This window comes from Kosakonia arachidis (assembly GCF_900116535.1).
Taxonomy (GTDB): domain Bacteria; phylum Pseudomonadota; class Gammaproteobacteria; order Enterobacterales; family Enterobacteriaceae; genus Kosakonia; species Kosakonia arachidis.
This window is the reverse complement of the sequence record NZ_FPAU01000013.1, coordinates 1-57,671: the sequence shown is the minus strand read 5'-3', so window position 1 is coordinate 57,671 and position 57,671 is coordinate 1. Positions and strand designations below refer to the sequence as shown.

Below are 57,671 nucleotides of genomic sequence, written 5' to 3'. Positions count from 1 at the left end.
TTCATATTTTTAGAGAGTTTTTCAAAGTACAGTTCCAGAGCTTCTCTGACTATCGCGCTTACGTTTTTAGGGTCTCTACCGTTTCGTTTGTTTTGAAGCGCAAGGTCTTCTGTTTTTCGTAACATCGACTCCCCAAGAGATATCGTTGTGCGGCACTGCTTCTCTTGTTCTGGCTTCACTTCTTCAATTTTTTCAGGCGAGCCATATGGCTTATCTGACAGACGTCGTGCAAGCGCATCTGCCTCTTCGTCTGTTACACTCGTCCGGGTTGCTGAAGCCTGCATGCTGGGTTTTTTTACCATGATCAAAATACCTCTGACACCAGTTGCTCAATCTCTTCAATTGCAGCTTTGTTTTCAGTTTCCAACACTCCGGTTCCGTTACTCATACAATCTCTGTACACCTTACGGAAGCAAATGACGGTTTCCATTGTTTTGATTGTTGGAAATTCTTCAAGATACTCAAGAAATTCCTTTCTCTCGTTGCCTCGTAATACTGGGTTGGTCGTTCCCATACTCTGGAGGCAAAAAACCTTAAGGTCAGGATTAAGATCTCGCATTGCTTCAATCTGTTGTTGTAGTTCTACAAGCGTGTCCAGATCAGGTTGCGAGCATTGCAAAGGAGCAATTATCTGGTGCGCAGCAACACCGCTAGTTATAAATTCACGCGAGTTACGTCCTGCAACGTCCACGATGACATGAGAATACTTTTCATCGAGGGCACGTAAGGTGGATGTCAGGTTGTCGAATTTTTCTATCAAAGTGATTGTGGGTTTTATATTTGCTGCTTCACGCTCCGCATGCCATTTTGCAGCGGAACGCTGCAAATCAGCATTCAGTAAGCAAACATCTTGCCCTTTAAGCGCCAGCGCAACGGCAATATTCACTGCGGTTGTTGTCTTTCCTGACCCACCTTTGTTACCACCGATGACTGTAATCATTCCAAGCCTCATAAGTATGATTTGTGAAGTATGATTTATTAACTTGCCTGTATTCTAATGTCAATAAGCTGAGAATATTTATGATGTATTATTTCATACTTATGATTTCATTTGTATGAAATCATACATGTTATATTTATTTTATTACTTCATACTTATGATGTGTGAATTATGAAAATCGCATAGATCCCGTAACAGCTTGTTCACTCCGTCAGGGATTTAAAGAGCCTGGCGGCCTGGCGAATGAAAAGAATTTTACGATGCTAATCTGGAAGGTCCGGTTAATTGAACCACATATATTTACACCGTGGAGGGATGTGGCAGAGAGGTCAGCCCATGTAGACACTTACTTTTGGCGAACCGTATTTGAAGTCCAATAAAGGTGGCCAACAGACATCTGTGACAAATCGCCCTCACAGGCATGTCCATCCATCTGTGACAAATTGCCCTCACAGGCATGTTCAGCCATTTGTGACAAATAGCCCTGAGTGGTCACAGCTGTGATTTGTGACAAATAACCCTTACCGTGAAAGTAAGGACCTTACGCAGTTCCGGTGACAAATTGCACTTATTGCTGAGCAGATTTCAGGGCAATTTGTCACAACGCGTATGAAATCGGCCATCACAAGTGTGACAAATTGCCCTCATAGACTTATTGCAGATTTTGGTGTGCAATTTCTGAAGAAACCAAGTGTGACAAACAGCCCTTTTTCTAAAGGGCCATGTGTGACATTCTGCCCTCAGATAATAGAGGGGGAAAGTGAAGATATGTCGTTGAATGTAAATACGATATGGGTAGTCTGACGACCTTTTTTCTTCTCAATGTACGAAAGACGCATTGGTGTCCGGCTGTTAATTTCATCAACGGATGCCTGCAGGAAACGGCGGCGAAAATCCGGCATGCGCTGGTAACTCTGCGGAAGCTGGTAGCGCTCCATCAGCCAGTCTACGCGAAGGGACACCACTCCCGAACCGTCAGGTTTACGATACTGACAAAGCGATTCATACAGACGCATCGCATAGGGATTGGTGATCTCTTTCGTTTCGCTCAGACGGAATTGCGTAAAGCGGTTCTGAAGACCTATGAAGAACGGAATGAGATAAGGGTTGATATGTACGCTGTAAACGCCTCTGGCAGGGCTGTGGGCGCGTTTGATGAACCAGGGATAGGTTTCATAACCTTTCTCATCCCCGGAGTCTTCCTCTGGGCGATAGAAGACCACCTCTTTACCGGTAAACCCTTTAAGGGCCTGTCGAATATCCTTACTTGCTTCAGCTGAAGTGAGGCCGAACGTTGAGGCATACTGGGCTACATGAATTTCGCAGATCCCGTCATGTTCCTGCAGAGTGCCATCACTTTTTCGGATCTGGTCGACAAATAAATACAGCATGCGTTTCTGATCACGAGAAAGACTGTATGCGGCTTCCGTCAGTTCGTTCGACTGAACAATTCGTGGACTGTTCTTGCGTTTTGGCTGATTGATCAGGGCTGTTTCGGTCATGACCTTTCCATGTTAAGTGTGACAAGTCCTGAGATTGTCACATTTATTCAAAGATAGTCAACCGACATGAATAAGCCTGTGATTCTGCTCTATAACCGAGGGCAATTTGTCACAGAGTTGAGGGTGTTTTGTCACGCTTACACCCCTCTGTTGAGGGCAGATTGTCACAGGCTAAGGGTGAATTGTCACACACACTACGCTGGAAGCTCCTCCAGCTCTGGTCCAGCGGCCTATCTAAAAAGGTAGATCTAAAAACCTTAGTAAAAAGATCTTATAAAAATAGCCAGTGGATATGTGGATAAAAAGTTTTACTACACGGGGGACAACATCGAGATCAAAGTACAGCTGCCGCGCCCGGTTCCTCCGGGCTTGCCCAACCCGGTACACCCGGACAGATAAACCCTGTCCAGCTGTACCGGGTTACCGGTTTTATCCCGTGCATATAGTCAGATCGAGCCAACGCACGGCGTCCTGCCGTGCTTATGAGACATTCGTGCCCGGATTACTCACCTCAGCCAATGCGGGCAAGAGGCTGTTCTTTCCAGCGCGTTGTGTATACTGGACTCAGCATCTCCCGTTTCATTTTCCAGTGTGGGGCAATGCCACGACCGGCAAACCAAATCTGGCCAAGCCCGGAATGATTTATGCCATCGACTACTTTCATCAATTCCTGACTGTGAGGGCGGGGAGGTTGCTCATCAAAGAGGTTCAGTCGGGCAATACCGGAGCCACTAAAATCGTTGAGCATGACACCCGCCTTTGCATACCGGTGGCCGTCGCGCCAGATGCGTTCCAGCGCACGCAGAGCGGCTGCAATGATGTCACGTGTGTCCTGAGTGGCCGTCAGCAGTTTTTCGCCTGCCACGTTGCCATAGTAGGGTTCAGTGGCAAACGGAGAGGTTTTAATGAATACGGAAATATGCCGGCAGTACTGGTGTTCGCCACGCAATTTTTCGGCAGCGCGCTCTGCGTACTGGCAGACAGCCTGTCGCATGGCGTCGTAGGTCGTGATCCGTTCACCGAACGATCGGGAACATACGATCTGCTGTTTCGGCGGTGGGGTATCCTCAAGCGAAATACAGCTCTCACCGTTCAGTTCCCGGACTGTACGTTCAAGCACTACATTAAAATTTTTACGAATAAAGGCGGTATTGGCACGCGCCAGCTGAAGCGCGGTAGTAATTCCCATCGTGTTCAGCTTTCGGGCGATACGGCTGCCCACCCCCCAGATTTCCTGCACAGGCTGAAGCGACAGCATATTTGCCGTACGGGTCGGATCTCCGGGAGTCAGTGCCAGTACTCCCCTGAACACCGGCCATTCTTTCGATGCCCACTGCGCAGATTTAGCCAGCGTCTTGGTAGGACCCATTCCGACGCCGATCGTCAGCCGGGTACAGGCATAAACATGCCCTCGCAGATGCACGCTGAACTCCTCAAATCTGAGCGCATTATCCATTTCAGCGGTAACCTGATAACCATGCATTATCCTGTTTCGAATTAAATATAACTATTTGAAAATATTGGATATTTTTTTCATCTGAAGCCTGAGTTATTGTTACTTTTATTTCATCTTCAAGTTGCCCCGATGTTTTATCAATCAATTCATACCAGCTGTATTTCCTGTTTGTGTCTTTATTGAGGATATTTTCAATAACAAAGCTGTTATTTGAATTAAAAACGCAAAGCGCGGTGCCAAGCAGTTCTCAGTACCGTTTCGACGGTACTGCCTGATGTGTATAGCTTTCATACATGGTTTTATTCTCCTTTAAATGTATCCTTGATGTTTTTTGTCATGCTTTCTTATGCCGAAACGCAGTTTTTAGGGGAAATTTTACCAGAACGGGGCGACGGAAAGCGGCACTGGCTTCGCATAACGGCGATGCATGGTTCGCAGATCCCGCTACTGCCCTGTTGTATGTTCCTTGCTCAGTGAGTACATATGTTTTGAGTTTTTATTAATGCTTAAATTGAGTATTTTATGTTTGCATTTATGAGAGCAACCCTTAAGATGTACTCAAATTGGGAGCATTAAAAGGTGCATTATGATAAATTTATATTGTGACGATGGCTCAACCAACGTCAAGCTGGCCTGGTTTGACGGCGACGAGCTGGAGACCCGCCTCTCGGCGAACTCCTTCCGGCATGGCTGGAAAGTGGCGGATTTCGGGGCCGGGGCATTCAATTATCAGATCGGAAACCTGAAGTACACGTGGGATAGTGTCAGCCGTGATGCAGTGCCGACAACAAACGTCGAATACCAGTACGGTGATCTGAATCTGCTGGCGGTACATCATGCTCTGCTGAACAGTGGGCTGGTACCCCAGGAGGTCACGCTCACGGTAACGCTTCCCCTGAGCGAATACTACGATCAGGACTGCCAGAAAAACGAAGTGAATATCCGCCGCAAACGAGAGAACCTGCTGCGGGACATTGTGGTAAACAAACGTGAACGCTTTGTCATCACTGATGTGACCGTTATGCCGGAATCCCTGCCGGCAGCCTTCACTCGCCTTGCGGAACTGAAGCCAGCGCCATCGGAAACCACCCTCATCATCGATATTGGCGGTACCACGCTTGATGCCGGTGTGATTGTCGGTCAGTTTGACGATATCAGCGCGGTGCACGGTAATCCGTCTGTCGGGGTATCGATGGTGACGCGGGCGGCTCAGGCTGCACTGCGGGCTGCCGAAAGTGAAACCAGCCCGCTGATTGCAGATACTGTTGTACGCAACCGGAAAGATCGTGCATTTCTGAACCGCATCATTAATGATGGGAACAGAATTGATTATGTTACTGACAAAATTGAAGAAGCTATCGACACCTTGGGTTCTCAGGTCGTCAGCGAGCTGGCCAGACACCGGAACGTGAACCGGATTTTCCTGGTCGGTGGTGGAGCTGCCCTGATTGAGCCGTCCGTTCGTAAAGCATGGCCATTGTCAGCGGAACGAATTGAGGTCATCAGCGATCCGCAGATGGCTCTTGCCAGAGAGATAGCCCGTTATCACCATGAGGGCTGACCGTGCCTGCAGGCAAATATTCCTTTTATCTTCACACTGACGACCGTACCGACATGCTGGCAGCCGGTACGCTGGAAACCGTCTCCCAGCCGCTGCGGGGAGAATTCATCCGCACGGCTGCCATTGCCGGCAGCGTGCTTTACCGGGCAGATAACCGGCTTCCGGGTCTGGTGACGGAGTTGTTTAACGGGCAGTTGCGGTATGGTCAGCTGGTCAGTCTGCTTGCTGCGCTGACCGGGCAGTATGACCGCGCGCTGTTTCCGCCGGCAGAGACGCTGCCTGGCGTCACGGGCAGTGTTTCCGGCCAGACGGATAAAACGGATCGCCGGCGCTTCACGCTGTTATTACCGGACAGCGCGGAGTCCCGGCAGGTGGCTGCGCTTCTGGAGGGCACTCCTTCCCGGCAGCGCGGCATGCTGCTGCGTAACCTGATTATTGCCGGATTCGCGCTGCACACCCTTGACCCGCGCCTCCCGCGTCTGCTGGCCAGTATGCCGGTTCCTCCCGACAGTATTGAGGCGCTGCGGCTTCTGACCTCACAGGTTGCCGGCGTCACGGTTTCCGGTACCGCTGAAGGAGCAGCCAGGGCCAGTGGCGGAAAAGAGGACAGCCCCCCGGAGCAGGCCGCACCGCCTGCTGAGCAGTCTGTGCTCCGTCAGAATATGAAAAAACATTTTTAAAACGGATGACCACCTATGGGACGTATCAAACAGAGTGCTGAAAAACTGGTTACCGGCTTTTTGCGCCGCGCCGGTGTTCCGGAGGCGCAGCTGCACAGCCGGATGCGAAAGACGGGGAGGGGGCTGCTGCTGCTCAGCATCCTGTTCATTGTTCCGCTGATTATTCTGGATCATGCCAGCCTGTGGGCGATCATCCTGCTGCAGGTAATCTACGGTAGCCTTGTCTGTCTGGGGGTGCTACTTGCCTTTGATGAAGAAAACAAGACAACATAGTTCTTACAAGAATATATCATTGATAATAAAAGGATAACTTCATGTTTTATAAGAAAGCATTGATGCTGTTAATAGCGTCTATCTTCCCGGCTTCAGCAATGGCTGCGGATGATATACAACAAGCGAAGGTTCAGGATTACTGCGGTAAAATCAGCTCGATTATTGTACAGGCTGCTGCTGAATATAATCATCAGCTGAGCAATGCTGTTAAACCTGATGATGCGAAAATAAGCGTTATTCAGAAAGTGAAGGACTCAGAAGACTATCTGCAAGCATCTCCTGCCGTAAAAGCTGAAATGGACAAAGCCGTCAATAACAGCACAAATAATGTGGAATACGAAAAGATGATGGAGGAGCAGGACAAAATCCACGAACGGTACGTTGGTATGCATGCGTGGACATGGGCTTATCACAACGCCACCCCCTTTATGGCATGGTGCAATTACAACCACATTTCTGGTTAACTCCTCGCGTATAGTCGATTTACTGGGACTAAACTCGCCTCTGGCGGGTTTTTTTATGCGCTCACAGTGGCCTACGGCCACGCCGCTTCACTGTGCCGGTTTCACCGGCACGCAGATGGCCGTCACGCCCTGCGTGACGGGGCCGCGCCATTCTCAGCCCCGGTGGCGCTGAGCGAACCCACCAGTGGGGCAGGCGGTGATAGTCTTCGCCGAAGTGATGCTGGCGCTGGAATTAAATCCGGCTGAGCAGTTGCTGGTCACGGCAACCGATATCGATCCCCTCGCGGCCGATATGACGTTCATCCAGCTGAGCCTGCTGGGGATACCGGCCATCGTGAACACAGGGAATTCGCTGGCACTGACGGTGAACCGTACCCGCCACACGCCGGTGTACTACTTTCAATCACTGGGAGGCCCGTATCCGGCTGCATGAACGTATTCAGGCCATGCGGGCTTTCCTTTCCTGAGTGAAAACAGAGGGTAATGAGAAATATCAGTCCGTGAACATTTTCTTCTGACACGGCGCGGACTGATATTTCGGCGGCTTCCGTTGCGTTCATCGTGTTGGCGGTACTGACACCGGCAATTGTGGCTAGTAGCAAATGTGGGACATCCAAAAGGGGCACAACATAATCTTTATTGGTATAATGAATTTATTAAATTACTAAAATAGGATCTACGTGTATCCATGGGCGAGGTTACTGGAACGATGTTAAATTCAGCGGCTAATGAGGCTGCAAAAAAAACAATATCATCCGTATATGATTTTTTAGTCAAAAAATATGAGCTTTTAGATATTCTAAAATTTAAAGATCATTACCTGGAATATTGTGAAAAAAATCTAAATATTAAAACGTTAGTTTCTCAAGATAAATGTTTTCATATTGATGAAATTTTTGTTCCCATTGATCTAATGGCATCCGGAACCCAGACCAGACAAGAAGTAAACAATTTTACAGCCTTAGACAATGATAGAGCCATATTAATAAAAGGGCTCGCAGGGCAGGGAAAATCAACGCTACTAAGAAAATTACTATCTAATAATGCCAAAAGATTTAGTAGACTTCCTGTTTTCTATGAGCTTAAAAATTATAATGGAGGGACTTTAGAACTAGCAATATCAAAATCCTTAAGTCATTTTGGTGTTAAGATATCAGAATACGCCCTTAAAAAATTACTTTCAGATAGTAATGTTAAGATATACCTTGATGCTTTTGATGAGGTCAAACCTGAATTTAGAAATGAGTTAATTGATGAAATAAAACGTTTCATTAACTCATTTAACTGCCATGTAATTTGTACAAGCAGGCCTGATACAGAAATCGATACTTTGTCAGAGTTCAGAACGTTTTCAGTATGTGAATTAACAGAAGAACAAATTTTTGGCATTATCAAAATGACAGCGTCAGATCAAGAAAAATGTGATGAACTATGTGGTGCATTAAAACGTAGTCCATTGCATGCTAAGAATGATTCCATACTCAAATCACCTATATTAGTTGTTTTATTTTGCTTGAGCTATAACCTGGGTGAAAACATACCAAGTACATTATCTCAGTTTTATTCAAATATTTTCGATACTGTTTTTTATCGTCATGATAATATTAAAGGAAAAGTATATAGAGAGCGCTATTGGAATGATAATAGACGAATTTATAGAGAGCTTTTTGATTGTTTATGTTTTGTTTCCCTCAGGGATGGATTAAATGGGTTCAATTATGAAAAATTAGTTCATTTAGTCTCGACTTCACTCAGTTATCTTAACGAAGAAAATGCTATAGCTGAGAAAATTATAAAAGAGCTGTTATCTATCACAAACTTGATAACAGAAGATGGTTTTAATGAATATCGCTTTATTCACAAATCAATTCAAGAGTTTTTTGCAGCATCTTTTATTATTTCATTGCCGCATAATAAAAAGTTTTCATTTTATAAAAAATGTTTTCATGATTATTCATTTTACACTACATTTAATAATTCTTTATTCTTTCTTGAAGAGTTAGATTATTACAACTACTTTGAGTATGGGTTTGTTCCTGCAGTAACTGATTTTTTATCTCTTCCTTCTCCGTGTGGTAAAATTGACAATTACACAATCCCAACCTCTATTTGTGTAGTTTTTTTGGATAAGGTTTATATTCGAGCTAAATTAAATTTCTTCAAAACAGGTAATAAGGAGAGCTATGAGGTAGAAAAAAACAAACTTTATATTTGATGCATCCGATTCCTATCCAAGCCTAATTTTGAATGTGCTTATGTTTTCTCTAAATTTTATGAAGATAGAATTAACCAATCAAGAATTAATAAAACTTATTAAAATGAATGAGAGTTCGTTAGATGATGGTTTCTGTAAATTAAGTGTTAGAAAAATACTTGAATTTAAAAATTTACCTGAAACAACCGCTACTGAGGTATTAGAACTAGGTGTGGATGTGCTCGTTAGAAAGAAATTTAATAAAGCTGTTGATAAATTAAATAACAGAAAAAATTTGTTGAACTCGACTGATTATTTTAATTTTTAATATAATTATTTGTTTGTCTTTTAAATCCATAGATCCATTTCAATTATTTTTTTCTTAAATAACTAGCTCTAAGGGCAGAAAAGCTATTACCGGATAATCAGGGGTGCCCGCTTAGGGCACAAAGCAAACATTCAATACTTAAAACCTTTCTGTCCTGACCAATTAACACGCCGTGCCTTCACGTTAGTCCGGCCGCTGCGTCCGGAAGGGTTCACCCTGTCGTCCTGCTCACCCGTTCCCCGTCGAAGCGGCGCATTCAGCCCGCTGTCGACGGCGCGTGCGGCTTCGCTGACGCCCTTCCGTCCTCCACTTTTCGCCGGACTGTTGTGCCGGCACGGCGCAAACGGTGCCGCATTAACCGGAGACACAGATATGCAGAAACTGACCCGCATCACGCTCAGTAGCGGTGAAATGGCCATTTACCTGGATGGCTGGTACCTGATCAGTACGGAGCCGGGCGACCGGGCTGACGGTCTCGATGACATTATCACCGGTCTGCTCAGCATACCGGGTATGACGCTGCAGGACATCGATGCGCCGTGCCCGGCGCATGAGGACTGGTGCTGGAATGATGTGGCGGACGGGGTGTTTGCTGCGCGCCAGCCTGACGCAGGGGAGTGTACGGTGGCCGCCTTCACTGACCGGCTGTCACGTTACCCGGCAGATGCACTCTGCTGCGGCACATTCTGGTTGCGGGAGGATTTCCTCGCGCTCGATGCCAGCCTGACAGATGAGCAGATACGACTGGCCATGAAAGTGGCACAGAAAAACCATGATGCCGCGATCGGTCTGAACTGGGATGTACTTCAGATGGCGATTGACAGCGTTAAAAGCTGATGAACGGAAGGTAGTGCGCTGAGGAAGAGAGGAAAGCGAAAAAAAGGGCAGGGGACATCATCTCCTGCCGACAACTAACACCCTGTGGCACCGAAACCCTGTGCTCTTTATACCACCAAGTATAGTCGTCGTACTGTAACAGCCATTAATCATCAATGAATATATTGACTTAACACAATTTATTACGCACATCATCCTGATGACAGAATAAGGCTGTCGCTGCGCTCCGCTTCTCTGCCGCCATCCGTCCTGCCGTCCGCCCGGCGGCGGGCCGGAAGTGCCGTGCCCTCACTGTAGACGGGCTGCTTCTCAAACAAGCGAAGCTGCCGCCGGCCTGCTCACCCGTTCCCCGCCGTGCGCGGGACATTCAGTCCGCTCCGGCGGCGCGTGCGGCTTCGCGTCCGCACTTGTTTGCTCAGCTGTTCGCCCGTCTGTGTGGCGGTCACGGCACCACAGGGGTGCCCCTTCATACACAGGAGCAGAACATGTCCCGTTTCATGCAGGGTGACAGCGTGCAGCTGATGGCCACCTTTCCGGATACCAGCATCGATTTCATTCTCACTGACCCGCCGTACCTCGTCGGCTTTAAGGACCGTTCCGGCCGTTCGATCGCCAACGACGTTAACGACGAATGGGTACTGCCGGCCAGCCAGCAGATGTACCGCGTACTGAAAAATAACAGCCTGGCCGTGAGTTTTTATGGCTGGAACCGCGTCGATATCTTCATGCAGGCCTGGAAAGCGGCCGGCTTCCGCGTCGTGGGCCATCTGGTCTTCACCAAATCCTATGCCTCGAAATCCGCTTTTGTCGGCTACCAGCACGAAAGCGCCTATGTCCTGGCGAAAGGCCGCCCGGCGCTGCCGCAAAACCCGCTGCCGGACGTGATGCCCTGGGAATACACCGGTAACCGCCACCACCCGACTGAAAAGCCGGTCAGCATTCTGCGCCCGCTGATTGAGAGTTTCACCCGGCCCGGTGACCTGGTGCTGGACCCCTTTGCCGGCAGCGGCTCGACCTGTGTCGCCGCCGACCAGTGCGGACGTCGCTGGATTGGTATCGAGCTGATGGCGCAGTACCACGCCACCGGGCTGCGCCGCCTCGGCGAACAGCGCGCCCTGATGCACCCGGCTGCGGCGTGATGCCCCGGCACCACACGCACACAACGACACGGCGGGCGGCGTTCGCCACCCGCGACGCGAATACAGAGTAAGAAGAGAGAAAATCATGCTGTACGGAACCCGTAAGGAACTGAACAAAAAACTGAAACGCGCCTTTGGCGACACCGAAAAATTTGCCCTGCTGGTCTGGACCCGCGAAACCGTTATGGGCGCGGCGGAGGACATGACGGAGCAGGAAGCCGACCACATTCTGGCGGAGATTGGCAGCACCGGCAGCGGCGACCATGCAGAAGAGGGGATTTCCTTTGGTACGGTACTGGAACTGCTGGCCGGGCTGCGGGCGGCGCCGCAGATGGTCAGCGTGCCGGCTGCACTGCTGGAACAGGTGAGCAACTGGGCTGAGCGCTGTCTGAATGAGGAGGATGTGCGGGCCGGGAATGCCGGCAGGAGCACGCCGGAGACGGTGGCGCGGGGACTTGCTGCCCTGAACGCCCTTAAACAGTTGATGGCAGCATGAGAGGGAACACCATGAGCGGACAGACCCCTGAGACGGCAACCGGCAGTGAGCTGATGGCGGATGTGGCCGCCATCGATGATGCCCTGACGGCGGTGTACCTGCGGATTCATACGATGCGCCAGCGCTGGCCGCGTGACAGTGATCGTGTTGAAACCCGGCTTGCCATGCTGGCCGTGGAGGACATTAACGACGCGCTGCATGACGCATCCCGGCGTGTCGCCCGGCTGCGGCGCTGCCTGAGCCGGTGATGACCGGGACGGGGGTGGTTATTTTATGACCTCTCCCGTTTTTTTCGCTGCCACCAGGGCCGCCCGGCGTTTATCCACAGGGTTATGCCCGCACTGTGCAGTTGCGCTGTGGAAAAGGATGTTGCTGCGCGCCGCTGTCTTTCCGCCGGCGGCGGGGAAGGGCAGAAAACCCCGTCCGTGCGGTCTGCGGCCGGTGCCGTGACTTCACTTTAGCCCGGCCGCTGCGTGTTCAAGAGATCGCAAGCTCGCCTCCTCCCCCGTTCGCACTCGCCTCATCGCGCTTACTCCCGTCGCGCCTCCGCTCATGCTTCGCGTCACCGCCGTGCGTAATCCCGCCTCGCGCTCGCTTGCGCTGCGGCCTCGTCGTCGCTCCTGAACACTCCGCTTTTCGCCGGGCTGCCATTCAGTCACGGCACAGGCCGAACCTGTATTCATCCTTAACAGCGGAGACTATATATGCACACTTCAACCCCTGACTTTCAACCCGCGCGTGTCCTTGATGGCTACGTGTCTCTGAGTTTCCTGCACGCTCTGTTTGGTGACGACTGCATCCGCGCCGAAAACAACGTCTACCTCTACGCCAGCCGTTATCTGGACGGGTATGACGGCGGTGTGTGGGCGTATGCCGCGCTGCCGGAGGGGGGCGGCTTTATGAAACCGGAGGGGGAAGAACGCTGGCATTTCGTTAATCCGCAGAATTTCGCCGATCTGACCCTGGGAAGTGAAGCGGCGGGAATAGTCATCACGGCCCTGGTACTGAACCACCGGAGCTGGATGTATGACCACCATGACGAGGAAGAACTCTGCCGCCTGTACTGCCAGCGTCACCGCCAGTTAATGGCGTATGCAGAATCCCACCCGGAAGCGGCCGCGATTTTCCGCGCCCTTGACTGAACACCACCGGGGCGGCGTGGCCGCCCCCTGAAGAGAGATAACACCATGTACGGAACCGTGAACGCGCTGTGCGCAAAACTGACTGAAAAATACACCCCGGACGAGCCGCTGACGCTGATTGTCTGGGCAAAAGAGGATGTGCTGGCCTGTCTGGACGATGACAGCGTGACGGAAGACACCGCCGCGCAGATTGTCGGCCTGATTGCCGGACTGGACGGACTTCATGAGGGCGGCGTGGGCGTGGAAACCCTGCTTTGCCTCCTGGAGAATCTGCGCGCGGAGGAAGCCCGCCCGTTTTAACGACTGCTGCAACTGGCAGGTGATGAACGGCTCAGAGCGTGTTCTGTTCAGTACCCGCATGTACCAGCGTTTTTCCGATATGAAGTCCGGTGTGATTGCCACCGTGGATGTCTGTGAGGGGCGTTCTTCTGAGTCAGACAAGCGCCAGGCGGAAGCCGGAAAGAGGTTACTGGCGGTGCTGGACAAATACCCGTCCTTTGCCGCGCTGGCGAAACACCCTGATCGCCTTAACTGATTAAGCGCCGTAACCGGAGGGCAATCCGGCTACGGCATAACCACCACCGTAACTGTGAGGAAACAATAATGGTCAGTACGAATACTACGGCGAAACCCGCCACCAAATCCACCCGCAAAAAAGTGAGCGCGGACGTGCTCGCCGCCGAAGAAACGCTGCGTCTGGCTCCGGTCGGTTATGCGCCTTTCTCCCGCTTTGTGACGTCTGAGTACAACGCCCGTATTATCCAGCACACGGACGATGAAATCGCTGCAATGGCTGCCTCAATCCGGTCGCTGGGGATCCTGCATAACCTCGTTGTTGTCGAAAACGCCGATGGTACCCTGGGCGTGGTGTGCGGCAACGGGCGCAGACGCGGCACCGGGCTGCTGGTTGAACAGGGGGTGATCGGAGCCGGTGAGCCGTTTATCCCTTACAAAGTCATCCCGAATGAACTGGCGCGCGCGGCCTCCCTCGCGGAAGACAGCCATAAAGCCATGCACCCGGCAGAGCAGATCATCGGTTTTCGCGCAATGGCCGCAGAGGGGAGCACCCCGGCGCAGATTGGTGACCTCTTCGGTTTTTCTCCCCGCCACGTCCAGCGCATTCTCAGCCTGGCAAACCTCGCCCCGGCGTTACTGGACGAACTGACCCAGGACCGCATTACCCTGGAACTGTGTCAGGTGATGACACTGGAGCACGATCAGGCCCGTCAGCTTGAAATCTGGAACCAGGCGAAAGCGACGTTCGGCAGTGGTATGCCGTATGTGTCATGGCTGAAATCGCAGATCAGCAATATCAAGATAAATATGGCCACCGCGATGTTTCGCTTTGTGGGTGAGGAAGCCTATCTGGCTGCGGGGGGAATTACCGATCGCGACCTGTTCAGCGATGAGGGGGAGGGCTTTGCTGACCGTCTCCTGACCGAACGGCTGCTGCGGGAAAAACTGGCGGCGGAGGCTGAGCGTCTGAAACAGGAAGAGGGCTGGGCGTGGTGCGACAGCCGGATGGACGAATTACGGGAAGACGCGGAATGGCGGCTTCCGGAACCGGAACTGACGGCGGAAGAAGAGGCCGCAATCCAGAAACTGCTGGATCAGATCGATGTGTGTGAGGCGGAGGATGATGAAAACAGCCTCCAGCAGCAGATCGAGGACACTGAAGAAGCGGCCATGATGCGCATGTTCACCCCGGAATTTAAGGCGGCGCACAGTGTTGTGGTGTCTTATGAGTGCGGTAGTTACAACGTCCAGCGCGGCGTGAAACATATGGACGCCACGGAGGACAGCGGCACCGGGACTGGCGATGCAGGAACAGAGAGCCGGTTGCCGGAAACCACCGGGAAAACCCTCGCCTACACCTCAACCCGCACCCGCATCGAGGCGGATAAATACTCTGAAAAACTGGTCAGGGCCATGTCGTCAGAACGTACCCTGGCGGTGCAGGCGGAGCTTGCCGGAAAACCGGACATTGCCGTCGCCCTGCTGGTCTGGACGCTGTGTCGCGAGGTCTTTGGTGCCAGACACAATCACCTGGTGAAGCTGCCCCTGGATATCACCCTGCGTCAGCAGTGGGGGCTGACAACGGATGCCCCGTCCGGGGAAAAAGGGCAGGGGTACACCACGCTGCTGGACATGAAACGTGCCCTGAAAGCCGGACTGCCGCCGGAGTGGGAACAGGATTTCACCTGGCTACTGACCTGGCCGGTTGACCGCCTTCATGCCCTGCTCGGCTTCTGCATCGCCACGGGTATCAGTGGTCAGCAGGGGCGGGAAATGGGTTACACCCGCGCCAGCAAACTGGACAACCTTGAAGCCGCGATGGACTTTGACCTGCGCGACTGGTGGCAGCCGGGCGCTGAGAACTATTTCGGCAGGATCAGCAAAGACCAGATTGGGGATGCGCTGGCCGAAGCCGGGTGCGAAGACCGCGCCCGTGAAGCGCTGAAACTGAAAAAAACAGAGGCCGCCCTGCTGGCTGAAAAAACGATTGCCGAAACCCGCTGGATTCCGGGCTGGATGAAACTCCCGGAACCAGAAGAACAGCAGGACACCGCTGAAGCCAGCAACATCACCCACACTGACCACGCCGCATAAACAGGAGACGGTTGCCCCGCCGGGGGCAACCGGGAGAAAACAATGAAAAAATACACTCTCGATGTACTGAATGGCATGTTCCCGGCAGATCTTGAAAGCGTGCGGGAAAGCGGAGACGAAGAACGCCGCCAGTTGAGCGACGCGGCGACCTGTCTGGTTGCGCTGCCTGCGGGCTGGCGCGTGAATGCCGAATACCGGAGCGAATTTGGCGGTCAGTTCCCCGTACAACTGCGCTACGCGCCCAACGGGGAAAATCACTATTTCCTCTGCCTGTGCAGCCCCGGCGAAATGCTTCCGGCCTGGACGCTGTTTCTGCTTGCCCGCGACGGCAGACTGATAAGGATCCTTCACCAGTCCGGGGCGTTTATGCCTGAGAAAATTGGCGGTCTGCTGGCGCAGGTCGCCGGAATGCATCGTTTTAACTGTACGGCGGCCACCATTGCTGAACTGATGCACGCGGAGGTGGTGTCATGATCCCCGCCTCACATTCACTCGTTACCTTCAATCCGGCCCGGCAGGCTGCGCTTCAGGCCATTGCGGAGGTGGAGCAACGCCGTGAGGAGCGTAAACGCCTGTCTGACGATCACCCGGTAACACGGGCATTCCTGCGCCGTCTGACAGGCCAGAGCCGGCTCACGCACAACACTGCCAGGCTGATTCCGGGGCTGGCATGGGATCCGTCCTTCAGGTTCTGGACACTCAATAAACTGGAAAATGCGCTGGAGCGACTCCTGGTCAGTCAGGGGGAGCACTGTTTTTCCCCCATGTCGGAGGCGGTGCAGCAGTGTCTGTTCCCGGACGTGGTCTGGCGTAACACATCCCGCGCGGAAAAACGCGCGAAGCTGCGCTGGCACAAGGTACAGCGGCGGGAAGACAAACGCCGCTGCCATGAGGCCATGCTGCATCAGAGCCTGGTTGCACGCGCGCGGGTGGATCTGAATTTTCAGTCGCCGGAAACAGTGGGGGCATGGTATTCGCGCTGGTCGGACGAACTGCACGAATACGAACTGGCCCCGATGTTCTGGCTGTGGCGCAGGCGCTTTGTTTCGCTGGACGAACTTCTCTGGCACTGGGACGCTGGCGACCCTCTGTGGGTGGTGTTCTCCGTCCTTCGGGATATTGTGAACGAACAACCCGACTGCCTGCGCGGGGCTGACCGCAGGAGTGTACCCGATAAGCTGAGTCACTCAGAAGAGGGGGGCGCAAATGCTGGCTAAAAAGCTGACCCTTGCTGACAGAGAAGCTCTGGAGATGATGCCGGGTGGCTGGTTTATCCTCCGGGATGTACCTGCTCTGCTTAACCGGTCTGCCTGGCGGCTTGAACGCCTGGTCAGTGCGGGAGTTGTGCAATCCCGCATTCGTGGCACGTATCCCGATTATGTCATGGAGTACCGGGTATTAAGCGCTGAGGTGGCACCCGGTGAGACACGATAACGTCAGGCCATGCCCGTTCTGCGGATGCAATGTTATCCGTATTCGCAGGTTGTCCGGGTATTTTCGGGCATCATGCTGCGGCTGCGAGGCCACTGCATCCTTTCAGGAAAGTGAACAGGAAGTTGTAAACCGCTGGAACCGGAGAGTCAACGACACACACCAATCGGGAGCAATCTGTCAGGGAAAGGATATGAAAAATCAGCAAAAATGACTGTCTGAGCCTGGTGGGAGTGGTGCGGGTTACGGTATAATGGCGGTGGCGCTTGAGGCTTTTTGCCTCATGATGTTCAGGTGGTTTGTTCCGTGTTGTGAGGCAGAAAGAAGAAAGCCCCGAGTAATTTTTCAATTAACCCGAGGCTCATCTGTATGCCTAGACAACATCAGATTAGCCGCTTACCTGCCGGAAGGCAAGGAGAAGTAAGCTATGAAGCTGACACCGAACTCTTTCATATGGTGCGTTCTGATAGTGTGTCTCACACTGCTGATATTCACCTGGCTGACGCGAAAATCGCTCTGCGAAATTCGCTACAGAGACGGAAGCAGGGAGGTGGCCGCTTTGATGGCTTACGAATCCGGTAAGTAGCAACCTGGAGGCGGGGGAAACCCCGCCTTTTCAGGGCTGATGCGTTCTGGCATGGCCGAAAGCGCCTTTACAATGGGGCTGTCAGTTTCTGCTGGCAGCCCCATTTTCCTTCCGTCGCGACCGCAAAACCCCGGAAGGGCTGTTCCCCTGCGGGGAACGGGGAGGGCGGATGCGCCTGCGGCGCGCCCGCTTCACTCCCTTCGCCTTCCCGTCCGCTCCTCATACATCTCCGGCGTCTCCAGTTGCTCAATGGCCAGCAGAATCCCCGTGTGGTGCTTTTCTGTCGCCACCATGATTAGCCAGTAAAGCCGTTTAAGCTGGTACACCAGCTGCGCGCGGTCTGTTTCCGCGCCGTTGCTGGCCAGCATCAGGCAGCACTGGCCCACTATCCGGCATGTTTCGTCGTAAAACGCTTCTTCTGCATCATCTTCTGACATGAGAATGCTCCCGGCTGTGCGTTTTTTGCTCACTGGCAGCATGCATCACAACACCATAAACACCACAGCGCTGGCCCCCTCCGGCTCCCCGTCCGTTCCGGCCGGGTCGTCGCCGCATAACTCCCCTGAATCGAAGAAAAACTTCGGATGGCTGCTGTGGCGAAAGCGTAACTGCGTTTACCTGTGAGGTTCCCCGATGAAAAAAGTACTCTTCCGGGCGCTGCTGGCCAGCAGCCTGGTAATTTGCCTGTCCGCCGCCGCGAGTGAACAGGCCGGTGTGTCCGCGAATGATCGGGCCTGGATGAAACAACAGCAGGATGCTTTGCAGTCTTTTAAAGAGAGTCTGAAAGACACGTCGATGTCGTTACCACCCGCGCAGCAGGATCTGGTAACCCGCCTGCAGCAGGGGATCGCAAAAGACCAGCCTGATACAGAGAAGAAAACGTTTCCTGCCATCTACTTTGTCAGCCTGGGACTACCCCGCGAAGGCCTTCTGCCGATGTTACAGGATGCGCATCGCTACGGGATACCCGCGACTATCCGTGGGCTTCTTAACAACGATTTGAGGCAAACGGCAAACGCCATGTTTCAGCTGACCAAAGAAGATAAAAACATCGGGGTACAGGTCGACCCGACGTTGTTCAGCGATTACCACATTACTGCGATTCCGGCACTGGTTGTGAACTGTCCTGGCCATTCCGATGTGATTCGCGGCAGCCTGCCGCTTAAACAGGCGCTGGAGAAAGTGGCGGAGCACGGCGACTGTGCAGCCACTGCGCGCGAGTTGCTGGAGGCATCCCGATGAAGCGATTCATTATTCTTGCGGCGTTGCTGTTAGCCGGCGGCGCGCTCGCCGATGCAAACAGTGATGCGTTTAATGCCGGCGCAAGTTTCGGCAAGGGCAATTCGTCACAGGGCACGTCATCGCTCAGCAATCCCGGCTCAGTGACAGGAAGCATTCCCGGCTATACCAGCAGTCCGCCCGAAAGTGGCTATTACGGCGGTGTCACCGGGGGAGACGGCGGGCTGAGTGACAAAGGACAGCAGGCACTACAGAACAACGATGCCGGACAGACTGTTATTGATTCCGGGACGAAAAACCCGTCACCGGTAATTGATCCGAATGCGCCTTATATCACCATCGGAAAGGGGGCCGAAAGTACGGCCGGCAGCGTACTGGACGGAACCGGTTCGCAGTGCACCTCAACAACGGTATCCAAATCGACCTTTGAAAACTACACCTGCGACCGGGATGTGGCGGTAATCCAGACCTGTGGCCGCACAGCATCCATTACCGGCTCTTATCAGGATAATTACACGTATCAAACCGTCACTATCGATTCCGGTAACCTCGATGTCAGCACCATCAATGCCTCCTGGCCCATGCCTGCCGGCACCGTATATTCCGCCAGCATGACGTATACGTTTAAGAAGTCCCTTGCTCAAAGTAACGGTAACTGGTTTCTGAATATTACCGCGCTTGGCACTCTGATGACCATGTATGGCAACTCGGGGTCTTATAACCTTCCGGCAGGCCGGACCTTTGCACAAGGAGAAAATCTCACCATCACATTCGGTAACCATGACAATAACCCACAGATCATTCCTCAGATATGGGAGATGGGAAAGGATTCGCAGATGTTTCATTTTGTCATCACCATTGTTTTTCGCACCGGCACTCGCGTGTGGGTTCCGCAGACAACCTGGTCAGAAAGCTGTGGTTTTGACAAAACGAAAGCGCTTTCCAGCGCGGGGAGTGTCTGTACTGACCCTGGCGGGACACGGACGGTCACTGTGGATGGCAAGCAGTACAGCCAGACTAACAGCTGCTGGGCGTATACCGATTCTTATGTGACGGTCACCGACTCAAAAGGCAACTGCGCGTCGCTGATGAGTGACCCGGCCTGCACGCTTTCCAGCCATACCTGTACCACAACAGAATCGGGCGTCTGTACTCACCAGTCAGAAACGTACCAGTGCCAGAAAACATATTCCTCCAGTGGTCTGGTCTGCGGGGGGCAGTATTTCTGTAAGACCGGGGACTGCAGCGATACGGACGGTACCGGTGACAGCGGTTTTGATACGGCGGTCGCCAAACTGGCCGGGCTGGCTTCAGCAGGTGATGACATCATCAATGATCAGATAAACGTGAAGGCGTTTACCGGCCAGGCCATGAGTTGTCGCAAGGCGTTCGCCGGGTTTTCCAACTGCTGCAAGGATTCCGGGTGGGGTTCCGATGCAGGGCTGGCCTCCTGTAACAGTGACGAGATGGCGCTGGGCAAAGCGAAGGCCAAAAAAGTCACGGTCAGTGTGGGTGACCGCTGTGATCACCAGGTCCTCGGTGTGTGCGTTCAGAAAAGCCAGGTGTACTGCGTCTTTGGTGGCAAACTGGCGCGCATTATCATGGAGCAGGGACGTCGCGACCAGCTGGGCATTGGTTTCGGAAGCGGAGACAGCCCCAACTGCAGCGGCATTACTGTGCCGCAGCTGCAGGCCATCAATTTTGACCTGATTAACTTCCAGGATTTCTACAGTGACCTGATAGCCAATCAGAAAATCCCGGACACGTCCGTCATGGTCCAGCAGGTTAAGGACAAGATTGCGGCACAGGTACAGCAGCAACAGAGCAGCGGAGGGGCAAAATGATAAAACGTCTCCTTACTTTGCTGATGGTGGTTCTGGCGCTACCGGCAACCGGTGAGGAAATCATTTCGCCGGCACCGCCGTTTACCGGTTGGTCATGGTACAACGAGCCGAAGACGCCTCCGAAACCGGAACCTGCGCCTTCGCGTGAACAGCCTGAAAAACCGGATATTCCGGACTTCAGCAAGATGTCAGCGGTCGAGCAGGCAAAAGTGCTGCAGGCTTACACAAGGGAGGCGCTTAACCGCGCCATCCTGTACCCGACGCGGGAAAACACGGCGACGTACCTGAAGTGGCAGAAGTTCTGGACTGACCGTAGCTCGATGTTCAGTCAGTCCTTTGCAGCTGCGCAGCTGACGCACCCGGAGCTGGATTACAACCTGGAATACCCGCACTACAACAGTATGGCCCCGCTGGTTCAGACCCGCGACCAGCAACAGCGCCAGCAGGCCATAGCAGATCTGGGGCAGCAGTACGGCATGTTTTACTTCTACCGGGGCAGCGATCCGATTGACACGCAGATGGCCGGGGTGGTGGCAGATTTTTCGAAAGCAAACCATCTGTCGCTGATTCCGGTATCGGTTGACGGGCAGGTGGCACCTTCTCTGCCGGATTCCCGTCCAGACACCGGACAGATACAGGCGATGCGCATCACGCATTTCCCGGCGCTGTTCCTCGTTGACCCGCGTAACCGTGATTACCAGCCACTGGTTTACGGGTTCATGACGCAGGATGACCTGGCCAGACGCTTCCTGAACGTTTCAACCGGCTTCAAACCTAATTTCTGAGGTTCTCCATGAATAACATCCGTACCGGGCGCGCCCTGCGCTCGCTCTGTCGTGCCGTCTGGTTCAGTTTTGTCACCGCGCTGGCAGGGGGGAAATGATGAAACCTCTTTCCCTGTCAGAAATTGTTGTCATCTTCTTTGCTGGCATCCTGTTCAAATGCCTCGGCGATATCACCGGTGTGTACCCCCATCTGTCACAACTGATGTGCCTGTGGGGGAGCTATCTTCTCATGGTATTCGCGGGGCTGCTTCTCGCCTGTAACCGTTGGTGGCACTGGCGGCACCGCCATGACGTTCCCCCGGAGGCGTCAGATGAAAAGTAGCGCCCTTTCCGTTCTCCTGCTCCTTTTCCCCCTGCTGGCCAGTGCCGGCGCGCGGGAAGAAATCGCCGCCATCGATGCTGCCAAAGCCACGCAGTCACAGCCCGATGCCGGCACGGTGAAACAGCCCGCCACGGCAACACCGGTGCTGATGCAGCTGCCGGACGGGCGGCGGGCAGATATGGCGGATTATGCGGTGGTGGTCTTCATGCAGTCCCACTGTCAGTACAGTGCGAAGTTTGATCCCGACCTGAAGCGCTGGGCGGATGAGCATCGGATCCGCGTGTATCCCTACACCCTGGACGGCGGCGGGGATGCATCCTTCCCGGTGCCGCTGATACCGCGTAAAACCGACCCGGCATCGCCACTGGCGGATGAAATCATGACGTTCTTTGGCAACGGTCTGCCAATAGCCACGCCGACGGCCTTTATGGTGAATGTCCACACCCTGAAAGCGTACCCGCTGACGCAGGGGGTGATGGATATCACCACACTGGAAGACCGCTACGCCAGCCTGATTCAGGCAGATATGGATCAGGTCGACCCCCGTTCACTTCCTCCCATGCCGGCGAACGCACAAGTTACGCCGCAGTAATACAGACGGACTACAGAATGAATACATCCATGTATGCGTTAACGCGTTCCGGGCGCGCGTGCCTGATGTTTGCCGTGGCGTTCCTCGCCACTGCAATCGGGTACAGACACAACACCGGAGGTGCCCGATGCTTAAACCGTTTCTGATTGCTGCCCTGGTCTTTATGGCCGGGATGGCCTCTCTTCCCGCCCGTGCGGATGTGAACGGGGATCTGAACGGATTCTTTGGCAGCCTCGGTTACAGCGGCAATGTGACTCAGGCTCAGGCCTGGCAGGGACAGGCGGCGGGTTACTTCACCGGCGGTTCGGTTTACCTGCGCAATCCGGTCAAGAACGTCCAGCTTATATCGATGCAGGTGCCGTCACTGAATGCCGGCTGCGGCGGTATTGATGCCTATCTCGGGGCATTTTCCATGATAAACGGCGAGGAAATTCAGCGCTTCGTTAAACAAATCATGAGTAACGCTACCGGATACGCCTTCGATCTTGCCCTGCAGACGATGGTGCCGGAACTGAAGCAGGCGAAAGACTTCCTGCAGAAACTGGCCAGTGATGTGAACTCAGCAAACATGAGTTCCTGTCAGGCAGCGCAGGGCATCATCGGCGGCCTGTGGCCTGTAACGCAGGTGTCCCAGCAGAAAATCTGTCAGGACATTGCCGGCGAAAGCAATCTCTTCTCGGACTGGGCAGCGTCCCGGCAGGGCTGCACCGTGGGTGGCCAGAGCGACAGCGTGACCAGCCGGGCAGGGGACAGCCAGAAAGACCAGGTGCTGAAAAATAAAAACCTGATCTGGGATGCACTCAGTCGTAACCATCTCTTCGACAGTAACCGGGAACTGAAGGAGCTGGTCATGAGTACCGTCGGCTCCATCATCTTCAACAATGCCGGGCAGGTGACCATTCTGACGCCGCTGGTTGATAACCGTGACCTGATAAAGGTGCTGATGCGGGGCGGTTCAGCGAAAGTGTACGGCTGCGATGAAGCAACGCTGTGCCTTGGTCCGGTGGTGAAGGATGTCACCATCGACGAAGGTAACGGACTGGTCACGCTGGTCAAAAACCTGATGCTGTCCATGCAGTCGAAACTGGTGGATGACACCGCGCTGAACGACCAGGAAAAGGGATTCGTAAACACCACCTCCGTGCCGGTGCTCAAGTACCTCACTAACGCCCAGAGCATGGGGCAGAGCGCCACCTACCTGATTCAGGTCAGTGACTTCATTGCTCAGGACCTGATGATTCAGTACCTGCAGGAACTGGTCAAACAGGCTTCGCTGTCGATGGCCGGTAAAAACTGGCCGGAAGAGGCCGCCTCAAAACTGCGCGATAACGTCATCCATGCCCAGGGGCTTCTGGCCGACATGAAGCTGCAGTCTGCCGCAGACCAGAACGCGCTGGACGGCATCGACCGCAATATGCAGTACCTGCAGCAGCAGGTATCCACGATTGTTTCCGGCTCATACCAGAGCAACTATCACTGGGGGAATCCCTGATGCTTGAAGTCTATACCATTTACGGCGGCGGGATGTGGAAATCGGCCTTTGACGCCGTTGTCGGCATCCTCGGTACCAGCACATGGGGGACACTGTTGCGCATTGTCGGCACCTTCTCCGTGCTGGGTATCGTGGCCTCGTTTGTCAAAAGCAGGAACCCGATGGTGTTTGTGCAGTGGCTGGCGGTGTTTACGCTGATAACCTCAGCCCTCATTGTCCCCAAAAGGTCAGTGCAGATTATCGACATTACGGATCCGGCGACGGTCTGGGTGACTGATAACGTCCCGGTGGGGCTGGCCGGGATTGCTTCCCTGTCGACCAGTATCGGTTTTCATATGGCACAGTTGTATGACTACATGATGGCGCGCCCGGACTCGGTGACCTACACCAAAACCGGGATGCTGTTTGGCTCCGGTATTGTGGCGGAAAGCAGTGACATGCAGACCCAGAACCCGGAGCTGGCGCAGATGCTGCCGGATTATGTCGAAAACTGCGTGATTGGCGACATCCTGTTGAACCACAAGTACACGGTGAACCAGTTGCTCAACACCACCGACCCGCTGGGGCTGATCACCAGTAACCCCAGCCCGTTGCGCGGTATTTTCAAAACGACCAGTGACACGCGCGAATTTCTGACCTGCCAGCAGGCGGCCGCGCAAATCCAGACGCTGGCCGGGCAGGATGCGCAGGTCAGCAGCCCGACGTTTGCCTGGCTGACGCAGAAAATCTTCGGCAACCGCCTGAACGGCGCCACGTTGCTGGCCAACTCAATGGGCGAAAGCTATGGCTTTTTCTATGCCGGTGGAATGAGTGCTGCGCAGATCATGAAAAACAACGTGACCAACAGCGCGATACAGCAGGGCATCCGGGGCTTTGCTGCCCGGTCTTCTGACACGGCCAACCTGTTGAACCTCGCGACCGAGAACGCGGCCACCAAGCAACGTATAAGCTGGGCGGCGGGCAGCACGCTGGCCACCCGGCAACTGCCGTTCCTGCAGTCCCTGATGATGCTGATTCTGGTCTGTCTGTTCCCGCTGGTCATCGCGCTTGCGGCGGCCAACCATGCCATCTTTGGCCTGAACACGCTGAAGATTTATATCTGCGGGTTCCTTTACTTCCAGATGTGGCCAGTGATGTTCGCCATCCTGAACTATGCCGCCACGTTCTGGCTGCAGACAAAAACAGGGGGAACACCCCTTGTGCTGTCCAACAAGGATGCGGTGGCGCTGCAGCATTCGGATGTGGCTAATCTGGCCGGTTACTGCGCCATGTCGATTCCGGTGCTGTCCTTTTTCCTGACCAAAGGTGCAGCGGCAATCGGCTCTCAGGTGGCCGGCAGCGTGATGAGTTCGATGGCGTTCGGCTCAGCTGGCGTGGCCTCCACCACAGCCGATGGTAACTGGTCGTTTAACAATATGTCGATGGATAACGTCAACCAGAACAAGATGGACACTAACCTGATGCAGCGGCAGGGGCAGCAGACGTGGCAGGCCGATAACGGCTCCAGCCATACCGTGACCGCCAGTGGCCAGAATGTGATTGATGGCTCTGGCGCGATGTCGAACCTGCCGGTGAATATGCGTCTCAGCCAGCTGGCCAGCAGCGGATTCCAGGAACAGGCCCGGTTGTCGCAGGTGCAGGCGCAATCATCGCTGGATGGCTATAACCACAGCGTCACCAGTGGCTGGAGTCAGTTGCAGCAGGTCGCCAGCCAGAGCGGCAGTACCGACAGCCTGAGTCAGGGTTCGGATGACGGGAATTGATACGGATAAACTTCGGGCAGAGCAGGCTGAACGCCTGGCGGCCATCAGTGACGGACTCCTTGCGCCCGGAGAGACCCTGTCCCTCAAGGCAGCCCGTAGCCGCTGGTATGAACGCTGCCGGAACCAAACCATCCTGACGCGCAGAACGCGCGCTATCGAAGGCAAGCAACGCAGGAAGCTGGCAGAACTCCCCTTCGATGAGCGCAAGCGCCAGATTTCCGAAGGACTGATGCGCAGCCTGAAGGGCGATGTGGGACACATGACGTCACACCAGTTCGAGAAAATGGTCTGGGCGCAGCTTTACCAGCTTGAACTGGTGAATCTCGAGCCACCGGGAACCCCTCCCCCTCACTAGGCAGCCGTTTTTTTAACCATCCGCTTAACTGCGGAGGCTTTCGCACGTCTGTCATAAATCAATGGTTAAATTTGCAGCAACTCAATGCTACTCCTTCCCCCGCATGTGGCTGAAGAGGGCTACACCCGCAGCCGTTTTCACTCTTTCCACAGTTAACCGCAAACGGACAAACCCGGTTATCAGCAACCATCCTCTGATAACGCGCAAAATATTCAGGACTTCGTCCTTACCTGTCTTCATAAATGATCAACCTTATTCACCGGATAAAATCAGTAGATAACGGGGAAAACCAGAAGAGGCCTTCGCTTGCAGCAGCCTGACGGCTGCGCCGCTCAGAGATTTGCTTCCCCCCACCGCCAGCGGCGGGTCCCTGTCACGCTGAAACCCGTCAACAGAACCGCCATTAAGCCCTGAAAAGCCGCGCCGCCCCGGGCCAAAGGCCCGGAACAGTGCCGCTTTTAAAGAGGATGATGTAACTAAGGTTTTGAGTCGCGGTAAGTTCTGTCGCTGAAAGACCTGCGTGACACGCTCGTAAGCGCCCTTCGGGACGCTAACGCGGAGATACACCCCGTCTTCGGCAAAACCTCGACGTGACTACTCCGACCGCGCACATAACGTACTGCGTCGCTGAACGCGGGTTATGGCTTAGCAGCAGCTACCGTGTTAAATCAAGCAATTTCGTCTGTATCACCGCAGAAACGCCTCCGTAGCTTGCCTGCGGCTGCGCACTCGCAGTACCGCGCGGCAGGCCACAAGTGTCCAGCCGTCCCCGGCCGCAAGCGTCCGGCGCTAACTGCGCCCCCTCGGGGAGGCTTGGTAAGAACAAAATTGTCTGAAAGTTAGTTGATGTCTTGCAGGCGAGGGATGAGATAGGTGAAAACTATCAAAACGGACCGGCTTCGCCGGGTATCGGCGATTCAGCTATTTACTCCTATTTAACACCAGAGCATCGCCTTTTATGCCCTTCGGGCATGAATGACTGGCTGCGCACTGCTCGTTCGGTGCATCCGGGCACAGAAGCGGAAAGAGTTCGGACGCCAGCCCTTTACGGCGTCGTCTGCGTTTTACGCCCAGTCCATTAAGGTGGTAAATACGGTATACCCGCTTGTGATTGACGTGAAGGCCCTCCCTACGCAGCAACTGCCAGATGCGCCGATAACCAAAACGTCTGCGTTCAAGCGCCAGCTCAGTAATACGCCCTGATAAATGTGCATCAGCAGCCAGACGCTGAGCATCATAACGGCAGGTTGACAGGGACAAACCTGTAAGCCGGCAGGCACGACGTTGCGACAGACCGGTCGCATCACACATCAACACCACGGCTTCCCGCTTCGGGCCTGTCGTCAGTACTTTTGCCCCAGAGCCACCTGAAGCGCCTCCTTATCCAGCATGGCTTCGGCAAGCAGCTTCTTGAGCCTGGCGTTCTCTTCCTCAAGCGACTTCAGGCGCTTAACCTCGCGCAACTCCATACCGCCATACTTCTTACGCCAGGTGTAAAAGGTGGCGTCGGAAATGGCGTGCTTACGGCAGAGCTCACGGGCAGGAATCCCGGCTTCAGCCTCGCGGAGGATACTGATGATCTGTTCGTCGGAAAAACGCTTCTTCATGGGGATGTCCTCATGTGGCTTATGAAGACATTACTAACATCGCGGTGTATTAATCAACGGGGGGCAGGTCACCGCATCAAAACGGCTCTGATATCCAGCATCAAGCTCAGTTCTCGCAAGTTCGGTGCGCTTAGTGGTCAACGAATTGCTGGCCGCTAGTCTCATCGCTTTATCTAGCAAATCCACTGCGACCAAACGCTCGCGCTCGGCGAGATTTGAAATAACCACTGCAGTGCCCTGAGTTGCTTAACGCGCTTTTCAAGTTGCAGGCGTTGTCCATCTTGCTGCAATTGTGTCAAACTAACTTTCTCAGCAATTAAGTCGGCAACACGTTTTTCTATTGCTTGATCAATCAGAGCCCAATTGAATGCGGGCATAGAACCAACGGCAGCACACGCCTCAAAAGCAGTTGCGAAGGCCTGCTGTGCAACCATATTGGCAGCATTTCTCGCTGCAACAGCCAATTCTTTGGCCTTAAACAGCTCCCCGGCTTTTCCGTCTGCAAGGCCTTCCCTCAATATCCTCATGGCCTGCTTTGAATCGTCACGGATAATCTAGACACTTCCAAGCCGTTGGTAATATTGATTTTCATATTCCATCGGTGGCATCTGATCACTCGAACCATGCCAACGCTAAATGTTATAAAACATTTCGATGTAATCAAACATATCGCTGAAGGCTTCTTCCCGCGTTCCGTAGATCTTTTTCTTTGTCCGCTTGAGTTTCAGCTAAAGAAATGTGGATTGAACATAATGATGGCATTTATATTGCTGAAGCAGTAATAACAAAAATGCATAGAGAAAATGAAGGAGCATGCCATGTATATGAAGGCTGCAGGATTCCCCTGCTATCTAACATAGTAAGCCAGAAAGTTCAGATGCATAAAATCCATGAATAGGTGAGGAGTAATCCCCACCTTAAATATTATGGATTGATAATGGCGGTCAATAAAGTTGCTCTGTAGATACCAGGCGTTGCAAGTTGGTCACGGAAAACTCTAATCGAACCTTGCATTTTTTCCCCCGTTAAGAGATCCTGAGTATTATATATAGCACCATTAACCTCAATCGGAGTTGCTGGTTTATCAAAGTCCAAGAAAACGTGAAGGGGCGCCGCATCATCAGATACACCAAGATTTTTGAGATGAGCGACCGTCCCCGCTCCTGAATCAACAACCATATATGGAGCATCAGCGTCCCACGCAATACCTAATTTGACTACGGATGCACCACTATCAGAAACAGGGGATAAGTTAAAAGTAGCTAGCCTGAAGTTTTCTTTAACTTCTCCAGCAACTAAGTTAGGGGTGGTAATATAATTAAACAAAATTGATTGAGATGGAGCTTGAAATGAAAAGTCAATATCATGAGTAGCTCTACCGCTTAAACTTTCTGCGGAAGCAGTTTCATTAAAAAAAACAAATAAAAAACAGGCAAATGTAATAGTCTTCGCAAATTTCATGTTCATAAATACCTCACGGATATAAAGTTTGTCTTGATAAAATACAATATTACAACGTTAGCTAAGGCAGAATAGCTACAGCATGTAAACTCAGCCTCCATTTGTCTGATGTTATATTCTGGTTTCCATCAACTTTTATACGAAAAGCAGCACTATTTTGGTCAGTGAGGATAATAATACCGCGTTGCTGTGTATCCTCCATAGCACCTTCACTTTCCATTCGTATGTATAACTTATTATTTGTGTTATTTACCCCACTTAACATATATCCACCAGGCCTGTTAGTTTTGTCCGCATCAGCGCCAAGAATAAACCCTGCATGAGAGTCAGAATAAGTAATCCTACCTTGTCCCAGTAATGTACCATCTGAAATACTTCCAGCTTTCTGTAACGCCAACATATTAAAATCAATTGTCGGCATTGTAACCTCTGATGCAATGGCCTGACGCACAGAAGAAAGCATGATAACTGCCATTAAAAATACAAATGGTGAAAAAATTTTAGTTTTCATCTCAGAAGATACCTTAATATTATCACCTACATAAAACAGTAACTTGTTGCAGACCAGTTGCTTTACCTGAAGAAGGCAGGGTGTAAGCAGCTTTACAATTACCGTTATTCCATTTGACAGAGAGCTCCCCGCTATCAGGTAACCCGGTCAGATAAGCTTCACCATCTCTGCCTACAATTCCGGCATTCCCATCCTTACCAACGACAGAGACCACCCCCCCCAAAGGAACCACTTCACCATGATAAGTAATTTTAAACAGACCCTTTGCGCCTACACGTGTATTGAATTTAGCTGGAATTACCGCCCCTTCTGTTGGTACCACTTTCACATCAGTCTGTGTTATCTCTGCGTCAGATGATATATTAAGAGGATCTATACTTATTAAATTTTCTTGGTACGGAACAAGGTTTGTATTAATAGCATATCCACGGAAATCTGTTTTTACTCCATTCATTCCCATAACCGATACACCTCTCGCACCTGGCGCCTCAACCACTGATACGGCATCATTAATGCTCTGTCCCAAAACCAAGCCATTTTTATATAGAAGTGCCCCACCATTCACATTCGCGGAAGTTTGGCGCATGCTGTTACTGTAGAAGTGGCTGATTCCAACCTGTCCGTAACTTCCATTCCAACCCGTGTTCACAAAACTTGTATCAGAACCTGCCCCTTGCTTGTCTCTGTGGCTCTGTCTTATATCCCAATTAAAGCGGTTGTTCAGAGACGATCCGCTCAGACCTGCAGTATAGGTATTTCTGTTTTCAGATTCAGAAGTCATCTGGAACGAAGCCCTAGTATTATCGCCCCCCCATCCTCCTAATGGGAAACTAAACCACATTCCGAAAAGGCGATCGCGCGAAGTACTTGAACGACAACTATTATAGTGGTTCTCATTAAAATTAAATGATGTTTGAGCCTTATTAAATATTGTAAAGCCGTAACCAAGCCCTACGCTATAATTGTTTCCGGCGCAATCCCAGTAATCATTAGCACTCAGGTTTAAACTCAGTGTTCCCAGCTTGCCCATCGTCTGCTGAATTGACATTCTTCCTTGTGATTTGATTCGATCCTGAATTCCAGAATACCAGTTGTTGGATGAGTCTAAATCCTTACCATAGCTCGCCATGACCTGCTCTAGTGAGTTAAAACCACGGGTCGCATATCTATAGGCAGCTAAAGTAAAATTGGTTTCTGTTGAAACCATATATTTACTATACCGTGCTCTCATCGCAACACCTTCTTCAGTATCAGATTGTTTTCTTTTAGCATGAGAGCCGGTGATATCCGTTGAAAGTGCACCGAATGACCCCATAGAAATGCCCATACCTAGCGAGGAAGAATAGTAATGATCAGCGTATTGCATACCTCCATAAAGCGTTAAATCCCAAGGAAGTCCATACATCAACGTGCCCTGAAACATGATGCTCTTATCTGTATCTAAGCCAGAATTACGGTATTGCCCAGCCATGAAATTATATTTCATATAGTTTTCTTTAAGTGCTATAGCTGGCGTCTGATAAGGTACAGTAAAGAATTGAGGCGAGCCGTCCGTTTCAAGAACCGTAACCTGCAAATCACCACCTGAATCACCTGAAGTGCTGAAATCAGTTAAAGAAAAAGGACCTGGTGGTACTATCGTGCTATAAATAGTATATCCACGCTGTTTGACTTCTACCCGTGCCTGAGTTCTGGCTATCCCTGTAATCACCGGTGAGTAACTTCTTAACTGATAAGGAGTCATATTCTCATTCGTGCCTAACATAATCCCACGGAATGAGATCGAATCGAAAACATCTCCGGGCGTATATCGATCACCCAGCACTAAAGAACTCTTTATGTCATACAGACCTCGTTCAAGATATGTATAGGGTGTTTCCCATCCTGAGTGACCGGAAGAATTAGTTTGCCAGTTAGTCTGGCTTCTCATGCGCCATGATCCAATATTAATACCAGGATTAAGCTGTACATATGTGCTGTCAGTCTTTTGTTTATTCCCATCTTGATAGGATGATTCTGAATGCGTCGTATTTGCACTGTAATTCATTAGAAACGCTGGAACACCATCATCCCATAATGCTCTTGGAGCAATCCCTGTTATAATTGCTGACATCCGAGATTGAGGAATACTAAGTAATAACTGTTGATTATAAAAATCAAAGTTAAATCTTGCATCGACAATCGAAAATAAATCAACGCAGCTATTATTGAGCTTTATATCAGGTTTTGATTGCGTATCTACGCCATAGCGGTACAAATCTTCAAGAGACAGGCATGGATATAATAGTGTCTCATCCCCATGTTGTCTGAGAGAAAAATTTATATCGCGGTTATCGACCCTGTTACCGTTAATATAAACATCGACCGTATACATGCCAGGCTGTTGTAGCCCTAGGTTAAATACGCTGAAGTCAACATTCGGATCTGAGATTCCTGCCATTTTAGGATCAAATTTATATGATTCTGCATAACTAGGCGAACACAAAATATATGCAATGATACCCACAGCATATTTTTTTTGGGTAATAACTCTATTCATTTGCTGTTATCCAGTGGCAATAATCTTAAAGCATTAATGTAAAGAGGGCGAAACCGTAGCACTAACCCCACCAAGATCATTGATAGAAGTGAATTTAATTTCTCTAGATGATCCAGTACCTGCAGGTAGAGTATATTTTTTGGAACCAAAGGGTGGTATATATTCTGGTTCAGTAATATTACTACTTCCAACGGAAAGCATTTTCAGGTTGATATAATAACCTGTTGGATTATCAGCAATGATTTCTTTCCCACTGATTTTCCATGTTACTTTCGATGGTGCTTCATCAGCACGACCTTTTATGCCAGCAGGGCGAACTAAAATTTTAATGCATTGCTTGAGTTTGACTCTGATATCCAAAAAAGCCTTGTTATCCCGAACTTCTTTTTTACTCCCTTCATCCCACTGATCCCCTTTTTCGGGTGGAATACCTGTTACGCAAAACCAATTCAGTGATTCACGGTCAGCTGGGAATGAACTGGATGTATGGATAATACGAACGCGACTATTTTGATTACCATCCAGACGAAACAATGGAGGTACAACAGTAAAATTTCCCTTGTCCTTTGAATCTTCAGTGAAGGTTTCGCTCATTGCCAAAACAGGATAGTCGTTTGGGTTATTAATACCAACACTGGCTCCGGATGACTCAGGGTCATAAATAATACGTGTGGTACTAATACCTACAGAATATGATGTGGTTTTTTGTTCAATCTTAGTCTTACCCGCTTGTTTTTGTTCAGGTTGTTCAGCATAAGCAAAAGATATGAAAAACATGGCATTAATGAGAATGCATGCGATTGAATAACGTTGAAAAGTCAGAAACATAATAGCTAACCTTCTCTCATTATCGATGATTAGAGTTTTAAGTATGGGGTATGCCTTTTGGCTTCGAGTCATCGTTACCTCTGTCTGCTATCCAGGGAGCCGAAATGCGTATCGCTTGGTCAAGGGTTAGTGCAGGCCAGGTGTAAAAGTGATACTTGAATCTACATCACTGTGATTAACAGGCGGTATATAATTCATTAAAAAACACATCTATAGAATAAAAAACCATTTATTACCAAAAATAAGAATTAATAGTTGTTTTGAGTATCTAGAATTTCTAGGGAGTTTTATCGAAGTTGTACGTGCGTTTTCCAAGATCAGTATCGGCTATCGGCTAGGAAGATAATCCGTCTATCATAAAATGCGTTTTACTTATCACATACTGCGTTTTGACCAAGTTACGTGAGACAAACTTAACCGATCCGTTCTGATGCCACAGAATCTCATTCTCATATAGCAGATGCTCCGATACGGCTCTTGTTAGGAATGAAATGTAAAACCATTATAACTTTCTAATTTGCAATCTTTGTTAAGTACTCGTGAAGTAATATCTCATAATATAGAATAGCGCTTCAGCAACGCGGGTTCGATACAGAAAGGATAAATACGACAATAGATATGAATGAGGGATTTTCTTCTAGAGAAGAAAAACATGGAAAGACATTTCGATTTAACGGTACCAATAAATAGATTCTGGTTGGATTTATAGGCTCACATAATGAGTAAAAATAATATATTTCAGAGGACAGCTAGCATTTTATAATACAGATGGCATCGATAGAGGATTCATATTTCCATCAAGAATGTCTTCAGGACCCTCTAACGCTTATCAATATTTGACGTTGTTCCTTTTGTGTCTTTACATGTCGATAGAATAAGATTCATCTGTACTTGTAAAAATACTATCGCATCTCTGATAACATGTTATTTATTTGCTATGAAATGTAAATTGAAGCGTGAAGACATCTCCTCTTTTTCTTAACCAAGAGTGTAAGTATTAATCTCACTTGAGCCCAGTTTTCTGGTGAGATTACATTTAAGAAATGAAACCTTTTTATATGGAATATTCATTATTTTTGCCGTCTCCTTTAAACTCAGACCGTCCTGTTGACAAACAACAATTTCAAGCTCTCTAGGAGAACATTTTAAATCTCTGGCATATGAAAGAATGCTTGACGCAATAGGGCTTAATAATGTTATTTCGTTTACGTAAAAAGTAGAAAAAGTAATTCCCAAATATTGAGTTATTACACTTAATGGTTCTTGCTGCAACATTATTACTGATGGTTTACGGTTACTTATTGCTTTAATTACTAATGGATTAGTATATCTGGTTATTACAACTATTCTAATATTTTCGTGATTTTCCTGAATTTGCGTAATAAATTTAAGACCTTCATACAATGTCTCATCAGAAGTATCAAGATCCATTATAACTATACGATGTTCACTATCATCCGAAAAATAAAAAGAATCATAGAATGAAGTTTTAATTGAACACATAATGCGATGCCCAGGCAGAAGGGATGCAAGATTGTGCTCCACTAAAAACTTAATGCCAAGATTGAAATATACATTACTACTAACAATAGAAACATTAATTTTATTCATATGTATTCTTTCTCAGACTGTCCTGATTTTCCCGATTACATTCTATGTATGAGCAGAGCAGGTGCTCAGACTGTAAATTGTAGGAGAAGAGACCATACCACACAACAATACCTTTAAAACTATCAGAAAATTAGAATATTAAACCACCTAATTAATATTATTAGTTTATAAAACTATTTAATTGAATTTCACGATTTTGGAAAATAATAAAAAAAATTTTTGGAGTGCACGGTAAGGTATTTCCATAAAATAATATTGATTTTTTTTCTGAAATTTTAACATGTGAAATATGATGCTTGAAAAATAAAAATCATCTAAGTAATATGTCTTTTGATTTAATACCCCCTCGTTACACATTGTTATCTATAAACAACCTGAAAATGATAGCAGGAAATAAAATATGAAAATCACCATCAATGATATCGCTATCCTTGATACCAAACATTGCACCCTGTACTTAAAAGATTCTCGCGAAATTTTCGTTGAGTTATCAGAAACAGCAACATTTTTGTTTAAAATACTTTTATTACGGAACAAAGAAGTCATTTTGCGAGACGATCTCTTAAAAACAGTCTGGGAAGACCGGGGGTACCGCACATCTAATTCAAGTCTTAACAATAATGTGCATGCTATAAGAAAATCCTATTCCGATATCACTGGAGATGGATTGCAGCTTAGAACAATACCTAAGGTTGGTTTTGAGATGTTTTGTGACAGTGTCAGTATTGATGAAAGTGTTGTGGAACTGTATGAACATGCTGTTGAAGGCGTATCAAAAAAAAGAATACGAAGACTGGCTTATCTTTTTTCATTTTTAATAGTATTTCTTTTTTCTGCACTTATATATTATTTAATTACTCCTTCTAATTATATTAAAGATAAAGATAACCCATTACTTTTGAGCCAGGTAAGTCAGTGTTCTTTGTATTTATTAAACACTTATAATTATGATAAAAATTTCTCAACTGATATTTCAGAATTTAAAAAAAATTTAAATGTGAAAGAATGTTCTGACAGAAAAATTGACTTTTTTTATGAAAAAGACGTAATGAATCCCAAAAATTTATTTTATGTGAGATGTGAGAAATCAGCATCAGGCTACTCTGAGTGCAGCACAACAAAGAACGTTTTTATTGACAATTAAGGATTTACTATGCAAACCCACAACAAAATAATAGCCACTTTGTCTATAGGCATGATGTCGGTAGCCTTTTTTTTGATTTACATGAGCCAATTTAAAACAGATCGTTTTTTTACCTGCAAGTCAGGCGTAAATTATACGGTAAAATTCAGTAATAACTCTTATTACCTGAAAGCTGCGTATGCAATTATCATTGATGATATGAAATATTCGACCCTGACCATTAACGGGAAGCTACAATATGGAGATACAACTACGGTACTCAACCGTTCATATATAATGAATATGACTAATGCAAAGGGGAATTATTTTAAAGTAGTTATAACATCGCAGGATATAAACGATACCGATACCACAGATGACACTGTTTTTTTGAAATTTTTCATGCCACAGAAAGTTGGCGTTCCATTCTACATGCAGATATCAAACATTAAGGAAAATATTTTCATCTTAAGAGGCCTCTCTGCACCATATCTTGCCTGCCTGTCATATTGAACCAAGATGCATCAACATTTTTAGCTGAACAGCATTAAGCCCCTAGATTCAGGGGCTTAACACATATAATCAATGAGTTATCAGACCCTCATGAACATCCACTACATTTTATTTGCCGTTGCTTACGCTGGCTGTAGTTTACTTATTAAAATGTACCTTTGAAAAAGTAGAGATGAGTTGATACACTTGGAAAGGACAGGTGGACACAGATTTCACACAGTGAACAGGCAGTTTCTGACCGTTGGTAAGAACTTCAGCAAGCCATGAGCTGGGAGCACGATGACAACCTTTCACGACGATAAGCACAGTTTCCCATCATCTCATCAGGTACCTATCTATGATGGCGCTGATTTCCCTGCACATCTGGTGAGTGACACCGTCACCTCTTTAAATCCTGCTCTTGCCTACCTTCTGTCGCTGAACTCGGCGCGAAGCCGCCGGACCATGGTCTCCGTCCTCAATATTGTGGCGCGCGTTCTCGGTGCCAGCGATCTGAGCGACTGCAACTGGGCGGTCCTGCGCCGACATCATGTGCTTGCCTTAACTGAAATGCTCCGCGATGCCGGGCTCGCGGTTGCCACGGTCAATACCTATCTGTCGGCACTACGTGGCGTGGCGATGGAGGCCTGGATGCTGAAGCTCATGCACGTCGAGGATTATCAGCATATACGTGCGGTTCGCTCGGTCCGCGGCAGTACACTGCCTCGTGGGCGGGCACTTTCACGGGAAGAAATCAGGGAATTATTTATGGTCTGTGGCGCTGACCGTAGCAGTAAGGGGCCACGTGACGCAGCGCTGCTGGCTGTGCTTCTCGGTTGCGGCCTGCGCCGGTCGGAGGCCGTAGCACTCAACTATGAGAATATTTTGACCGGCGACCGGGCACTGAAGGTTCTGGGAAAAGGGAACAAAGAACGGATGGCCTATATACCAGCCGGTACCTGGCAGCGGCTGGAGCTGTGGACCGATCAGGTACGCGGTGAGCACCCAGGCCCTCTGTTCACGCGCATCCGACGCCACGATGTGGTGACGGATGACCGTCTCACAGACCAGGCGGTGTACCATATCCTGCAGGAGCGCCAGCGCGAGGCAGGACTTGAAAAATGCGCACCACACGACCTGAGAAGAACCTTTGCGACGGCCATGCTGGACAACGGCGAGGATTTGATTACTCTGAAGGATGCAATGGGTCATGCCAGCGTCACCACCACACAGAAATATGATCGACGTGGTGAGGATAAACTACGTCGGGCAAGAGACAGATTGATCATTTCATGATGAAACCACGTAATAAATCCTTAAAGGGAAAACTATCTCAGGCGCGAACAAGTCTCCCCCTTCGTAAACAGGAATAAGTTAGCGAGTGTATATGGCTGCATCTATAATGATCTCATAGGAGTCAGCACGAATTTCTGTTCCTGGAATAACAAACACTGTTGTTTCAAAGTTGTTTACGCCCTCTTTTGTAACATAATATGTATCGCTCTCCTCCCTTTGCGGTATAAGTCCTTCAGTATCAAACGCAAGAGATAACTCATTTTTAGAGTTGTTTATTCCATATATTTTCTTTGCACTAGTTGTGATTCCTGGAAGTGTTGGACTCCAACGAACACCAATCTGAGATAATTGTGTAGCATTCAATTCTATGTATGCTACCGGATATCTATCAGCAAATATACCAGTATGAAGATTATCCAGGGTTTTAAGAATAAACGACAATGGGGCAGAGGGGACAGAAAAAGCCAAGTCAATATCGATTTTTTGATTTTCCTCCACTGCCTCTGAATATGAAAATGAAGAAAATGTAAGAGTAACCAGTGTAAAAATGATTCTAGAGTAAATTTTTTTCATTTCACTCCTCCGCAATTTAAACGCATCTTAGTTATCGATATTGGTGAATAAAAACACCTGTTACATTCAATCTAAACATATAACACATTGATCCATCAGCAATAAATACCGAAATCATTCAACACATAGAAGATAACCTTTTATAAAGTAAAAAACTAAATGGATTTTCTTTTTAATGCCTACTAATATACGACATAACATCCACATATAATATGCTGTGTAAAATAAATAACTGGATCAAGTCACTTCATTTGTGTTAATTTCGATCGATAATCAATGATGCAAAACTGTTTATCATCATCGGTTGCGAGAAAAGATATCCTTGCATATAATCAATATTTTCATGACAAAGGTATGAATACTGATGAGCATATTCAACCCCCTCTGCAATTGTTAAACATCCAACATCCCTTGCGAGGCTAACAATACTTTTAATTATATATTGTGAGTTTATTTTCTCACCTATGCCATTTACAAAAAACTTATCAATCTTCAAATAATCCGGGTTGAAAATTTCAATATAATAATAGTTGGAATAACCTGTACCAAAATCATCAAGTGATATCTGTACCTTATTATTTTGCAATGCCTTAATCACTAATTCAAAACTCCCCAAATCAGGAATTTTGTCCCTTTCAGTGATCTCAAGCACAATCAGTGGTTCAATATCATCAAGAGTCTCGAGAAATTTAGCACAACTTCGTAACAAATTTTTATTGTTTAAGTTTTTTGGGCTAATGTTAAAACAAAATTTCATTTTCCTTGGTAACGTATCACTATGAGATTTTAACGAGTTACCTACATATTCAAATATATAATCTGTTATTTCATTAATAGCACTGCTCTTTTCAACGTATGGAATAAAAAGCTCAGGTGAAATATATCCAAAATCAGGATGCAGCCATCTTAGCAAAACTTCACCACCTACAACACATTTTGAATGTGATTCAACAATAGGCTGTATATATGGAATCAGCTGCTTATCCCGAAATGCTTTACGCAGTGATGATGGTGTTATATAAAAATCTCTCAAACTAGCCTCAACACAAAGTGATGATTGTGTCATGTTTAAGCTCATTCAATTTTACATGCTGATATTTTGCTTAGACATTTATCAATACCAAGCAATGCGTATTTGCGTTTGAAAATCATTCGCGGAAACATGTCGCTAGCATTGCGCAGTAGTGAATACTACTGCGCAATAGCACTTACTTATGGAATATAAACCGCAGCATCCAGACTAATAGGATAAGTATCTGCAGCGATATTCTGGTTACCCTGTGTGAGGATTTGTGCATTCAATGTATTGACTGTAGGAGTCGTAACATAATACGGGCCACCTGCCGGAGAAGCAACATCTGAACCAGCGACTCCGGTGAACGAAATAATCGCTTTTAATTGGTTAGTTGCAGAAGTATCACCTAATACAACAGCCTGACGAGAGCTTTCAACCACTTGGTTAGCGATTCCCGGCGTCCAACGGAGACCAATGTGATTAAGATCAGTTGAAGCTGTCTGTGTTACGGTAATATTAGCAAGCTGCGCGCCGTTTTGAAATGCACCAGCAGTCAAACCCGCAACAGGGTTAATTACAAGGTTTAATGCACTCGTTGGTTGACTAAAAGTAAGCGTTGAAGTTTGGGTAACTTGCTCAATAAACGCAGCAGAGGCGGAAGAAGCCATACCGAGCGTAATAAAACCCATAGCAATTGACAGCAGCTTCTTTTGCATTTTTAACTCCTTAATTTTCGGATAATTACTCTGTAATCATAAATTCTTTACAGAAAGTCATGAATTTAAGGAAACAGATATCTAAATATGGCCACTCATTGAAGCCCAGCATCTGCCTCCTCACTTATAATTTTATTCTCACGTCTAATTCATCAGTAGATAATGCTTCAGTTATTGAATATATAAAATTATTTACCACTTAAAATAAAATATTAGATTTTATACTATCACAACATATGATTAGCAGCACTTTATGCTGAAACAATCATGCCTCCGTGAGCTATTTCGCGAAACTGAGCACAGGAATAACATGCAAGATCTTGAGCTTTCAACGCAGGTTCGCTGGAAAAACGGGATGTGCTGAACAGCACCCGTGCGGCATTTCTGTAAGCACTTCGCGTAATAATTTCATTCACATTCAGAACCCTTCATACATATTGATTTCCGGGGCCTGATCGGTTCTTACGATCGCCGGTTAGCTTTGAGACAGCGCAATTTGGACAGCCCCCCTCGGTAGAAGATCCCGCCCTATAGTTTGAGCATAGGGGGAGTATATGGGCACACCACGATTTACACCGGAATTTAAAGAAGAAGCCGTCCGTCAAATCACGGAGCGAGGTTATTCCGTTGCCGAAGTTTCCGATCGTCTGGGCGTTTCTGCACACAGTCTTTTCAAGTGGCTGCGGGCCATCAAATCCGATAACAGTGAACAACATGCCAGGGATTTACTGGAAGCCAAAAGTGAGATCCGGAAGCTCAGGGCACAGCTGAAACGCACTGAAGAAGAACGGGATATCCTGGAAAAGGGCGCGTAGTACTTTGCAAGGGAGCCCGACTGAAACCGCTTTATCAATGAACACCTTGCTGTATGGGGTGTCATGACAATGTGTCGTGTCCTGAATGTCGCCAGGGTTGGATTCTATGCGTAGCTGCATAATCCGGTTTCTGCACGAGATAAAGACAATTAACGCCTGCTGACGCTCATCCGAGACTCCTGTTCACTGAGTGGTAGCGTATATGGTTATCGTCGGGTACATGGTGTTCTGAGCGAAATCGGTGAAACCTGAGGTAAAAATCGTATAGGTCGGATTATGCAACTGAACCGGATTAAAGCGGTGCGTGGCCCGCAGGATAGCTGGCAGACCTTCTGTTTTTGCCCCTAAGCGCGTTCAGAATGAATTTACCGTGGTAAAGCCCAATCAGGTCTGGGTAACCGATATCACCTACATCCGTACCTGGCAAGGCTGGCTGTCTCTGGCAGTCGTCATCGGTCTCTTCGCCCGGAATGTGGTTGGCTGGTCAATGAAACCCACTCTCTCACGCGAACTCACGCTGGATGCGCTCATGTGGCCGTGGGGCGACGAAAACCGGACGGCGAGATTATCGTGCATTCGGACCGCAGTCAGTACGGCAGCGACGACTGGCAGCGCTTCTGTAGAGCCAATAACCTGGCCACGAGCATGAGCTTGCGTGGCAACTGCTGGGATAATGCGGTGGCCGAATCGTTCTTCAATTCGCTGAAAAAAGAACGCATCAGGAAGAGAATATACAAAACCCGGGATCTGACCCGAGCCGATATCTTCGATTATATTGAAGTGCTCTACAACTGAGCATGGTGCCACAGTCATCTCGGCGGTGTCAGTCCGGAGGCCTTCGAATAGGCCTCGTCGTGAGGACAGAATTTGTCTATTGTCGTGGGGTCAGTCCAACTAACATCACTGTGTGTCAATTAACGGGAAAGCAGGTCACGAGCTCCTTCGCTAGCAGATTGAATATGCCGGAAGGTCTCTGAAAGTGGATGGCAGGATTATGCGCTATACATTACAAGAATGTCGTTACGGAACATTTTCAACAATCAGTATTATCAATTCATTACAAGTGTTTGCATTATCAGTCGCAATGCAGTCAACAGAGTCGTCTATATATCATTTCACATATCGATCGCCTAATAACTTATCAAACTATATTAAGCATCAGAAAACGCATGGATCACTTTTAGAATAAAAATCTAAGTAAAATTATTTAAGTGGTTTTTTTTATTGTTATACGTGCATGCATTTAATTATTTTGTTTTTATTCGATACAAATAATAAAAATACTAACGTAGGAAATTCTGCTTATGAAAAAATTCGTTTAAGCCCCTATGTTTAGTAACAATTAAGTCTAACGAACACTATATAAGTGTGTCGTGCTAAAGGAATTGAAATGGAAAAAAGAAGTAAGGTCGTGTTATTTTTTATGTCCTGTTTAGCACTAGGAATGGCGTTTTCAGCATCATCTACTGCTTTTAACAGACAAATTACTGAAACTGCGACTATTAGTTTCATTCAACCTACTGGTTCGCTGCGTTTAATTATTGTCCCTAAGCCAAATCTTATTGCAGGGGTATATGAAAAGGATTATAAAGTTGCTGATTTTACTCTTGAAAGTTTAAAAGGAGCAGTGTATTTAGCTGTACGCTGGAGTTTGACTGGGAATCAAGGAAATTTCGATCTAAACCATACCCTTGCTACTATTTACGGGAAAAACAACCCGGAAAACCAGATTCATTTGAAGTTTCGTTTCCAAAATATAACAGGAGTTGGATCTGTTTATCCTGATAATTGGTATGTTATAAATTCCACTCAAACCAGAGCTGAAGCAAGCATTTATACAAGCCGAGACCATACTATCAATGCAGATGATTATGTTATGACATTAGATGCCGCAATTTATACTCCATAATCTCATTTGTAATATGCAGGAATAATAATATGTCCACGTAAGTTGAAGGTTAAAATATACCTGCCTCATAGAAGCATCAAGCATCATAATTACATTATACGGCCATAGCGCAGCAGCATGTGATTATCATTGACCATACTTCTGGCACCACCCAGGGTGCCAGAGACACATATCTGTTAAGTTGATAAATCGAGCTTTGACAGAGTCTGACCCAGACCCGAAATCCTGCACCATTCAGAAACAGAATGCCGGCATGATTTACCTTGACTCCGAATATGATCCAGCCGTAATCAGGAATAACCGGCTTCAGTCTGGCTGCATATTCTGGCAACCGGCAGACTTCTCAGCAAATTCAGATGGCGTCATCCAGCCCAGTGCAGAATGGGGACGTCGCTGATTATAGTGTATGCGCCAGGCCTCGATTTTGCACCGCGCATCCTCCAGGGACATGAACCCGTTCTCATTCAGGCACTCCTGGCGCAGTCGGCCGTTGAACGACTCCACCGTGGCATTGTCTGTCAGTGTTCCCTGCCGGGAAAAGTCTATACGGATCCCCCGTTCATACACCCACTTGTCCAGCATCTTTCCTGCAAATTCAGACCCGTCATCGGTTTTCAGCAACTGTGGTAAGGGGCGTATGAGTGCAATACTGTTCAGCATCTCCGCCACTTCCGTTGAGCGCAGATTCTGGCCCACACAGATCCCCAGGCATTCACGTGTGAACAAATCAATTATCGTCAGCAGGCGTAACCGCCTTCCGTCAAACAGCGCATCGGGGACAAAGTCCATGCCCCAGACATGGTTCGGATACCGCGCCTGAGGCTGTGGCTGTCGCCGCTGTGCCGATTTATTGCGGTGGGGACGTTTGAGACGCAGGGACAGGCCCTGCTCGCTGTAGAGACGGTAAATGCGTTTATGGTTATCCCGCCAGCCCTCCCGCCTGAGCAGGATGTAAACCCGCCGGTAACCGTAATGCACGCGGGTTTCCGTGATCTCGCGGATACGCAGGCGCAGCGCACTGTCATCGGCCGCCACAGAGCGGTAACGGAACGAACTGAGGCTGACCTGCAGCGCAAAACAGACCTGCCGTTCGCTGGCCCCGTAACGCGCCTGCAGCTCCCGGACCCATTCACGCAGCCGTGCCAGCGTCAGGTCTTTTTTGCCAGCACATCCTGCAGCATGGCCTTGTCGAGGCTCAGATCGGCCACCAGTTTCTTCAGCCGCAGGTTTTCCTCTTCCAGCTGACGCATGTGCTTCAGTTCTGAGGGCGAAATCCCGCCGTATTTCTTGCACCATGTATAGAACGTGGCATCGGAAATGCCCAGCTTGCGGCAGACCTCCGACACGGATGTCCCCAGTTCGGCCTGCTTCAGGGCAAAGACAATCTGCTCTTCGGTGAATCGTGATTTTTTCATCGGCACCACCTCCGTTCAGGGAGTGTAGATCATGCCGGCATTCTGTTTCTGAATGGTGCAGGATTTCGGGTCAGGGTCACAACAAATTGCAGTTTCGTTGATTACGCGGAGCAGTCAAGTAGCCTATTAGAGAGATTACAGCTATGATTATGAATACTTATGACAGGCCTCTCAGAGAGAGGCCAAAATTTTTACTGAAAGTTTACCAGTTGTGGAGTGATGTATTATATCTTTTTACCATGTATTGTACACAGGAGGCCTGTTGGTGCACTCTGTAGTTCTCTTTCAGCAATAACCTTACCTTTACGTAAAATTATAGCCTTAGTCGGTTTAATATCTGTTGGGATATTAATATGAAACTTGTTCATGGCGTCTGAACTTGCTCGACTATTTCTAAGTATGAATTTTTTTATCCCTTTTTCTGTTTCAACAAGAAGTTTACAGCCGACATCATTACTATCTTTTTCATCATCTGCATAGCAAAAACCATAGGCTCCGAATAAAGCAGGATAAATGTAGCTTTGCAGCAATCCATTTGGATCATAATACCCAACAAGGGTAGTCACAGGTATTCCGAATCTTTCTGGAACACGAAGTACTTGTGTAGCCATAATAGTCTTCTCCTCCTGCCACAACACACCATCACTGGTGAAACTTTTTTTAAAGCCTTTTGCCATCACAATGGAATTTCCATTAATATAAAGTGTACAATTCCAAGATGCGTTCTGGTCAATAGTAACGCTGTGGCCGTTATTATAACTATTAGCAGCAGGCATTATAATCTCCCTAGCCCATTGACCATCTCTAACCGTAATATTCACTAGGTTATGCTCATTCACTAGATCTGCAAGTAAACTTTCGTTAATGTTTGTAATAGAAACATTAACGTAGTCTATATCAACGTAACTTTCATATGGATCCATTTTGCCAGACTCTACGTTCCATTTACTAAAACCTGTCGGTGAAAATGGGTCAAACAAGGCTTTGGTCGCAACGTAACTTTGCATAATTGCTGAGGAATTAGGAGTGTAAAGGGTGTAGCGATTGGCACTGGAAAGCGGCTCTCCACCATTCATAGCGTCGTAACCAAACTGATATCCATGGAATGGAGGCTGGCACTGGTTATCAAAACATGAGCTTGCATTATTGCGAATTGATTTAAAATTTGGAATAAATATATTTTTGTCGCTGTCCCACCCCCATGTAGAATTAATATTTCCGGTGCTACGATGCACACACCCCCTAAAACCATCATTTAAATCCGCCAGGGAAAAAGAATGTCCCAATTCATGACTTATTTCATTGCCATAAGACTTATCAATGCTTACGACACCCGTTGATGCCATACCACCATGGACCTGAATACCATTGGCATAGTTACCGCGACTGTTATGCATTGTTACTTGAGTGGCGCGAAAATGATAAGGTTGACCAGTTCCTGAAGAACTGTTTATTCCGTAGTTTGCACTATTAATCCCCTTCGAAACAAGATCCCTTGATATCTGATGACACATTGTGCCAGTATGCCATCCACCTGTTCCTGGGTCTTTATCTGTTAGGAATGAACCATCTGGCAACATAACTTCAGGCAAATATAGTGGAGCGTATTGGTTAACTATCATCCAACTAAAAGGTGTCGTCTGGAAATATTCCCGCTGGGCTTGTTTATCACTAGAAAAATAAAATTCATTTCGTGGACTGACCAACATACCTATATCAATCGTATTGATTAGCAATTCACAGGGGCCACTTATTTTTAAGTCAGTAAGTTTTCCAAACAAATTTCCTTGGAAAAATGAGAGCGTTATTCCGTGGGTCATTAAATTACCAGGAAGTACAACGCTCCAAGTATTTGGTGCATAAGATATAGCGTTAAGCTCAAGCTCATCTTCCCTGAACCACTGATTATTGATGAATTTGAATTGTAGATTATCGCCACTCGAAACCACCATCTTGCGTCCAGCATAATACAGATTAGATTTGTACCCTGCACTTGACTTCACTCTGACCATTTTTCCTTCTAAAGAAGGATCGTCAGGAAGATAGATATCACTAACCCATAACCCATTAGCAGTCTTAATTTCAACTAATGCATATTGACTTAGTTTTTCCTTTAGAAAGAGCCCTGAGGGATCTTTAAGTTTTGCTAACTCAGCGCTGGTGTCTATGAATGTATGTGAATTATTCAATGGAGTAAAATCTATACCATCGTCAGGTGCATCAGGTATATGATACGCAGTAACAGGTAGTCTGGAAGGTTGGTTGAGAACCAATTGTTTTAAAATTTCTCCGTTCTTGTTTAAAACCTGTACGTACATCGGCGATGTTAAATCTGGCTGCAAAGGTTGAACCAAGATTAATGTGTCACGAAGATTTGTCAAAATCGGTTGTCGGTCATCACCTTTAGGATGACTTGGTATAATTTGGCTCTGAGCAAATTGCACCCTTGCAGCCAACGTACCCTCTAAATCATTTTCAGGAACAGTATCGTTAAAATAAAGAAACGGCGCTCTATTTTTACTTTGTGGAGAAATTATTGAGTTCATTTTTTCCTTTCCTTTAAATAGCTCACACTGAGATAATGGCACAAAAAACCACCCACCTATAAAAAATAAGACAAAGCATATATTTTGTCTTATTACTCTTAATGGCGTTGCATGTTGTATGATTTCTAACTAACATTGTACTATGACATTCATAATGTTTAGTATTTCGAAAAGAAAATTGCTACTTTTATAAAATGGATTTTCCCATTGGCTTTAGTTAAGCATCGAGAATACAGGTAGTTAATATTAAGTCGATAGAGATGAGCCGTAATTTTGACAAATGATACTAACAAGTAGTATTGTTGTATGAATAAAACTTTACAAGAATATTATTATCAGCGACTGCAATTTATTCCAATTCCTTGAAAGTATATCTACCCTAGATTCAGGAGTGCAAATGAGTATTTTTAATGCTACAACAGTTTCTGAGTTTCGCGAAAAGATCCAAACAGTCGGTTCTAAACTCATAGTTGTTTACTTCATTACAAGAAGTAGTAATGTTTTGGAAACCATCGAAAAAAATATTGAAGAGGTAAGCCTGATATATCAAGACGTTATCTTTATCAGAGTCAATACCGATGATGCCAAAAGCTTGGCTATAGAATATAATATAAGAACCTATCCTTCATTCGTATTTATCAAACAATGCAATGTTTTGTGCAATTTTATTAAGTGGGATTATGCAGAATTAATTAAAATAATTGAGCATTTGAATTAGTCAATAATTTCACTATAGCATATGTTATATTCATGCATTTATTTATCACCCTTTGCATTATGGTTTAAAATACAAATGCGCAACAAACATAAATAATAATACCAAACATTATTGAAGGAAACTATTAAAAGCGCATGGTGTTAAACATAATAATATACCTGTTCGAAGTTGGTTATTCCTTGCTCTTTCTAGAGCATGTTAGAAATCAGAACCATGAGTTTATTCGAATTCAAAGAAAAGGGAATAGTAAGTATTTAGTTAATTGATTAAATCAGGGGAATACCATTTGCTTCAAAAATGGTAGTTAAAAAGAGGGGGGGGATACCCCCATGAGCAAATAACACTCTAATTACTTCACCAGGTATAGCAGGTACCAACAATTTTATTGTACATTGAACTTACCGTAGTAAAACTACCTTAAGGTATATTTAAGATAAATAAAAATTTTATTCTGATATATTGATAACTCATTCCAATCACAGGATTGGATGACAGTATAACTGTAAGCACACCCGTTTTAGTTCCACGCACTTTTTGAGATTTCCGGGGGTTCAGCCATCAGCCGGTACCCTTCCGGCGTCAGGTTATTCAGGGATTCATGAGGCCGCTCACTGTTATATTCCGTCAGCCAGCGCTCTGTGATTTCCCGTGCTTCATTCAGTGTCCTGAACAGGTAAAAATCCAGTATTTCTGTCCGGTAAGTCCGGTTGAACCGTTCGATAAACGCATTCTGTGTTGGCTTGCCTGGTTTAATAAATTCCAGTGCCACACCATGCTCTTCTGCCCATTGCGCCAGCGTCAGCGAGATGAGTTCCGGGCCGTTGTCCATCCGCATTTTCAGCGGATAACCCCGGTTTGCCACGATCCTGTCCAGCACCCGGACCACCCGTTGTGCCGGAATATTCAGATCGATTTCTATTACGAGGGCCTCGCGGTTAAAGTCATCAACTACATTGAAGGTGCGGAACCGTCTGCCGCAGACCAAAGCATCATGCATAAAGTCTATCGACCAGCTCTGGTTTAGTGCTTCCGGCGTGGCCAGCGGTGACGGGTTACGTACCGGCAAACGCTGCTTTCCTTTACGGCGAAAATTCAGTTTCAGCAGGCAGTAAATACGGTGAACTCTTTTATGATTCCAGCTATTGCCCTGCCTGCAAAGGACCTGAAAAAGCTTTTTAAATCCGTATCGCGGATGGCGTTCAGCCGCTACCGTCAGCGCCACAATCACTGGCTCATCACGCCGTGTATCCGGCTGGTAAAGAAATACCGTCCTGCTCAGCGATAACATCCTGCATGCCCGACGTATGCTCATCGCAAACTGGGTGGTCAGATAGCTGACCAGCTCACGTTTTATCGCTGGTGTTAAAGCTTTTTTTCGATGACGTCTTTTAACGCACGATTTTCCAGACTCAGATCAGCAAACATTTGTTTCAGCTGGCGGTTTTCGTCCTCAAGATCCTTCATCTTTTTGATATCAGAAGCTTCCATACCGTCATACTTCGCTTTCCAGTTGTAATAGCTGGCCTCGGAAATACCGGCTTCACGGCAGACATCCTTGACGGTGCGTCCGGTTTCGACAGACTTCAGAACGGCAATGATCTGGTGTTCGGTGAATCGGGCTTTACGCATGGCGATCTCCTCAGGAAGACATAATCAGTATGTCGGAAGATCTCTAAAAGTGAATGGGCCGGTTTACAGGGATGCTTACATAACCATTATCACATGAGTAATATTTCATGGATACGTGTTTACCGATAACCATATGCTGCTCGTCATAGCATGGGTAATACTGCCTTAGGCTTAGGCTTAGGCTTAGGCTTAGGCTTAGGATATAAAATCGAATCATGGCTGTTACAATGTTTTCTCTATTATTTTACACCAGTGCCTTTAAAATTTTATTCTCCATATTTTATCTGTGACACCTTAGTGTCCTCGCCATTGCAACGCTTACAGTTATTAAATATTTCGAGGCAATAAAAATATCGCTCCGGGATTATTCTCCACGTTACGTAGACTGTTTGATCTGCCCGGTCAGCATCTGGTCTGCCTAGAGATGCAGGGAATGTGGCTGCTGAAGCCAGACATAACATCCACTCGGATGGACGTCCAGATCCCGACAGAGCACACGAACAGACCAGCAACGGCTGTTGCCGCGGATAAAGACGTACCTCAGTCGGACAGTTTTGCGAAATACGCAGCGGCTTTTTTTAGTATGTCTCTCTCGTCGGTAACCCGCTTCAGCTCTTTCTGAAGCCGCCGGATCTCAGACTGGGCATCAGACTGCGTTTTAGTAGCTGATGAATCAGGACCGTACTGTTTTACCCAGGCATAGAGACTGTGTGTGGTGATATCAAGCCGGGTGGCGACGCTTGCGATGGAATGACCACGATCAACGACCTGTTTAACCGCTTCAATTTTGAACTCTTCGGGATAACGTTTACCGCTCATGGGCACCTCTCTTTTCAGTCATCTTAAATGACTCTCAGGTGTCTGTTAAACCCGTGGCGATTCACTTATATGTGCCGAGGGTATCTCAGGAACTTATATTTTCGTTAATTAAGAATTAATAATATTAAAATCTCAAAATCATATCCGCAGACTCATTTTATAGCAGAATACTGGTCAGAGGTTAGTAAATGATGTTTATTTATTTTACGTAAGGAAAACATCACTTCACAAACATTGCCCACTCAACAAAGGAAATTGAATGGATTATATTATTTTATGCCTTGTGTGTCTTACTATTTTTATTGTTGTTTTAACAGTAATTGCAATGCTCGATGATGGTGATGGTGATGGTGATTAATTTTTAGTAAATTATGTTAGCAGGAGACATTGTTTCATGGTTTAACAATGGTAACGCGAGTAATGATCTGTAGCCATATATGTACGTATTATGAAAAACGTGATTGAGACAAACAAAAAATATCCTCCTAAAAAAAATCACTTGATATAACTCTCTCATTCATATGTTATCATTATGACTTAAGCTGAATCTTGGCTGTCTTGCTGGACAGGGGAGGGGTCGGAGCCTCCCCATTTTTTTATCCTTTAATACAAAGGAATGATTTTGTGCAAACCATAATTCAGTAAATTTTTATTCGAAAGCCATTTTTTAAAGTTCGCCTGTGACTGTATTATCATTTTTGCATGCAAGTCCCCCTCTTTTTTGACTTTTGGCATTCTAATAAACCCACATTAAGGCATTGTAAAATCAGCACAATTTTACTATATTCCTGTTCTTCAATAGCAAACATTATCCACAGAAACAGGGGATAATGTTGTGAGTAAGGTACAGAAAAACCTTAATACCTGACAGGGAAAATATTTTCTCCTTTTAAAATAACAAGATGGGAACAGTGGTTATTCAGGTAAAAAGGCCACATATCGCATAGATTTTATTGGATTAATCTGCTTTCGTCGTTCATAAAGAATCTTTAACATCAATATTTTTTTATAGAGGCCTAATTAATGTCCACACCATCAGAATCCTTTGATGTAACTGAGTTTAAAAAAAGAGTAGAAAACTGTTTTTCGCTAACTGTTCTTGAAAAATTACACTCACTGATATGTCGTGCATTGCCAGCAGCGGAGAGAAAAGAATATATCCTATTGATTAATCAACAGGAGGAAAAGATTCTCAATTTAGAGAGGAATAATCATAGAACCAACGAATTCTCAAATTAGACTTGATTCTATTAATGTCATACAGATAACTATACAGAGCATTTGAGGAATGTCCTCTTATAAGGATAACTGTGAAGGGTTTTACTTCAATATCGTTAATATATATACGTAACTGCCTTTTTTTATTTATTTTTTTACCTGTTAGTGAGGCTTATTCATGCATTGATCTGAATTTCATTAAATGCGTTGAGGCCAATCAATCTAAATCAAGAGGTTGCTATGACTTCGCATCCAAAGGAAAAAGCGAAATATCTTTCCATACAAAAATAAAAATATCTTCTACTCAATACATAATTGGCGATCGCATAATCGTGCAAATCACTTTAATGGATTCGCATGGAAATCCAGTTAAAGGGATGAGTGATTTATTAATGAAAAAGAATATTGTCACCATACCTGGAACTGTAACTTATAATATAAGTAAGTGGTCTGAATATAATGACGGAATTTATTTTACGGACCGGGTTGCAGAAAAAATCGGTGAAAACTACAGAGTGACAATACACTTATGCAATAAAGTATTTAAATCAGGCACATACAGCATAACACCATTTCCTGAATCTTTTAATTAGCAACTCTGGACGAAGTATGTATTACCAGTATTTTAATCCAACCTCTCTATTTTGTGCAAAATCATTGATAATTTTTCCTCCCTAATAGCAAGGTTATAATCAATAAAAAATAACTTACTCCTGTCTACGACATTTATTTTTACCGGGCGCAAAGTATCAAGTATTACATTTGTTTTGTTTTCAAGACTTATTAAAATTTTACCATTTAAAATCTTCATCGGCCTTCCAATAAGAAACCCCTTTGATATAAAAATTATTTCTTCCATGATACTTTCTTTGCTCCTAACTATTTGATGTGTGGTCTTGGTGGTGACGCTTGTATATACTTCCCCCCCGCAAACAAAATCTCTGCCTAATCCACTTTCCTTCATTACTAATGTGTCCCTTCAGAACTTTTTGTTTTTTCACTGAAATAATAGGCACCTATCTCGCCATCTTTTATTTTATATTCAAAAAATTAACTTTTTGCAACTCATTAATTCAAAACCACTGAAAGAATACACAATAAATAGATTCGCTGACATTAATTTTATATTCTTTACATCTAAAAAAAGATAGCGTCAAACTATAAATGTAGACTTCGTTTTTTTTAATCAATCCCCAATTCATAATTAAGACTTTTTTTTCAAAAATCCTTAAAGATCTTATCAGGAAAAAATTTACTCAATGCTCAGCTATGCTGACACATTAATTAATTCCCGATATTTCTTTCTATTTCCAATAATATCCCGCTTTGATCAAGACTATCCCCCCTTCTTGTACGGGGTTGTAATTGACATGATTGCCTCATAAGTGACCATAAGTACACCACAATTACGATGCATATTTAACCAACTCTCTGATTTTAGGCGTCGGACTTTGATCTCATACGATTAGTGTGCCCTCCCTTTGTCGTAGAAAAATCCTCATCACTATCAATTAACTCACTAATTGCACTGTTCATAGATCTCACGCTTTTTCGACATTATCCTTCATTAGAAATATAATATTATAGACAGATATGTGATCGCCCGGCTTAGCGAACAGGCCTATCAATTTGAATTCTTTCTATTGAAAGCTGTTGCGATCTCAAACGATCCTGAAAATCGTTGACCTGTGCAGCAATGAGTTTCACAATATCATCCCACTCCTCATCGCTATATTGTCTCATTGGGTAAACCAAGAATGCCGTTATGATATTCTCAGGATCGTTGTTTATACGATAGCCAGGAACTATACTAAATAAGGGTAGGTTATAACCGGCATTCACTCTTTCCCAACATTCCTGCATAAAGCTCATCGCCAGCTCCTCATGTGATTGAGATAGCGAGATAATGTCAGGAGCGAATAAAATAGCAAAGACGACTTCCCAACCCAGACTGCTCTCGTTAAGTACACGGAAGAAGCTATGACGAGCCAGAGCATCGCTAACAGAATTACGCGCTCTATGCAGCAGGGCAAGATAGTCAGCATAGCCACGGCGTCCTAAACGGCGCAGGTTCACCCAAGCGGCCAGGATTCCTTGGCCGGGCCTGGAGTTTTCAAAAGTATAGCGATAAGTTCTGAACTGGCCATAGTGAAAATCCTTGTCGCAATATTTGTAATTGCCATCGCCTAACTCGTCCATAAAACGACGATCACTGGCGATGAAAAAACTGCTGGCATAAGGACACAGACCATTCTTGTGAAAATCCACCCCCATAGAATCAAATCCGGAAATTCCTTCCAAGCGTCGTTGTACTTCAGCAATACGTTTTCGAGTTTCGGGTTCAGAAAAATGTGCAAATATGCTCTCAGAATCCATGTTGAGGGTGCTGAGATAGATCCAGCCGATAACACTGTCAAGATGAAGGTAGGGTCGCTGTCTAAGGGAATGCCTGATTGAGAAATCATTGATAGACTGAAGGATTTTGCAAGTGTCTTCACAATTAAAATTGATTGTGGTTCCACCAGAACAAATAACCGCAGCGATCCTTCGTCCGTTCAGATGTTGTTCATCAAGTACACGCTGCAGTTCATTTGGGTCCATCACACCATCCTTTGTGCCTGCAACCCGCAGACAGTTATCGGCTCCCAATCCCAGTAGGCTCGCTGCATGCTCCACACAGTAATGCGCGCCCTCACTGCAGAGAATAACCAGATCCCTCGGTAATCCGGTCTTAGCCGACTCCGGTTCCATCCGACTGATAGCCAGCCTGATGGCATACAACAGCGTGAATTTACCACCATTACATGCTATTCCCATAGATTGAGGCCAGCCAGCCCATTTCCCAATATATCGGCAAACCTGCTGTTCAATAAGGAGAGCTTCCCCGCCGAAAAAATCCATCAGCATATTTGGGTTATAGGTTGTTACAAGCCATGCAGCGGCTGTTGCTTCGATACTTGCTTCAGGTAGCATATTGAACAATGCGTTTGGGGATCCGGAACGTAGCGAACCACGAAAGAAACGAGCCACTTCCTGTAATATTTCCTTATCATCGACGGGCTCATAATCTTCACCTTTATCAAGCTCATCAAGATAAGAGTAATATCTGGCTGGGAATTTAGGCCCAAGATCGGTACGAGTACCTGATAAAAATTGGAGTTCCGGTAAGTTTGCCTGCCATTTTTTGCCTTCAGACAGAATATAGTCATTCAGATGTTGAGTATACTCCATCAGTGCCTGGAGACGCTCTGAGTCCCCAGAAGTATGGCAAAATTTTCTCACAATATGTCTCCTTAACTTGTTTGCATTTATTTTCATCCAGGAATTCCTTGATATAGGTAATGCCGCCTTTAATAGCTTTATTCATATCGATAAGACAATATAAAATAGCTAGTTATGTACCATAAGCAAGGTGCCTCCATGCTTGTGTATCTGACTCTGTCAGGAATGTTCCATCGGGAAACATAACTTCAGGTGAGTAAAAGCATCATATTGTTTAACTGACCGTTCCACAGAATTAGATAAAAAAATCAGTTAGTAACTTCTTTTTTACCTTCAATATTTCCGTTTCACCAGCCTGTTGCAAATTCAGCAGAGGACAGATAATACAGTGATGAGTGAAGCCGGCATTCGTTATAGTCCTGTCGCCAGTCATTAACTATTTCCCTGCCATGAACGATATTGCAGAATCAGTGCTCATTCAGACAATCATACCGAAAGCGGCTATTAAAGCTTTCGATAAAACCGTTCTGTGTCGGCTTGCCTGGCTGAAGCTCCATACCATGCGCGAAGGCGCATCGGCTCAGAGTCCGGGAGATAAACTCAGAGCCTTGATCCGTTCTTATTGTTGCCGGATAGCTACAAAATAATGCAATCCTGCCCAAGATACGCGTGACCTGAGCGCCTGATATGCTGAAGATGAGACATATGGAGTTATACTGGCGTAAACGACAGAAACATTCCTTGCTCAGTCCGACCCTGTGCAGAAGATTACAAGCTCTTACTTAAACATCAGCACCATGCATGGCTACTTGAGCGTAAAGGTTAACGATATCATAATGCCTATGACGAATTATTCCTGTAAATACATACATTGATAATGTTTTTCCAGCCAGTAAATAATCAAAATAGAAGTGCTTACTCATCTCGAATGAGACAACAACCGCTGGCGGTCTCGCACTGACTGTTGCGTATTCAGTCTGGAGTTATACTTATACTATTAGTAATGGATTAAGCCCCCGGAATCATACTATTTTATTCCGGGGGACTTGGTAGCCCTGACACAGAAATCATCTTTGTTGCAGGTGAAAGATTAACATCTTATATGCCCCGCATGAAATTGTATTACCTCTCGATTTTCTACCAAACAGTTATCGTTACCGTTTTCACAAACTCGGGAAAACCATCCACCTTCGCCGTCACTAAATCTTTGCCGGAAGAAGTAGGGGTCATAGTTGCTGTGTATATACCCTTACTCTCTTCAGCGTTAATTACGTTGGCAGAGGCTATAAATTTTACCGTCTGCCCAGTCACATAATCGCCGTCGCTGTCCCTGAGATGAAGAGTCAGTGTTATAGTCGCACCTAACTCCATCACTTGCGGACTGGCACCAAGCGCCGAGCGAGCCGCATCAGGAACGGTGATCTTGTAATTTCTGGATTCGTGTTTAATCCACCCGTTATCGTAATCATAATTCTCATCGTAGCTTTCTAAGGTCGCCTTATAGCGCTCTCCAGGAGAAGTAGCCTTCCATTTGCTAATAAATACTCCAGGTTCATCTAAGCTCCATTTTACGTCAGCTTGTTCAGATACCCCAGGAATACGAATTCTCGTGCGAGTACTGTTAATAAAAGAAAGCCCTTCTCCTTCGGAGACTGGATTTAACCAAGCATCTCGTAAATATAACCTTACATACAAATCGTTTCCGACAATATATTTATCTTTATCAACATCAATACTCATATCAGCGACTTTACTATAATCCAGAATATATGGCGCAGAAACGCTTACTCCATCTTCTGTATTGAGTTCAGCCACATATAGCCCCGTAGTTTTGATTATACCTCTTACAACATAGTTCCCTTTCGTGGCCTCTTCTTTCCATACTTGGTTGTCAGTACCTGGCAGGTGAAATACGTTTGGCGATTGTAGCCAATTAAGCTTATCACTTAGAGGATTACCACCCTTATCAGTCAGGTGTATCGTTGCATAAACATCTTCCTCACCTATTATGTAGGTTTGCTTACTTACTTTAACAGTTGAGTTTTTTGATGGACTGCCTGTCTCAACCACCACCGTTACCTGTTTCTTAAAATCCGGATACTCCTCCACCCGGGCGGTCACCGTCGTCGTGCCGGCCGTCGTGCCGGTAAGTTCAGCTGTGTAGACTCCGCCCCCCGCAGGGGTCACAGCACTCAGGATACCGGCGCTGGGCGTGAATATCACCGTTTTTCCGTCCAGCCCGTTCCCCATGCTGTCCCGCAGCGTCAGTGTCAGCCGCGAGTTTTCCCCCGCACTGATGGTGCCCGGCTCGGCCGTCAGGACAGACTGCGCCGCATCCGGGCCCCCCGCCTGAACCGTCACCTCAACCTGTTTCTCAAAATCCGGATACTCTTTCACACGTGCGGTCACCGTCGCTAGGCCGATCGTCGTGCCGGTCAGCACAACAGTGTAGACACCATGTCCCGTCTCGTTGACGGAACCCAAGGTGCCCGCATCAGTTGAAAACTCTACCGTCTGCCCCGGCACCGAATTGTGATAACGGTCATCGAGACTGAGTGTCAGGACTGATCTGCTGCTTACGGTGATGATGTCCGGCTTGGCCGTCAGTTCAGACCTGTCCGTGTCCGGGGCGCCCGCCTTGAAAGTCACTGTCGTCGTCTTTCTGATCCATGCGCCTGACTCCACACTCACGCTCGCAGTGACTTTCGCTATGTATGCGGAAGTAGTGGTCAGGGTAGCCACGTAAGTCCCATCCCCCTTGTCGGTAACGCCACTCAGGGTGCCATGACTCGTTGTAAATTCTACCTTTTCCCCCGGCAGCCCATTGCTGTAGTAATCCCTTAACGTCATTGTCAGGGTGGATTTTTCCCCCACGGTGACGAGATCCGGTATGGCCGTCAATTCTGTTTTTTCGGAAAAAATATGGCCCGGTCGCACCGTAACCTCAACCTGTTTCACAAAATCCGGATACTCCTCCACCCGGGCGGTCACTGTTGTTGTGCCTGCCGTCGTGCCGGTCAGTTCGGCTGTGTAGACTCCGTCCCCTGCAGGGGTCACAGAACTCAGGATGCCGGCGCTGGGCGTGAATATCACCTTTTTCCCGTCCAGCCCGTTCCCCATGCTGTCCCGCAGCGTCAGTATCACCTCAGTACGTCCGCCCGCGGTGATACTGTCAGGCTCTGCCGTCAGGCCGGACTGCGCCGCATCCGGGACCCCCGCCTGCACCGTCACCGCCACTGTCTTCTCGAATCCGCTCACGCCCTGCACCGTCGCCGTCACCGTCACCGTGCCGGGTTTGTTGTCGGTCAGCTCCGCCGTGTAGCTGCCGTCACCCCCATCGCTCACCGCACTCAGGCTGCCCGAGGAGGCGGCAAAGTTCACCGTCTGCCCCGGCACCGCGTTGCCGAACCGGTCCCGCAGCGTCAGCGTCAGCCGCGAGGTTTCTCCCGCACTGAGGGTGCCCGGCTCGGCCGTCAGGACAGACTGCGCCGCATCCGGAGCCCCCGCCTGCACCGTCACCGCCACCGTCTTCTCGAATCCGCTCACGCCCTGCACCGTCGCCGTCACCGTCACCGTG

The 57,671-nt window shown here is 47.4% G+C and carries 52 protein-coding genes and 8 pseudogenes (1 of these 60 running past the window's edge); 36 read left to right on the top strand and 24 right to left on the bottom strand.

What is annotated here, in order from left to right; all coding sequences use genetic code 11:
- From BM427_RS24315 to umuC, 4 genes and pseudogenes are all read right to left on the bottom strand, one after another.
- Window positions 1-302 carry the 5' portion of a ribbon-helix-helix domain-containing protein gene (locus tag BM427_RS24315; RefSeq protein ID WP_090127020.1) on the bottom strand. It extends 7 nt beyond the left edge of the window, so 302 of the gene's 309 nt are visible here — the first part of the coding sequence; the start codon lies at window positions 300-302; its stop codon lies off the left edge, out of view.
- Between the two features lie 2 nt (window positions 303-304).
- Complete coding sequence (locus BM427_RS24310; RefSeq protein WP_090127052.1) at window positions 305-940, bottom strand: division plane positioning ATPase MipZ; 636 nt, start codon at window positions 938-940, stop codon at window positions 305-307.
- 740 nt (window positions 941-1,680) lie between these two features.
- Window positions 1,681-2,442 carry a replication initiation protein RepE gene (gene repE, locus BM427_RS24305; RefSeq protein WP_090127018.1) on the bottom strand — a complete coding sequence of 254 codons (762 nt, stop codon included), beginning with the start codon at window positions 2,440-2,442 and terminating at the stop codon, window positions 1,681-1,683.
- A 511-nt stretch (window positions 2,443-2,953) separates the two neighbouring features.
- Window positions 2,954-3,898, bottom strand: a pseudogene (umuC, locus tag BM427_RS24300) (translesion error-prone DNA polymerase V subunit UmuC); the annotation flags it as partial.
- A 589-nt stretch (window positions 3,899-4,487) separates the two neighbouring features.
- On the opposite strand from umuC, the gene parM reads away from it, so the two are divergent.
- The 21 genes and pseudogenes from parM (at window position 4,488) to BM427_RS24195 (ending at window position 17,639) form a co-directional block, all read left to right on the top strand.
- Complete coding sequence (gene parM / locus BM427_RS24290) at window positions 4,488-5,459, top strand: plasmid segregation protein ParM domain-containing protein (RefSeq protein ID WP_167518496.1); 972 nt, start codon at window positions 4,488-4,490, stop codon at window positions 5,457-5,459.
- Window positions 5,460-5,461: 2 nt separating this feature from the next.
- Complete coding sequence (locus tag BM427_RS24285) at window positions 5,462-6,139, top strand: plasmid partitioning/stability family protein (protein ID WP_090127014.1); 678 nt, start codon at window positions 5,462-5,464, stop codon at window positions 6,137-6,139.
- 15 nt (window positions 6,140-6,154) lie between these two features.
- Window positions 6,155-6,412 carry a hypothetical protein gene (locus BM427_RS24280; RefSeq protein ID WP_090127012.1) on the top strand — a complete coding sequence of 86 codons (258 nt, stop codon included), beginning with the start codon at window positions 6,155-6,157 and terminating at the stop codon, window positions 6,410-6,412.
- Between the two features lie 41 nt (window positions 6,413-6,453).
- The gene (locus BM427_RS24275) at window positions 6,454-6,876 is read left to right on the top strand and encodes a hypothetical protein (RefSeq protein ID WP_090127010.1); all 423 of its coding nucleotides are present in this window, start codon (window positions 6,454-6,456) and stop codon (window positions 6,874-6,876) included.
- Window positions 6,877-7,072: 196 nt separating this feature from the next.
- Complete coding sequence (locus BM427_RS24270; protein WP_244316522.1) at window positions 7,073-7,309, top strand: hypothetical protein; 237 nt, start codon at window positions 7,073-7,075, stop codon at window positions 7,307-7,309.
- A gap of 255 nt (window positions 7,310-7,564) precedes the next feature.
- Window positions 7,565-9,091 carry an NACHT domain-containing protein gene (locus tag BM427_RS24265; protein ID WP_139234467.1) on the top strand — a complete coding sequence of 509 codons (1,527 nt, stop codon included), beginning with the start codon at window positions 7,565-7,567 and terminating at the stop codon, window positions 9,089-9,091.
- A gap of 58 nt (window positions 9,092-9,149) precedes the next feature.
- Window positions 9,150-9,398, top strand: coding sequence for a hypothetical protein (locus BM427_RS24260; protein WP_167518493.1), 249 nt, complete (start codon window positions 9,150-9,152; stop codon window positions 9,396-9,398).
- A gap of 372 nt (window positions 9,399-9,770) precedes the next feature.
- Window positions 9,771-10,235: a hypothetical protein gene (locus BM427_RS24255; protein WP_090127004.1), complete on the top strand. Its 465-nt coding sequence runs from the start codon at window positions 9,771-9,773 to the stop codon at window positions 10,233-10,235.
- 485 nt (window positions 10,236-10,720) lie between these two features.
- Window positions 10,721-11,374: a DNA methyltransferase gene (locus BM427_RS24250; RefSeq protein WP_090127002.1), complete on the top strand. Its 654-nt coding sequence runs from the start codon at window positions 10,721-10,723 to the stop codon at window positions 11,372-11,374.
- An 85-nt stretch (window positions 11,375-11,459) separates the two neighbouring features.
- The gene (locus tag BM427_RS24245) at window positions 11,460-11,870 is read left to right on the top strand and encodes a DUF1380 family protein (RefSeq protein ID WP_090127000.1); all 411 of its coding nucleotides are present in this window, start codon (window positions 11,460-11,462) and stop codon (window positions 11,868-11,870) included.
- Window positions 11,871-11,881: 11 nt separating this feature from the next.
- Complete coding sequence (locus BM427_RS24240) at window positions 11,882-12,118, top strand: hypothetical protein (RefSeq protein ID WP_090126998.1); 237 nt, start codon at window positions 11,882-11,884, stop codon at window positions 12,116-12,118.
- Window positions 12,119-12,574: 456 nt separating this feature from the next.
- Window positions 12,575-13,012: an antirestriction protein gene (locus BM427_RS24235; protein WP_090126996.1), complete on the top strand. Its 438-nt coding sequence runs from the start codon at window positions 12,575-12,577 to the stop codon at window positions 13,010-13,012.
- Window positions 13,013-13,057: 45 nt separating this feature from the next.
- The gene (locus tag BM427_RS24230) at window positions 13,058-13,312 is read left to right on the top strand and encodes a DUF1380 family protein (RefSeq protein WP_139234466.1); all 255 of its coding nucleotides are present in this window, start codon (window positions 13,058-13,060) and stop codon (window positions 13,310-13,312) included.
- Between the two features lie 22 nt (window positions 13,313-13,334).
- Complete coding sequence (locus BM427_RS24225) at window positions 13,335-13,547, top strand: hypothetical protein (RefSeq protein ID WP_175539151.1); 213 nt, start codon at window positions 13,335-13,337, stop codon at window positions 13,545-13,547.
- A gap of 68 nt (window positions 13,548-13,615) precedes the next feature.
- Window positions 13,616-15,622: a ParB/RepB/Spo0J family partition protein gene (locus tag BM427_RS24220; protein ID WP_090126994.1), complete on the top strand. Its 2,007-nt coding sequence runs from the start codon at window positions 13,616-13,618 to the stop codon at window positions 15,620-15,622.
- A 42-nt stretch (window positions 15,623-15,664) separates the two neighbouring features.
- The gene (gene psiB, locus BM427_RS24215; protein WP_090126992.1) at window positions 15,665-16,096 is read left to right on the top strand and encodes a conjugation system SOS inhibitor PsiB; all 432 of its coding nucleotides are present in this window, start codon (window positions 15,665-15,667) and stop codon (window positions 16,094-16,096) included.
- The gene (locus BM427_RS24210; RefSeq protein WP_090126990.1) at window positions 16,093-16,839 is read left to right on the top strand and encodes a plasmid SOS inhibition protein A; all 747 of its coding nucleotides are present in this window, start codon (window positions 16,093-16,095) and stop codon (window positions 16,837-16,839) included. Before psiB ends, BM427_RS24210 begins: the two co-directional genes overlap by 4 nt.
- Entirely contained in the window at window positions 16,829-17,056 is a 228-nt protein-coding gene (locus BM427_RS24205; protein WP_090126988.1) for a hypothetical protein, read from the top strand. The genes BM427_RS24210 and BM427_RS24205 overlap by 11 nt, the downstream gene beginning before the upstream one ends.
- The gene (locus BM427_RS24200) at window positions 17,043-17,267 is read left to right on the top strand and encodes a Lar family restriction alleviation protein (RefSeq protein ID WP_090126986.1); all 225 of its coding nucleotides are present in this window, start codon (window positions 17,043-17,045) and stop codon (window positions 17,265-17,267) included. The genes BM427_RS24205 and BM427_RS24200 overlap by 14 nt, the downstream gene beginning before the upstream one ends.
- Before the next feature lie 155 nt (window positions 17,268-17,422).
- A pseudogene (locus BM427_RS26190) lies at window positions 17,423-17,572 on the top strand (DUF5431 family protein); the annotation flags it as partial.
- Window positions 17,517-17,639 carry a type I toxin-antitoxin system Hok/Gef family toxin gene (locus BM427_RS24195; protein WP_286141489.1) on the top strand — a complete coding sequence of 41 codons (123 nt, stop codon included), beginning with the start codon at window positions 17,517-17,519 and terminating at the stop codon, window positions 17,637-17,639. The pseudogene BM427_RS26190 and the gene BM427_RS24195, both read left to right, overlap by 56 nt.
- A 191-nt stretch (window positions 17,640-17,830) precedes the next feature.
- On the opposite strand, the gene BM427_RS24190 is transcribed toward BM427_RS24195, so the two are convergent.
- Window positions 17,831-18,076, bottom strand: coding sequence for a DUF2767 family protein (locus tag BM427_RS24190; protein ID WP_090126984.1), 246 nt, complete (start codon window positions 18,074-18,076; stop codon window positions 17,831-17,833).
- A 196-nt stretch (window positions 18,077-18,272) separates the two neighbouring features.
- Between BM427_RS24190 and trbC the strand changes: the two genes are divergently transcribed.
- The 8 genes and pseudogenes from trbC (at window position 18,273) to repA (ending at window position 26,031) form a co-directional block, all read left to right on the top strand.
- Window positions 18,273-18,881, top strand: a complete 609-nt coding sequence (gene trbC, locus BM427_RS24185) for a type-F conjugative transfer system pilin assembly protein TrbC (protein ID WP_090126982.1) — start codon at window positions 18,273-18,275, stop codon at window positions 18,879-18,881.
- Window positions 18,878-20,722, top strand: coding sequence for a type-F conjugative transfer system mating-pair stabilization protein TraN (gene traN / locus BM427_RS24180; RefSeq protein WP_090126980.1), 1,845 nt, complete (start codon window positions 18,878-18,880; stop codon window positions 20,720-20,722). Before trbC ends, traN begins: the two co-directional genes overlap by 4 nt.
- Entirely contained in the window at window positions 20,719-21,507 is a 789-nt protein-coding gene (traF, locus tag BM427_RS24175; protein ID WP_090126978.1) for a type-F conjugative transfer system pilin assembly protein TraF, read from the top strand. Before traN ends, traF begins: the two co-directional genes overlap by 4 nt.
- A gap of 94 nt (window positions 21,508-21,601) precedes the next feature.
- Window positions 21,602-21,829, top strand: coding sequence for a hypothetical protein (locus tag BM427_RS24170; protein WP_139234464.1), 228 nt, complete (start codon window positions 21,602-21,604; stop codon window positions 21,827-21,829).
- A complete protein-coding gene (trbB, locus tag BM427_RS24165) occupies window positions 21,819-22,421 on the top strand; it encodes an F-type conjugal transfer protein TrbB (RefSeq protein WP_090126974.1) in 603 nt (200 codons plus the stop codon). Before BM427_RS24170 ends, trbB begins: the two co-directional genes overlap by 11 nt.
- Before the next feature lie 127 nt (window positions 22,422-22,548).
- Window positions 22,549-23,913, top strand: coding sequence for a conjugal transfer pilus assembly protein TraH (traH, locus tag BM427_RS24160; protein WP_090126972.1), 1,365 nt, complete (start codon window positions 22,549-22,551; stop codon window positions 23,911-23,913).
- Window positions 23,913-25,667, top strand: a pseudogene (traG, locus tag BM427_RS24155) (conjugal transfer mating-pair stabilization protein TraG); the annotation flags it as partial. The gene traH and the pseudogene traG, both read left to right, overlap by 1 nt.
- 4 nt (window positions 25,668-25,671) lie before the next feature.
- Window positions 25,672-26,031, top strand: coding sequence for a plasmid replication initiator RepA (gene repA / locus BM427_RS24150; protein ID WP_280116117.1), 360 nt, complete (start codon window positions 25,672-25,674; stop codon window positions 26,029-26,031).
- A gap of 996 nt (window positions 26,032-27,027) precedes the next feature.
- On the opposite strand, the pseudogene BM427_RS24140 reads toward repA, so the two are convergent.
- The 8 genes and pseudogenes from BM427_RS24140 to BM427_RS24105 form a co-directional block, all read right to left on the bottom strand.
- Window positions 27,028-27,638 (bottom strand): annotated as a pseudogene (locus tag BM427_RS24140) (transposase); the annotation flags it as partial.
- Between the two features lie 173 nt (window positions 27,639-27,811).
- Entirely contained in the window at window positions 27,812-28,165 is a 354-nt protein-coding gene (locus BM427_RS24130) for a hypothetical protein (protein WP_175539150.1), read from the bottom strand.
- A 27-nt stretch (window positions 28,166-28,192) separates the two neighbouring features.
- A pseudogene (locus BM427_RS25600) lies at window positions 28,193-28,366 on the bottom strand (IS3 family transposase); the annotation flags it as partial.
- A 196-nt stretch (window positions 28,367-28,562) separates the two neighbouring features.
- On the bottom strand, window positions 28,563-29,099 hold the full coding sequence (locus BM427_RS24125) for a hypothetical protein (RefSeq protein WP_139234463.1): 537 nt from the start codon (window positions 29,097-29,099) through the stop codon (window positions 28,563-28,565).
- 61 nt (window positions 29,100-29,160) lie between these two features.
- Window positions 29,161-29,610, bottom strand: coding sequence for an AfaD family invasin (afaD, locus tag BM427_RS24120; RefSeq protein WP_090126966.1), 450 nt, complete (start codon window positions 29,608-29,610; stop codon window positions 29,161-29,163).
- A gap of 22 nt (window positions 29,611-29,632) precedes the next feature.
- Window positions 29,633-32,149: a fimbria/pilus outer membrane usher protein gene (locus BM427_RS24115; RefSeq protein ID WP_090126964.1), complete on the bottom strand. Its 2,517-nt coding sequence runs from the start codon at window positions 32,147-32,149 to the stop codon at window positions 29,633-29,635.
- A 33-nt stretch (window positions 32,150-32,182) separates the two neighbouring features.
- Window positions 32,183-32,977: a fimbrial biogenesis chaperone gene (locus tag BM427_RS24110; RefSeq protein ID WP_167518494.1), complete on the bottom strand. Its 795-nt coding sequence runs from the start codon at window positions 32,975-32,977 to the stop codon at window positions 32,183-32,185.
- A gap of 978 nt (window positions 32,978-33,955) precedes the next feature.
- On the bottom strand, window positions 33,956-34,588 hold the full coding sequence (locus BM427_RS24105; RefSeq protein ID WP_090126959.1) for a helix-turn-helix domain-containing protein: 633 nt from the start codon (window positions 34,586-34,588) through the stop codon (window positions 33,956-33,958).
- 400 nt (window positions 34,589-34,988) lie between these two features.
- On the opposite strand from BM427_RS24105, the gene BM427_RS24100 reads away from it, so the two are divergent.
- From BM427_RS24100 to BM427_RS24090, 3 genes are all read left to right on the top strand, one after another.
- Window positions 34,989-35,732, top strand: a complete 744-nt coding sequence (locus tag BM427_RS24100; protein ID WP_090126957.1) for a winged helix-turn-helix domain-containing protein — start codon at window positions 34,989-34,991, stop codon at window positions 35,730-35,732.
- A 9-nt stretch (window positions 35,733-35,741) separates the two neighbouring features.
- On the top strand, window positions 35,742-36,224 hold the full coding sequence (locus BM427_RS24095) for a FidL-like protein (RefSeq protein WP_090126955.1): 483 nt from the start codon (window positions 35,742-35,744) through the stop codon (window positions 36,222-36,224).
- Between the two features lie 279 nt (window positions 36,225-36,503).
- On the top strand, window positions 36,504-37,499 hold the full coding sequence (locus BM427_RS24090; RefSeq protein WP_090126953.1) for a tyrosine-type recombinase/integrase: 996 nt from the start codon (window positions 36,504-36,506) through the stop codon (window positions 37,497-37,499).
- Between the two features lie 78 nt (window positions 37,500-37,577).
- Here the strand turns inward: BM427_RS24090 and BM427_RS24085 are convergent, their stop codons facing one another.
- The 3 genes from BM427_RS24085 to BM427_RS24075 form a co-directional block, all read right to left on the bottom strand.
- Window positions 37,578-38,072: a hypothetical protein gene (locus BM427_RS24085; RefSeq protein WP_090126951.1), complete on the bottom strand. Its 495-nt coding sequence runs from the start codon at window positions 38,070-38,072 to the stop codon at window positions 37,578-37,580.
- Between the two features lie 256 nt (window positions 38,073-38,328).
- Window positions 38,329-39,138 carry an EAL domain-containing protein gene (locus tag BM427_RS24080; RefSeq protein ID WP_167518495.1) on the bottom strand — a complete coding sequence of 270 codons (810 nt, stop codon included), beginning with the start codon at window positions 39,136-39,138 and terminating at the stop codon, window positions 38,329-38,331.
- Window positions 39,139-39,284: 146 nt separating this feature from the next.
- The gene (locus tag BM427_RS24075) at window positions 39,285-39,803 is read right to left on the bottom strand and encodes a hypothetical protein (RefSeq protein ID WP_090126947.1); all 519 of its coding nucleotides are present in this window, start codon (window positions 39,801-39,803) and stop codon (window positions 39,285-39,287) included.
- 554 nt (window positions 39,804-40,357) lie between these two features.
- On the opposite strand from BM427_RS24075, the pseudogene BM427_RS24070 reads away from it, so the two are divergent.
- Both BM427_RS24070 and BM427_RS24065 read left to right on the top strand, forming a co-directional pair.
- Window positions 40,358-41,410: pseudogene (locus tag BM427_RS24070) on the top strand (IS3 family transposase); the annotation flags it as partial.
- A 598-nt stretch (window positions 41,411-42,008) separates the two neighbouring features.
- Window positions 42,009-42,527: a hypothetical protein gene (locus BM427_RS24065; protein WP_090126945.1), complete on the top strand. Its 519-nt coding sequence runs from the start codon at window positions 42,009-42,011 to the stop codon at window positions 42,525-42,527.
- A gap of 306 nt (window positions 42,528-42,833) precedes the next feature.
- Here BM427_RS24065 and BM427_RS24060 read toward each other — a convergent pair.
- A protein-coding gene (locus tag BM427_RS24060) for an IS3 family transposase (RefSeq protein WP_425280046.1) occupies window positions 42,834-43,942 on the bottom strand; the annotation gives its coding sequence in 2 pieces (ribosomal slippage) (window positions 42,834-43,681 and window positions 43,681-43,942; 1,110 coding nt in all).
- A 224-nt stretch (window positions 43,943-44,166) separates the two neighbouring features.
- Complete coding sequence (locus tag BM427_RS24055; protein WP_090126943.1) at window positions 44,167-46,488, bottom strand: M66 family metalloprotease; 2,322 nt, start codon at window positions 46,486-46,488, stop codon at window positions 44,167-44,169.
- Between the two features lie 397 nt (window positions 46,489-46,885).
- On the opposite strand from BM427_RS24055, the gene BM427_RS24050 reads away from it, so the two are divergent.
- On the top strand, window positions 46,886-47,206 hold the full coding sequence (locus BM427_RS24050) for a thioredoxin family protein (protein WP_090126941.1): 321 nt from the start codon (window positions 46,886-46,888) through the stop codon (window positions 47,204-47,206).
- Between the two features lie 517 nt (window positions 47,207-47,723).
- Here BM427_RS24050 and BM427_RS24045 read toward each other — a convergent pair.
- A protein-coding gene (locus BM427_RS24045; RefSeq protein ID WP_139234462.1) for an IS3 family transposase occupies window positions 47,724-48,835 on the bottom strand; the annotation gives its coding sequence in 2 pieces (ribosomal slippage) (window positions 47,724-48,574 and window positions 48,574-48,835; 1,113 coding nt in all).
- 421 nt (window positions 48,836-49,256) lie between these two features.
- Window positions 49,257-49,654, bottom strand: a pseudogene (locus BM427_RS24035) (transposase); the annotation flags it as partial.
- Window positions 49,655-50,964: 1,310 nt separating this feature from the next.
- Between BM427_RS24035 and BM427_RS25595 the strand changes: the two are divergent.
- Complete coding sequence (locus BM427_RS25595; protein WP_139234461.1) at window positions 50,965-51,465, top strand: hypothetical protein; 501 nt, start codon at window positions 50,965-50,967, stop codon at window positions 51,463-51,465.
- 32 nt (window positions 51,466-51,497) lie between these two features.
- On the opposite strand, the gene BM427_RS24030 is transcribed toward BM427_RS25595, so the two are convergent.
- From BM427_RS24030 to BM427_RS24015, 4 genes and pseudogenes are all read right to left on the bottom strand, one after another.
- Entirely contained in the window at window positions 51,498-51,836 is a 339-nt protein-coding gene (locus tag BM427_RS24030) for a hypothetical protein (protein ID WP_090126932.1), read from the bottom strand.
- 644 nt (window positions 51,837-52,480) lie between these two features.
- Window positions 52,481-54,190 (bottom strand): pyridoxal phosphate-dependent decarboxylase family protein, encoded by a 1,710-nt coding sequence (locus tag BM427_RS24025; RefSeq protein ID WP_090126930.1) that lies wholly within the window; start codon window positions 54,188-54,190, stop codon window positions 52,481-52,483.
- A 251-nt stretch (window positions 54,191-54,441) separates the two neighbouring features.
- Window positions 54,442-54,840: pseudogene (locus tag BM427_RS24020) on the bottom strand (integrase core domain-containing protein); the annotation flags it as partial.
- Between the two features lie 391 nt (window positions 54,841-55,231).
- A partial coding sequence (locus BM427_RS24015) for an invasin domain 3-containing protein (RefSeq protein WP_139234460.1) occupies window positions 55,232-57,671 on the bottom strand: 2,440 nt, incomplete at its 5' end.

Excerpts from the sequence above, each read along its gene's own strand:
- BM427_RS24110 (WP_167518494.1), bottom strand. The coding sequence starts at position 32,977 with ATGTTTCTGACTTTTCAACGTTATTCAATCGCATGCATTCTCATTAAT.
- trbC (WP_090126982.1), top strand. The coding sequence starts at position 18,273 with ATGAAAAAAGTACTCTTCCGGGCGCTGCTGGCCAGCAGCCTGGTAATT.
- BM427_RS24190 (WP_090126984.1), bottom strand. The coding sequence starts at position 18,076 with ATGTCAGAAGATGATGCAGAAGAAGCGTTTTACGACGAAACATGCCGG.
- BM427_RS24050 (WP_090126941.1), top strand. The coding sequence starts at position 46,886 with ATGAGTATTTTTAATGCTACAACAGTTTCTGAGTTTCGCGAAAAGATC.
- BM427_RS24255 (WP_090127004.1), top strand. The coding sequence starts at position 9,771 with ATGCAGAAACTGACCCGCATCACGCTCAGTAGCGGTGAAATGGCCATT.
- trbB (WP_090126974.1), top strand. The coding sequence starts at position 21,819 with ATGAAAAGTAGCGCCCTTTCCGTTCTCCTGCTCCTTTTCCCCCTGCTG.
- BM427_RS24105 (WP_090126959.1), bottom strand. The coding sequence starts at position 34,588 with ATGAATAAAATTAATGTTTCTATTGTTAGTAGTAATGTATATTTCAAT.
- BM427_RS24075 (WP_090126947.1), bottom strand. The coding sequence starts at position 39,803 with ATGCAAAAGAAGCTGCTGTCAATTGCTATGGGTTTTATTACGCTCGGT.
- BM427_RS24260 (WP_167518493.1), top strand. The coding sequence starts at position 9,150 with ATGAAGATAGAATTAACCAATCAAGAATTAATAAAACTTATTAAAATG.
- BM427_RS24095 (WP_090126955.1), top strand. The coding sequence starts at position 35,742 with ATGCAAACCCACAACAAAATAATAGCCACTTTGTCTATAGGCATGATG.
- BM427_RS24275 (WP_090127010.1), top strand. The coding sequence starts at position 6,454 with ATGTTTTATAAGAAAGCATTGATGCTGTTAATAGCGTCTATCTTCCCG.
- BM427_RS24085 (WP_090126951.1), bottom strand. The coding sequence starts at position 38,072 with ATGAAAAAAATTTACTCTAGAATCATTTTTACACTGGTTACTCTTACA.
- BM427_RS24240 (WP_090126998.1), top strand. The coding sequence starts at position 11,882 with ATGAGCGGACAGACCCCTGAGACGGCAACCGGCAGTGAGCTGATGGCG.
- BM427_RS24280 (WP_090127012.1), top strand. The coding sequence starts at position 6,155 with ATGGGACGTATCAAACAGAGTGCTGAAAAACTGGTTACCGGCTTTTTG.
- BM427_RS24210 (WP_090126990.1), top strand. The coding sequence starts at position 16,093 with ATGATCCCCGCCTCACATTCACTCGTTACCTTCAATCCGGCCCGGCAG.
- BM427_RS24030 (WP_090126932.1), bottom strand. The coding sequence starts at position 51,836 with ATGAAGGAAAGTGGATTAGGCAGAGATTTTGTTTGCGGGGGGGAAGTA.
- BM427_RS24130 (WP_175539150.1), bottom strand. The coding sequence starts at position 28,165 with ATGAGGATATTGAGGGAAGGCCTTGCAGACGGAAAAGCCGGGGAGCTG.
- repE (WP_090127018.1), bottom strand. The coding sequence starts at position 2,442 with ATGACCGAAACAGCCCTGATCAATCAGCCAAAACGCAAGAACAGTCCA.
- traF (WP_090126978.1), top strand. The coding sequence starts at position 20,719 with ATGATAAAACGTCTCCTTACTTTGCTGATGGTGGTTCTGGCGCTACCG.
- psiB (WP_090126992.1), top strand. The coding sequence starts at position 15,665 with ATGAAAAAATACACTCTCGATGTACTGAATGGCATGTTCCCGGCAGAT.
- BM427_RS24220 (WP_090126994.1), top strand. The coding sequence starts at position 13,616 with ATGGTCAGTACGAATACTACGGCGAAACCCGCCACCAAATCCACCCGC.
- BM427_RS24245 (WP_090127000.1), top strand. The coding sequence starts at position 11,460 with ATGCTGTACGGAACCCGTAAGGAACTGAACAAAAAACTGAAACGCGCC.
- BM427_RS24310 (WP_090127052.1), bottom strand. The coding sequence starts at position 940 with ATGATTACAGTCATCGGTGGTAACAAAGGTGGGTCAGGAAAGACAACA.
- BM427_RS24125 (WP_139234463.1), bottom strand. The coding sequence starts at position 29,099 with ATGAAATTTGCGAAGACTATTACATTTGCCTGTTTTTTATTTGTTTTT.
- BM427_RS24205 (WP_090126988.1), top strand. The coding sequence starts at position 16,829 with ATGCTGGCTAAAAAGCTGACCCTTGCTGACAGAGAAGCTCTGGAGATG.
- BM427_RS24115 (WP_090126964.1), bottom strand. The coding sequence starts at position 32,149 with ATGAATAGAGTTATTACCCAAAAAAAATATGCTGTGGGTATCATTGCA.
- BM427_RS24235 (WP_090126996.1), top strand. The coding sequence starts at position 12,575 with ATGCACACTTCAACCCCTGACTTTCAACCCGCGCGTGTCCTTGATGGC.
- BM427_RS24055 (WP_090126943.1), bottom strand. The coding sequence starts at position 46,488 with ATGAACTCAATAATTTCTCCACAAAGTAAAAATAGAGCGCCGTTTCTT.
- BM427_RS24065 (WP_090126945.1), top strand. The coding sequence starts at position 42,009 with ATGGAAAAAAGAAGTAAGGTCGTGTTATTTTTTATGTCCTGTTTAGCA.
- BM427_RS24230 (WP_139234466.1), top strand. The coding sequence starts at position 13,058 with ATGTACGGAACCGTGAACGCGCTGTGCGCAAAACTGACTGAAAAATAC.
- BM427_RS24025 (WP_090126930.1), bottom strand. The coding sequence starts at position 54,190 with ATGAAAATAAATGCAAACAAGTTAAGGAGACATATTGTGAGAAAATTT.
- BM427_RS24265 (WP_139234467.1), top strand. The coding sequence starts at position 7,565 with ATGGGCGAGGTTACTGGAACGATGTTAAATTCAGCGGCTAATGAGGCT.
- BM427_RS24080 (WP_167518495.1), bottom strand. The coding sequence starts at position 39,138 with ATGACACAATCATCACTTTGTGTTGAGGCTAGTTTGAGAGATTTTTAT.
- traH (WP_090126972.1), top strand. The coding sequence starts at position 22,549 with ATGCTTAAACCGTTTCTGATTGCTGCCCTGGTCTTTATGGCCGGGATG.
- BM427_RS24100 (WP_090126957.1), top strand. The coding sequence starts at position 34,989 with ATGAAAATCACCATCAATGATATCGCTATCCTTGATACCAAACATTGC.
- BM427_RS24090 (WP_090126953.1), top strand. The coding sequence starts at position 36,504 with ATGACAACCTTTCACGACGATAAGCACAGTTTCCCATCATCTCATCAG.
- BM427_RS24250 (WP_090127002.1), top strand. The coding sequence starts at position 10,721 with ATGTCCCGTTTCATGCAGGGTGACAGCGTGCAGCTGATGGCCACCTTT.
- BM427_RS24225 (WP_175539151.1), top strand. The coding sequence starts at position 13,335 with ATGAACGGCTCAGAGCGTGTTCTGTTCAGTACCCGCATGTACCAGCGT.
- afaD (WP_090126966.1), bottom strand. The coding sequence starts at position 29,610 with ATGAAAACTAAAATTTTTTCACCATTTGTATTTTTAATGGCAGTTATC.
- traN (WP_090126980.1), top strand. The coding sequence starts at position 18,878 with ATGAAGCGATTCATTATTCTTGCGGCGTTGCTGTTAGCCGGCGGCGCG.
- BM427_RS24170 (WP_139234464.1), top strand. The coding sequence starts at position 21,602 with ATGATGAAACCTCTTTCCCTGTCAGAAATTGTTGTCATCTTCTTTGCT.